The organism is Sulfurimonas hongkongensis (assembly GCF_000445475.1).
Classification (GTDB): domain Bacteria; phylum Campylobacterota; class Campylobacteria; order Campylobacterales; family Sulfurimonadaceae; genus Sulfurimonas; species Sulfurimonas hongkongensis.
The window spans coordinates 1-57671 of record NZ_AUPZ01000009.1 but is presented as its reverse complement, the minus strand read 5'-3'; the positions used below and the strand labels follow the sequence as shown (position 1 = coordinate 57671).

Sequence of the window (57671 nt, the reverse complement as noted above, 5' to 3'; positions counted from 1 at the left end):
CTTTGTTTTCTAAAACAAGATACAAAAATGTAAATATAGTAACTAAAAGAGATATAACAAAAAGACCTACTGCTAATTTTATTTTATTATAGTGCATGATACCTCCTTATAGTGAGCTTCGTTTGAGAGCGTATCGAGTATTACTACCTCTTTATTTATATCAAGTTTTTTAATGATGCTAATTAAGTCATTTATACTAGACAAATTATCTAATAAGTTTATTGGCGAGACAATTATAACGTTTTTATCATCACTCATCATAGCTCGTATGAGAGATACACAAAAGACTTCATAAGCATTGCACATATTTACTCTGTGTAAAGAGATCCTCTCAAGGTCTATCTTTGCTAAAGCCTCCCTAGCTTGTTTTTGTGCATATTTAGTTGCTAAATGCTCATGGACTTCTTTAATAAGGGAAATGTTTTCAAGCATATTAAGATCTGAGATAAGTGGAGTTTCTTTAGATATCAAAGCAAAGCTAGACTCTTTATCTAAATATTCAGATATCTCAGGATAGTGTTTAAGTAGTCTTATAGTGATTGGAGTAGTAATGATAACACCTCGATAAAAAAGATAGCTACAAAGAGCTTAACCATGCCGTTTAGCACAGAGACAGGGACGGCAGTGTAAGCGTTTGTAGTTTCAAGCCCACTATATATTGGGATTAGCATGATAACAAAACCAAAAGCTAAACTCTTTATAAGTAAAGCGAGTAAATCTTTTAACTCGATAGCGCTAATGAGCAAGTGTTTATAGGTATGAAAATCCATATGCATATAAAAAAGTGCAAAGATATAACCACTGCAAAGCATGATAAAAGAAAAAAGAATAGAGAGGGAGACAACACTTATCATCCCGCTTATGATTCTTGGTAAGAAGAGATAGTCAATAAGGTCTATCCTATATCTTTTTAGAGTGTTTAGCTCATTGTTTACACCCATAACTGCTATTTCCGTGTTTACTGCAGCTGATGAGCGAAGAGAGATGAGAAGAGCTGTAAAAAATGGAGAAAACTCATCTATAATAAAAGTGATGAGAATAGAGCCTATCTTGTCTTGTAGTCCATATTCACTAGCTAAAACAATTATAACTCCAATGATGACAGAACCAAAAAGAACAGATATTGTAGTAAAAAGAGGGATGATTTGAACTGTTGTGAAGTAGATCTGTTTTGTTAAAACCATTCTCATCGCTGGATTGTAACTTTGTGGTTTGAGCATATGAGCTGTGCAAATAAAAGTAAATTTTATTGCCTCATAGATGGAAGCTAAGACTTCTAATGTTTTACCTCCAATGCTCTCTACAAACTTTAAAACCACGAGTTCCACCTTCACAATTTTGATTATTATCCTATATTTTGCCTTAGGGTTTGGTATAATTTTTACAAATTTATCGACGGGGACAGTATTGAGCAAAGGGCTAAAGATTTATGAGATGTATAAATTTCTATATGAGACTTATGGTGCTCAAGGATGGTGGCCTTTTATAGAGTCTGGTTATGATAAGGGCAGTTATAGATTTAACAAAACTAGTGATGAGATTTTTGAAGTGTGTCTTGGTACTATTCTTACTCAAAACACAACTTTTAAATCAGTTGTAAAGTCACTTCAAAATTTAAAAGCACTTGATGCACTAAGTCCTGCATCTATAAAGAAGCTAGACTTAGAGAGTTTAAAGCTTGCTATAAAACCATCAGGATATTTTAACCAAAAGGCTAGATATATCTTAGAATTTGTCTCTTTTTATGAAAGCTTGGACTCAAGAGTCCCATCAAGAGAGGAACTTTTAAGCGTCTTGGGCATAGGGCAAGAGAGTGCAGACTCTATACTTTTGTATGGATATAGTAAGAGTGAATTTAAGATAGATGCATATACAAAAAGAGTTCTCTTAGAGTTAGGATTTATCGATGAGAGAGCGAAATATAAAGAGATAAAAGAGCTAATGCAAGAGAGCTTAAAAGAGTTTATAGAAGATGAGCAAGAGTTAGTAAAAGTCTATCAAGAGTATCACGCTCTTATAGTACATCACTCCAAAGAGTTTTATTCTAAAAAACCTTATGGAGTTGGTTGTATGTTAAAAGAGAGATTTTCTTGCTAGATAAAAATAACAACTCTAACATCATCTTTTTTGCGTCTACTCATCACTTAAGATAGATGCCACTATCTTTAACTTCTATCTTTTTAGCGTCGGCTAGAGTTGTTAGTGAGCGTTTGAACTCTTTTTTACTAAGTCCAAAAACATCTTTTATAAGCTGGGCATCACTTTTGTAGTTATAAGCCATGATACCATTGTTGTGTTTTAGAAGTTCTAGTACTTTGTCTGCAGAAGAGTTTCTCTCTCCAGCTTTTCTAAGTGAGAGATCTATATTTCCATCTTTACGGATAGTCTTTACATAGGCAGCTCTTTTATCTCCTAAAGAGATTTTCTCAAAGATTTCATTGTGGTATATAAGTCCTTCATATTTGTCTTCAACGATGCACTTAAAACCTAGTGGAGTCTTTGTAATGATGGTGATGTTTACTTCATCAGCTGCTTTGATACCTTTTACTTTTTTAAGAAAAAAATTGCCTAATTTTTCACTCGCTACAAGTCTGTGAGTCTGCTCATCATAGACAACTTTTACAAACCTTTTTTCGCCAACTTTAAAAGGAGTCTTTTGTAGCATCCTAGGACAAAGTAGATCTTTAGGAAGTCCCCAATCCAAAAAAGCTCCAAAAGGTGCAACATCTACAACTTCTAAAAGTGCAAACTCATCTAGCATAGCTTTAGGTTTTAGTGTAGTAGCTACTAACCTATCTTCTGAATCAGTATATAAAAAAACATCCACCAAAGAGTCAACTACCATCTCCTCTTTTACATAAGCATTTGGAAGAAGCACATCTATGCCATCTCCTGCTATAAGAAATATACCAGGATCTGCATGTCTATCTACTCTAAGAGTGTTTATAAAACCTAGTTCTAGGTGCTCGCTTTGTTGCATTTTTTGTCCTTGGTGGTTTAGATAATTAGCTGAGAATATTTTGAGATTGTATCTTCTTTGTTATGTAAAAACCATTAAAATAATTAGAGGATAAGTTTATATAATGCCAAATTGTAAAACTAAGGTATAATTGCGAGTATGAATAGAAGACTTTTTTTAACGACTTTATCTTTATCACCACTTTTTGCTAATGAGTTTGTTCAATCTAACAAGGATATTTTTCTATCCTATCAAGAGCACAAGACTCTAAAGAGACTAGATGCTAGATTTACAAGACTTAGAGGTTATATAGGTTTTGCAAACTTTAACTTAGTCTCTTTTGATGAGGCACTTTATTATGCTAGAAACTATCCGACTATTGGTACATTTTTAGATGATGAGCTCTCTTTGATAGAGAAGTTTTTTTATGAAGAGCCTAAGGCATATGGTTTTTATGGGGCAAAAACTTGTAAAAATTTAAATAACAAAGTATCTAAAAAAGATGTTGTAAAGATTCCTTACACTGGTCACTATCTCTTTAAGGGTAAACCCTTAGAAGATTATGACAAACTTTTAGAAGATGTAGGAGATTCTTTGATACTTACATCAGGGGTTAGAAATATTGTAAAACAGCTGAGCCTTTATGTAAATAAACTAAAAAGAAATGGTGGAAATATAACAAAGGCATCTATAGATATTGCACCTCCAGCCTACTCTTACCATACCATCAGCGACTTTGATGTAGGTCTTCGTGGATGGGGATATAAAAACTTTACAGAAGAGTTTGCAACAACTACAGAGTTTAAGATGATGATAGAACTACCATATATCAACATGAGATATAAAAAAGATAACAGTGATGGAGTAAGGTTTGAACCTTGGCATGTTGAAGTTATTTAGCACTGCTATTTTTCTCTTTTGCTCTCTCTTAGGTGCACAAGATCTTTTTAAATTTGATCTTATTCAAAAAGGAGAACAAGACGCAAATACTCTGCTTGTTATTGGTGGGATCCAAGGAGATGAGCCAGGTGGGTTTATCTCCGCATCACTTCTAGCTACTCACTATGAGATAACAAAAGGTTCTCTTTGGGTAGTTCCTAATTTAAACTTTTATAGCATTATAAAACGAAGTAGAGGTCCTCATGGAGATATGAATAGAAAATTTGCTGAACTTTGTCAAAAAGACCCAGAGTATGAAACTATTCAGAGGATAAAAAGTTATATAAAAGATAAAAATGTAAAACTAGTTGTAAACCTACATGATGGAAGTGGATTTTATAGAAAAAATTATGAAGATGATATGCACTCACCACACAGATGGGGACAGTGCTCCATCATAGACCAGTCAAACATAGATACAAAAATCTACTCAAATCTTGAAGACATTGCATCGAGTGTTGTAAAACACGTAAATGATCATCTTATTAAAGATAAACATAAATATCATGTTCATAATACTAGAACAAAAGAGGGCGATAAGGAGATGGAGAAAACTCTTACATATTTCGCCATTAATGAAGGAAAAGCCGCTTTTGGAAATGAAGCTAGTAAAAGTCTGCCTACACATCAAAGAGTATATTATCATCTCTTAGCATTAGAGAAGTATATGAATGTGATGGGCATAGAGTTTAAAAGGAAGTTTACACTTGATTCTGCTGGAGTTTATAGCGCTATAAACAATGATATTCATATATCTCTATATGAAGAAAAGATAAGCTTGCCACTTGCACAAATCAGAGATATTGTAAACTACTTTCCTATAAAAAAGGATGGAGTTGTTGACTTTAAGGCTAGCAATCCACTCCTTACCATCATAAAAAATGGCAACACTTATGTCATTCAGTATGGAAATAGAAGGCTCTCAAAGCTAAATGCTGACTATCTTGATATGGATAAAGATGATAACATTGTAAAATTCAAGGTAGATGGTAAAGAGATAGACGCTAAGTTTGGAAAGATTTTAGAAGTAGATAAGAGCTTTTTAGTTTATAAATCAAATGGTTACAGGGTAAATGTTATAGGTTATGTAAACAAAAGTGGCATTGAGACGGGCATAGAGATAAAAAAACATCAAATTCAAAAACGCTTTTCTATAGATAAAACTGGCACTACTTATAGAGTCGAATACTACAACAAAGATAGGTTTGTGGGGATGGTTTTAGTTAGGTTTAAAAATTAAGGCTTATCATATTTGTATAGCTTGTTATGTTTTATAACTGCCGCTAACTCTTGCGTGTATATCTCTTTCATCTCAGAGTAAAGGGTTAATTTTTTGACAAGCTTATATGGGTCATCTGTTTTCATATTTAACTCTCTAAACTCTACAAATGCATGTGAGCGAGAAATGTTTTTATAGTAGTCTTTTACAGACTCTCTGATAGAAGCATACTTTTTAAGCCAAATAGTTGTTTTTCCTCTTTTTTGTGAGGCAGCTATTCTAGGTTCATTTTTATTAAATGACCAGATACCAAAAACATTGTTTGCCTCTTTGTAAAACTTTGAAGTTCCCCAAGCACTCTCTACCGCAGCTTGAGCTAGAGCTATACTTCTAGGATGAGGTTTTAGTGCTTTAAGTAAATCTTTGTCTGTTTTTACTTTATAAGCTTTTTTCAAAGTTGAGATATAATTTTTATATTTTGGATTTTTTATATTTCTCTTTATTCTTTTATAATTTCCATAGAGCTCCATATAAATACTATTTATAGCAGGTACTAAAGTCTTAAAAAACTTCTTTTTTTTCTCTTGAATTGATATAGGATTTGTTTCTTTTGCAAGTAGCATGTTTGTTGAAAAAAGTGCAAAGCTAAATAGTAAGATTTTAAAAAACTTCAAATTAAAAAGTCCATTCCTAATTTTTTAGCATAAGCACTTAGCATAGCTCTTTCAAAGTCGTTGTTTGTTGAGTACCCATATCCAAAACACTTTGCCCACATCTCATGAGATTCCATGCATAGGTAAAAAAAAGTATCCTTATGCGCCCCCAAAGAAGTGCCCTTAGGGTGCCAAGGAGCAAAACTCTCATAAGCGTGTTTAAACATCTCTACTTTTATTGTCTCTGGGTAGGAGCCTTTCCCGCTCGCATCTACAAGAGGCATTTGCGTTATTTTGGTTTTAAAATCTCGCTCTCGAAGTTGTTTTATAACAGGTTTTATAAAAGTTAGAGTTCCAAAACTCACAAGTGCAACTTCATGTGCATTAAACTCATTTAAAAGTCTTTTATATACCTCTTTATACTCATCAAGATAGCCCTCATAATGTACTATGGGATGAAAATGAAAACCAACTTTAATGCCCTTGTCAGCCAAAGTTCTTGCACTTTTTATGCGTTTATCCAGTGAGGCGCTTAGATGCTCTTCATTTTCTATAATAGTTGGAGTATTTAGTGACCAAGTGCAAAGGATATTTTTAGGGACACTATTTTCTAAAAAATATTTTATGTTATCTGATTTTGTTTTAAACTCTAAGATAACATTTGGGTTCTCTCTTGCAAAACTAAAAAGAGCGTCTAAGATACCCTCACGGTTTCCCCACATAAGCGAGTCAGATGCTTGACCTGTTCCTATGTGATAAGTCTTATTTGCATCAAGTTTTAAGTTTTTAAGCTTATCTTTAAAGTTACTATCAAATGTGATGGTGTTTTGGTTGTAAAAACTCTGAATTGAACAGTAAGAGCAGTCAAAACCACAACTCTCAACTGCATCAAGTGTTAAAAGATTGCAACATCTTGTCTTTTCCGATGCTACAGGACAAAGCCCAAGTCCAAAACCCTCTTTTGCCTCTTTAGCAAATGTAAACTTTTGTTCTTGTGGTATGTTTTTTAACTTGAAGTTCTTGTAGGAGTTTGGCTTAGATCTAATCTCATCATAGGCTTTTTTAAGCCGAGCAAAGACTACTCTTTTTTGGTCATGTTGGGGAAATATATCTATAATGCTTCCCTCATCCCAGAGATTTAGATCTCTTGCAATATCTATGATTTGCTTTATCTCTTGGTGTGAAAATCTTAGCACTAGAGATTTTTGCTTTATAAACTCTTGCATCTCTGATGGTAATTTTTTAAAAAGTGTATTTTTAATAGAGTTATTAAATTTTTCTAAGTATAAATCCATCCCGCCATTTTAGCTAAATATCTTTATAGTTTTATCTTAATTTGGTTTCTTCCAGACTCTTTTGCATCATAAAGTGCCTCATCAGAGAGTCTAATCATATCTTCTAAGGATTTAGATAAGCCAAAATATATGCCAATAGAGACGCTATAGGAGATAAATTTTGACTCAACTTTTATGACGTTTTGTTCAAACTTTTTTCTGATTTTTTCAAAAAGCATCTCCACATGTTCAAGTGAAATATCTTCAAGAAGTATACAAAATTCCTCCCCGCCAAAACGAGCCATCAAGTCAGAAACTCTAAGATTTTTATCTAGTATCTTTTTGACTTCTTTTATCGCAATATCTCCTATATCATGTCCGTAAGTATCGTTTATATTTTTAAATTTGTCAATATCAAGCATTGCTACAGCCATAGGTAACTCTTTTCTTGTGTTTTTAGCGTAGATGGAGTTGCCAGCTTCAAAGAAGTAACGTCTATTGTAAGCGCCTGTTAGAAAGTCTTTGTTAGCCATCTCTTTGATGCGTGCAAAAAGATCTAATAGCTCTAGGTTTGAGTTTACACGAGTCACTATTTCATTGTGGGTAAATCGTTTGTTTATAAAGTCATTTGCTCCAAGTTTTAAAAACTTGCTAATCACATTTTGGTCTTCAACAGCACTAATTGCGATGATGCCAAGACTATCTTTTGTGTACTTCTCTCTTAGCTTAAAAGTCAGTTCTAAGCCATTCGTATTTGGCATCTCATAATCTGTTAAAATAAGAGATATCTGGTGCTGATCACTTCTTAAGAGTTGTAAAGCTTCATCTCCATCTTCTGCTTCAACAATATTTAGTTTTATCTTTTTTAGACTGTTTTTTAAGATGTTTCTATAGATCTTTGAATCATCAACGATCATAATTGTAGTATCATAATTTTTAAGAGTTCTTGAGATATCTAAAATGGCAAACTTCATACTTACAGTGTCATTTTTAAAGATGACATTGATAATATTTTTATCAAGAAGTAACTCTTTAATCTCCTTATCATCACTCTCTAAAATAACAACTGATGGAATTTCATAAGAGTTAGTTAACTCAACCAACTCTAGTGGCGCTACATCTACAAGACTCAAGTTTAATAAAGAAGCATGGAATTTTCCTTGGTGCTCATTTAAGAGCTTTAGAGTCTCTTTGTAGTTTTTTGCATAGTAAGGTCGAATATCATAATGTTCTTGCACCTCTTTTTTCAACATCTCAAGAGACGTTTGGCTGTCATCTACTACTAAAATCTTTTTCATTTAAAAGCCTATTGTTTTTTGTGCACTTTAGTTATTCTAGTAGATTATAGCTTTTTAGAGCGAAAAATTAAATTAATTATGACAAATTGCAACAAATTGTAGAAATTCTTTTTTTATTGTTAGTATATTTTGGATAAAACATACAAAATTAGGAGTTTGAGATGATTTTGGGAATCTGTTTTGTAGTTTTATCTAATTTTGGTATTTTTACAATAACGGTTGTACCTCTATTTAAAATAGTCTTAATTTCTATACTATAGCGGTGGATATCTAAAATCATCTTTACTATAGAGAGACCCAGACCTCTCCCTCCATCTTTTCTTGAGCGAGTTTTGTCTGCTCTATAAAATCTCTCAAAAATATGTTCTAAGTCCTCTTTTGCTATCCCCTGCCCACTATCTTCGACTATGAGTAAGTACTCTTTGATATTTTTATCTAAGGATATAGTAATGTGAGAGTTGGCACTACTATAGAGGATAGCATTTCTTGTAATATTGTTTATTGCAATTTTTAATAGTGTTTCGTTTGCCTGAATTGTTATGGGAATAATTTTTTTTATCTCTATATGTATATTTTTATTTAAAGCAAATTTTTCTATCTGCAAAATAGTATCTGTTAAAATTTCATCTAAATATAGCTCACTAAAATTGTTGCTCAGCTCGGTTATATCTTTTTTTGCAAGAAAAAAGAGCTGCTCAATCATTTTTTGTATACTTATACTCTCTTGTAAAATATCTTTTAAAACTTCTTTGTACTCCTCAGGCCTTCTATCTTGCTTTAGCGCTACTTCAATCTCCCCACGTATAACTGTTAGAGGCGTTTTAAGCTCATGTGAAGCGTTGTTACTAAAGTCAGTTATCTTGTTAAATGACACTTCAAGATCGTTTAAAAGTTGATTGAAAGTTGCTACTAAATCTTTGATTTCACTTGGAACCCCATTTGTGCTAATCCTACTAGAGAGATTGTTCGCTGAGATTGATTTAACAGAGGAGATAACCTCCTTTACAGGGGAGAGTGTTCTGTTTATCAACATGCTTGCGATAATTAAAAACACAACTAAAAGAATCGGCGTTGCGATTATTAGCCCGATAAAAAGTTGTTTTAAATATAGTGAGTTCATGTCTTTTTGCAGGGCAAGTTGAATAAAAATTTTAGTATCTGCTTTGTCAAAAATCAACATAGAACTAATACGATAGCTCTCTTTGTTAAAATAGTAGATGCTGCCTATATACCCTTTTTCATTTAGAGGTACATTAAAAAGCCATTCATGTTTTTTAGAGGAGAATGTTTCACGCTCTATCTTTTTATTCTTTTTGTTGTAGTAGATGATTTTTGCAAAGAGTGGTTCGATCCAAAACTCACCTATGAGCTCATCTGCTACATCCTTTGCATTTTTAAAATCACCTCTAATAAAGTCTGGTATGACATCTATAGTCATCATTTTAAGCTCTGTATCTGTTGTGTTTAAAACACCTTTTTTTGCAGTGTTGTAGATAAATGCGCCATAAATAGATAAAAGTATTACATTTATGATAAAAAAGAAAAAGAGTAGTTTTAATTTTAAACTCTTAAACATCTTCATCACTAAGTATATAGCCTAAACCGCGAACAGTGTGTATAAGCTTTAAGGTATAATCTTTGTCTATTTTGTTACGCAGTCTATAGATGTAAACATTTATTATATTGCTCATGCTCCCTTGTGTCATGTCACTTAAGTTCTCTTTTATAATAGTCTCTGTTAGTAGTTTTTTACTGTTTCTTGCTAAAAATTCAAGCAAGGCATACTCTTTGGCAGTAAGACTAATTTTTTTATTAGCTCGCTTAACCTCTCGCCTTGCCGTATCTATAGTCAAATCAGCTATAGTTATAGTACTTGAAGTGGTTGATGGACTTCTTAATTTAACACGGATTCGAGCAAGCAACTCTTCAAATGCAAAAGGCTTTGTGAGATAGTCATTTGCACCCATATCAAGACCTTTGATCTTATCCTTTAACTCATCTCTAGCAGTAAGCATAATAATGGGAACTGCTATATTTTTAGCTCTGATATTTTTGCAAACATCCATTCCATTGAGACCTTGAATCATTAGATCTAGCAGAACAATATCATAATGATTTGTTTCGATCATATATATGGCTTCATATCCATTTTCTGTAACATCCACACTGTAGGACTCTTCTTGTAAACCTTTTTTTACAAAAGAGGCTATTTTTTCATCATCTTCTACAACTAGAATACGCATAACTCTTCCTCTATTTATATAATTTTTTGTTGTATATGTGATCTAATGTTATAACAAAAGCTAGAGCATCTCTTTGTAACTCTTTATCTTGAACTATAGGAGTTAGGTGATTGCTTTTATCTAGATATGTTATTGGTTTTTTATATAAAAAGGTGAGCGGTTTTTGGCCGGGTCTGACAACCGCAACTTTATCATCAACCCTTAGAGCATACGATGAATGAAACTGCATCAAGGAGATATTTTGTTTTTTGTCGCTAAATACAGAGTGACCCATGATGGGATACTTTAGATCAAGACCTATTAAATCAAGTGCAGTTGCTAAGACATCAGGCTGAGAAGCAATTTTATCATAAACCATAGGCTTAACTCCATCTCCTATTATAATAGCGGGAATATGAAACATATCAACTGGTACCATGTCGTCTCCATAGACCTTTACATTGTGATCTGCTACTACTACAAAGATGGTATCTTTATAATAAGGTTCTTTTTTAGCAAGCTCAAAAAAACGACCGATAGCATAGTCTGCATATTTTATAGCATTTTTAACACTATTTGGTTTAACATCTTTTATAAGTTTAATCTTCTCATACGGAAAGTCAAAAGGAGAGTGGTTTGATTGTGAAAACATGACAGTAGCAAATTTTTGATTTTTTGCATACATTTTTTTAAACTCTTCATTTGCCTTAACTACTAAGTCTTCATCGCAAACTCCCCAAGAAGCGACGAAAGTAGGGTTGTCAAATTGGGGTTGATCTATGATTTTGTTAAATCCGTTTCCGCTATACCAACCACGCATGTTATCAAATCTACTCTCTCCACCGTAAATAAAGGAGGTATGATATCCAAAAGGCTTAAGAGCTGATGCTATGGTAAAAAAGTTTCTCTGCGATCTGTTTCTTTTTAATATTCCTACCCCTGGAACTGCAAGATTACCTGCACTTAGAGCTGCTAACCCTCTAACACTTCTAGTCCCGTTTGAGTATAGGTCTTTAAAAAGTATCGCTTCTTTGCTTAATCTGTTAAAGTTTGGAGTTATCCCATCTTCGCCTCCTACAGCACCTACAAACTGGTAGCCTAAGCTCTCTTGCACGAAAATAACTAGATTTTTAGGACTATCACTTTTAAAGTGACTTTTCTCAACTCTTGAAAAGATTGACTCTTTATCATTTGATTTAATGTTTAGTCTTTTTTTAACTCGTGCCAAAGCTTCTTTTATATCCATTTTTCCATACTGTTTTACTTCACCGCCTTCATGTACAAGATTGCTGTAAATAGCATAACCTATACTATGAAGTGAGTTTTTTGTTATCTCGTTTACCATTCTGTTTGTAGAGTACATAGCATCTGATATATTGGCTGGCCTATGACCAAAAGATGAACGAACGCCGATAAAAAGAAGCAATAATATAGGTAAAAACAAAGCAACTCTCTTTATATAGTGGGTATCAAACACCTTTAAAAAATCATCCTTTGCAAATTTTAGATAAAAATAAATAAATGCTCCAATCATGATAAGGGCAATAGATAGTTCTGCTTTATAATCCGCAAATATCATGGCAAAGACTTCCCGTGGATATATAAGATACTCGACAAAAAGATAGTTTGGACGTACGTCATATTGTGCTACAAATGCAAAAGTTGCATTTTCTATATAAATAGCGAGCGAAAAAACCACTAAAAAGTAGTATTTTAAAAGAGTGTTAACTGTTTTTTTAAATTTTGCGGGAGAAAAGGATAAAAAAAGCAAAGGGATAACTAAAAGAATAGATGCAGAAATAGTATCCATTCTCAATCCATAGATAAATGTCATCCAATAATCGACACCGCTGTTTTTAAAGCTGTTAAAATAAATAATAAATAAGAGTAACCTTCCTATAAAAAATATGGATATTAGGAGTAAGAAGTATTTTAGTAGTTTGTTTAACATGATTATTTTTTGCCTTTATATATGAATGCTTTAAACAATTATCAAATTAGATCCTGAATCAAAATAAGAGAATCGCTTTTTGAGAGTTCAGGATAATACAAGTACTGCTTCATGATGACGTGTGCATCGTCATTCCGTGCTTGACACGGAATCTAATTTATAAATTAATCAGAGCATCCATATGTACGTTTTGGAGTTAAAAAAATATAGTTTTTTTATTAAATCAATATGAATAGAGTATGAATTTTTATTCATATTCAAATATGAAAAAGATTTCATACAACTTTCATATATTTTTCATTCGCATCATCTATTATTTCACAATTAATTATAAGGATTTTTTATGCACAAGAGTATACAAAAAAGATGTAACTATATAACTTTAGTCTTTTGGTTATTTTTAGGTATTTTTGCAATCACTAGGACAGTCCTTCTTATTAGATCTATAGATGTGCTGGATATATCTTTAATAGAGATTTTAAAAATATATCTAATAGGGGCGTTTTATGATTTTGTAAGTGTGAGCTATCTAGTAGTTCCTTTTGTCCTATATCTAATCTTTTTACCAAAATCTTTTTTAAATTATGCTCTTAATCGTTATATAACTTATACTTTTACTTTTTTAATTATTTTTGGGGCAGTGTTTTTGGCATTTAGCGAATGGTTTTTTTGGGATGAATTTAACGTTAGGTTTAACTTTATTGCTGTTGATTATCTTGTGTATACAAATGAGGTTATAGGAAATATAAGAGAATCATATCCGATGGGTGTTTTGATCACTATTATCTCGCTTATATCTATATTTATTTTTTATATTATCTATAAAACACAATATATAGAAAACTTTTTACAAAATCAAAGTAGCCTCAAAGATAGGTTAAAGCCGGCACTAATCTATCTTATGGTCCCTGTAATATCTTTTGCAGGAGTAACTCAGGAGTTTACAAAAACATCAACCAATCAATACAACAACGAACTTTCTAAATCTGGGCTGTACTCTCTTTTTGCTGCTTTTAGAAATAATACTCTTGATTATGATAAGTTTTATATTACAGATAAAGAAGAGAGTGTAATGACAAACCTCAAAAAAGCGATAGATATTAACAGCTCTGCTTTTTTAAATTTAAATGATGTAACAAGAGCGATAGTAAATCCCAAGATAGAGAAAGATTACAATATAGTTATGATTGTAGTAGAGAGTTTAAGCGGTAAATTTCTTGAATCTTTGGGAGGAGAAAAAGGACTAACTCCAAATCTTGACTCTTTAGCTCAAAAAAGTATGTTTTTTACCAACTTTTATGCAACAGGCACGAGGACGGTTCGTGGAATGGAAGCGATAACTTTATCTCTACCGCCTACGCCAGGTCGCTCAATAGTTAAAAGACCTGACAATCATAACATGTACTCAAGTGGGTTTATCTTAAAAAATAGAGGCTATGAGACTAAATTTATATATGGCGGACACGGCTACTTTGACAATATGAATGAGTTTTTTTCAACGAACGGATTTAGTGTTGTAGATAGAAGTGATTTTAGTAAAGAAGAGGATACTTTTCATACGATTTGGGGAGTTTGTGATGAGGATTTACTAAACAGAAGCTTAAAGGAGGCTGACCTCTCTTACAGAGCGCACAAGCCTTTTATGAGTTTTATAATGACTACCTCAAATCATAGACCTTATGATTATCCAGATGGGCGTATAGATATACCTTCACATACAGGAAGAGATGGGGCTGTTAAGTACACGGATTATGCGATAGGAGAGTTTATAAAAAAAGCCAAAGAGAAACCATGGTTTAAAAATACTATGTTTGTAATTGTGGCAGATCACTGTGCATCAAGTGCAGGTAAAACAGAAATCCCTCTTGATAAGTATCATATTCCGATGATTGTTTATGCTCCTGAGATACTAAAACCTCAAGTTATTGATAAGGTATCAAGTCAAATAGACATTATGCCAACTCTTTTTGGCATGTTAAATTGGTCATATAAAAGTAAGTTTTACGGTAATGATATTTTAAGTTCCTCCTTTAAAGAACGTGCATTGATGGGTACTTACCAAAAACTTGGGCTTTATAAAGAGAATAAACTGGTTGTTTTGTCTCCTACAAAAAAAATTAAAAATTATGAAGTAGTTGAACAAGGTATCTATGATACGAAGTATAAAGAGATAAATATAGAAAAGTATTTAGAATCAGAGGCTATAAGTTATTATCAAGGAGCAAGCACTCTTCATAAAAAAGGTTTAGATAGATATGAGAGCCAATAGGCAAATTATAGCTACGCTGTTTTGTCCTAAATGCGTATTTTGTTATTTCTTGCTTGATATGGGATCTAGTGTGTAAATTAAAAAGAGAGTTAAATTGGGTACCATCATAATTTATAAAATCGTAAAATAAATATTGCATTTTGAAATATTATTTCGCAACAAACATTTTTTTCACTACCATAGTAGTTAAAAAAAGGCATAGGATGATTTTAGGAAAATGCCCATACTGTAGTGACGGAAACGTTGAGGTAAGAGACAAAGAGGTAAGCGGTAAAAAAGTTAAACTATATGCTTGTTCAAATGCGCATTGGAAAACAGAAGATGGGGAACTCTTTGAGCTAAGAGATGATGCTTCATGTGAGTTTAGGATTTGGCAGAACGCTCTTGGCAAATATGGAAAATGGCTTACATATAAAGAGGTTAGAGAGCTTTTAGAAAACGAAACGATTGAAGTGGAGCTTTTAAGTAAAAAGTATGGTAAAAAAGTCTATTACAAGAAGTTTATAACACTAAACCCTGAGTATGGGGTAAGTGTGATTTGGGACTAAAGTTACTTTTAAAGTCTCTTTTTTACTAACTTTTTATAGATGTCCTATTAACTAAGCCAACTTTAATAATTCTTTTACATTTCTTTGGATATAATCCCAATCCGCTTTGCTGTTTTAACATAAAACAAGAGTATTTCTATCTATATATTGGTTTATAAAGATAAAAGTATTGGTAAGTAGTTATAAAGACTTACCTACATGCAGCAGAGATGTCGAAAAAACTAAAACTTTCTATGAGGTAGAGGCCATTCCTTTACTGATGTATGAAGAGACTTTAGTTAGATTAATATAAGGGCTTTCTATGAAAGTAAGAGCTTCAGTAAAGAAGATGTGTGATGATTGTAAGATTATCAAAAGAAGAGGCATTGTAAGAGTAATCTGCAAAGTTAAAAAACATAAACAGAGACAAGGATAACCATGGCTCGTATTTCTGGTGTTGATTTACCTAAAAAAAAGAGAGTAGAGTATGGATTAACATACATCTATGGTATTGGTCTTCAAGCTTCTCGTCTAATCTTAGACGCAACAGGCATAGACTATAACAAAAGAGTTTTCGAACTAAAAGAAGATGAAGTAGCTGCAATTACTGCTGAAATCCGTGCTAACCATATGGTTGAGGGTGATTTACGTAAAAAAGTAGCTATGGATATTAAGGCACTTATGGATTTAGGTTCATACAGAGGTCTTCGTCACCGTCGTGGTCTTCCATGTCGTGGTCAAAAAACAAAGACAAATGCGCGTACTCGTAAAGGTAAGCGTAAAACTGTCGGCGCAGCATAAGGATTACATAGATGGCAAAAAGAAAAGCTGTTAGAAAAAAAGTAGTAAAAAAGAATATTGCAAGAGGTATCGTTCATATCGCTGCATCATTTAACAATACACTAGTAACAATTACTGATGAAATGGGTAATATGGTCGCATGGAGTTCTGCTGGTAGCCTTGGGTTTAAAGGTTCTAAGAAATCTACTCCATTCGCAGCTCAAGCAGCTGTTGAAGACGCAGTAGCAAAAGCACAGGTTCATGGTATTAAAGATCTTGGTATTAAAGTACAAGGTCCAGGTTCAGGTCGTGAGACAGCTGTTAAAGCTGTTGGTGCTATCGAAGGCATTCGTGTTACATTTATGAAAGATGTTACACCATTACCACACAACGGTTGTCGCGCACCTAAGCGTCGTAGAGTTTAAGGAGATTGACTAGATGGCAAGATATAGAGGTCCAGTAGAAAAAATCGAAAGAAGATTCGGAGTAAGCCTTAACTTAAAAGGTGAGCGTCGTTTAGCAGGCAAATCTGCGTTAGAAAAAAGACCTTATGGTCCTGGTCAACATGGTCAGCGTCGTAAGAAAGTTTCTGAGTATGGTTTACAACTTAATGAAAAGCAAAAAGCGAAATTCATGTATGGTGTTTCTGAGAAACAATTCCGTGCAATGTTCGTTGAAGCTAAGCGTCGTGATGGTAATACAGGTACAAACCTTATTACTCTAATCGAGAGCAGACTTGACAATGTAGTTTATAGAATGGGCTTTGCATCTACTCGTAGATTTGCTCGTCAACTAGTAACACATGGTCATATTCTTGTAGATGGGAAAAAGTTAGATATCCCTTCTTACAATGTTAGACCTGGTCAAAAGGTAGAAGTTCGCGAATCAAGCAAGAAAAATGTTCAAGTTGTTCGTGCTTTAGAGCTAACAAATCAAACAGGTATAGCACCATGGGTTGATATCGATGCTGAGAAAGTATTTGGTATTTTTACTCGTATACCTGAGAGAGAAGAAGTTGTGATTCCAGTAGAAGAGCGTTTAATCGTTGAGCTTTACTCGAAATAATAGAATTAATAAAAGGCGTTAGAGAATGAAAAAAATTAAAACTACTCCACTTGCTCCTCAAGAATTTGAGGTAGAACAGATTAGTGAGAATGAAGCAAATATAATGGCTTATCCTTTTGAAACTGGTTTTGCTATCTCTTTAGCTCATCCACTTCGCCGTTTTTTATTAAGCTCTTCTGTTGGTTATGCACCGATAGCTATTAAAATCGAAGGCGCAAAGCATGAGTTTGACTCTGTTCGTGGTATGCTTGAAGATATTTCTGACTTTATATTAAATCTTAAAGAGATTCGTTTTAAACTTAAAGATGAAGCTAGTGAAGCTGAGGTTAGTTATAGCTTTAGTGGTCCATGTACTATTAAGGGATGTGATTTAAGTAATGATGTGGTTGAAGTAGTAACTCCTGATGCTCATCTTGCGACTCTTAATGAAGACTCTAACTTAAACTTTGTGATTAAAATTGCACAAGGCATAGGTTATGTTCCTAGTGAAGATACTCATGATGAACTCGAAGATGGTTATATTGCACTAGACGCTTACTTTACTCCAGTTCGTAGTGCAACTTATAAGATAGAAAATGTTCTTGTAGAGGACAATCCTAACTTTGAGAGAGTAGTTTTAAATATAAGAACTGATGGACAAGTAACCCCACTAGATGCATTTAAAAACTCACTTGAAGTTATGTATGCTCAACTAGCTGTGTTTAATTCTGAGATCAGCATAAAAGCTGCTACAACTATAGAGAGAGTTGAAGAAAATCCAGACCTTAAAAAGTTAGTAACTCATATAGATAGTTTAGGTTTAAGTGCAAGAAGTTTTAACTGTCTTGACCGCTCAGATATTAAACTAGTAGGTGAAATAGCATTGATGAGTCAAAATGACCTTAAAAATGTTAAAAACCTAGGTAAAAAATCATATGATGAAATCGTAGAAAAACTACAAGAGTTTGGTTTTGCAGTTGGTGCTGACTTAGCAGATGATGTAGTTAGTGCGTTAAAAAAGAAAATTGAAGCCACTCAAGGCTAAAGAGGAATAAGAGATGAGACATCGTCATGGATATCGTAAACTAGGTCGTACTAGCTCACACCGTGCAGCTTTACTAAAGAACCTAAGTATTTCGTTAATAGAACATGGAAAAATTGAAACTACTGTAATGAAAGCTAAAGAACTTCGCTCTTTTGTAGAAAAACTTATCACAATAGCTGGTAAAGAAGATTCTAACGCTCACAGAACAGTGTTTGCGGCGCTTCAAAGTAAAGAAGCAACAAAAAAATTAGTAAATGAAATAGCACCTAAGTATGTTGATCGTGCTGGTGGATATACTAGAATAATTAGAACTCGTATTCGTCGTGGTGATGCTACGACTATGGCTTTCATAGAATTAGTATAATTCCAAAATACCAAACTTTCTCCTTCTAGTTTTCAAGTTAAACTTGGGAACTAGAATAAAAACAAACTTTCCCAATCCTAAAATACTTTAATAAAAAGTGAGACATAATGAGTAATTTCGCATTTGGAACTTATAGGATAAGTGATTATAACCCACAACATATACAAGCACTAAGAGATGCCATAAGCTCTGGTATCCGTATGATAGACACATCATCTAACTATATGGACGGCGGAGCCCAGCGTGCTATAGCACTAGCTTTTAGTAGCTTTGATGAGAGCGTAAAAGATACAGTTGAGATAGTTAGCAAAGTTGGCTATATTCAAGGCTCAAATATGGACAGACATAAAGAGGAGCCATTTGAAGAAGTAGTAGAGTTTTCGCCTGATTGTTTTCACTCTATTAGTGCTTCATTTATAAAAGACCAGCTTACAGAGTCTCTAAAGAGATTAGAGATGCAAAGAATTGATTGTTATCTTCTACACAACCCTGAGTACTACTTGCTAGATGCTATAAACAGAGGTATTGCTAAAGATGAGATGCAGAGTGAGATGTATGGAAGAATATATAGAGCCTTTGTGGCCTTAGAACAAGAAGTAAAAGATGGAAGAATTTTAAGTTATGGAATAAGCTCTAACAGTTTTTCTAAAAATTCATCTAGTGCTGAATTTTTACCCTATGAAGATTTAATTACGTTAGCAGATAGAGCTTCAGAAGAGGTCTCAAATGAGACTCATAGCTTCAAAACAGTGCAACTTCCTATAAACATATTAGAGCAAGAGGGTCTAAAGTGTGCTAAGTGGGCAAAAGAAAACGGACTAAGGGTTTTAGCAAATAGACCTTTAAATGCCGAGTTTGAGGGCAAAATGTATAGACTTGCTGATTATGATGAGTCAAGAGAATATTATCATCATTTAAATGAACTTTTGGATATCTGTGATAATGAACAACTAAAACCACTATATAATCTCTTTGAAGAGTTAGATGCCTCAAAGCATAAGTTTGGCTGGATAGGGGATTGGGATGCATTTTTCTTTGCCGAGATCATACCACATATGAGAACATCACTGCAGAGCTTGGATGAAGAGAGCAGAGAGCTACTTGTAAACTCTATAGATATGTTTTTTGTAGAGTACAAAAAGATGGTTTTACATGAGTGTTCTATAAATACAAGAAAAGCTCTAAAAGAAATTTTTAAAAATGACGATGTTAGCATGCAAGATGTGGCTTTAAAATTTTTAATGGCACAAGAGAGTATCGACTATATATTAGTTGGTATGAGAAAACCAAGCTACATTTTGGAAATTTTAACACTTAAAGATTAAAACCTTCATGCTAATTTAAATCTTTATGACTTGTTAAGCAATTTTGTCATACTTTATGATACAAACTGAGGAAATAAATTAAAGGAAAAGAGATGATTCCATTTACGGATGAAGAGTTGATCAATCCAGTAAAAGCTGCCATAGATAAAATCCGTCCATCATTAGCACTAGATGGAGGTGATATAGATTTTATAACAGTTAAAAATGCAAAGGTATATGTCCAATTAAAGGGTGCTTGTATTGGCTGCGCTAGTAGTAGTAGTACGCTAAAGTATGGAGTAGAGAGACAACTCAAGATGGATATACATCCAGAGCTTACGATTATAAATGTACCAGTTGGTATGGAAGATAATTTAGAAAATCTTTAAAAAAGAGAAGAGAATGAACGGTATTTCTAAACACAAAACATTATCACAAGCTAAAGAGTACTTTAGCAAATCAGACTACAAAACAGCATTGGAGAAGTTTGCAAGAGTTTTGCAAGAGTTTCCAAACTCAAAAGAGGCATATAATGGTGTGATATTATCTGAGATGGCTTTGAGTGGAGAGGGTGGTGCAGAGGCTCTTTTTGACTACTATGAAGTGCTAAAAGATGAAGACAAAGAGTCAGCTGACAAAATCATGAGCGATATTTTGCAAACTATGGATGATGCAGTTGATAGAGTTGGTGAGATTTTTGCAAAACCTCTAAAAGATAGACTTGAGTATGAAGATGGCATTCTTTATGAAGACTTTAAAGCCATACTAGACAGAGGTGCTGGTTTTAAAGAGACGTTTGAAAATATCATGTTTTCAACTCGTGTTATTATTACTCAAAAAGAAGATTTTGTCGATTTTTTAGATAAGTTGATAGAAAATGATTTTGAAGAGATGGCTCTGTCATACTTGGAAAATGCACTTAGTATTTATCCTAGTGATAAACTACTTAGAAAACTTCTAAAAAAATTAGCAAAGAGCAAAAAAAGTGAGGATTGAACTTCCTGAACGAGCTTACAAATATGTAAGTGAGAACTCACTAGAGTGTGATGGACAGACTGCTTTTGTATTAACTTGGCAAAACAAAAAATATCTCGAAGATGCAAAACAAAGAGGTGCTCACTCCATCATAAACGCCAAAGATATAGCTCCTCTTTTTGGTGTAGATGAGATAAAAATAGTAGGTATTACGGGCACAAACGGTAAGACTACAACAGCGAGTGCTATCTACTCTTTTTTGCTGGATTTGGGCTATAAAGTTGCTATGCAGGGCACTCGTGGCTTTTTTATGAACGATGAAGTAATAGAGGGAAAATCCCTTACAACGCCAAGTGTGTTAAACACTTACAGGCATATATATCAAGCAGTAGAAGCTGGATGTGAATTTTTTATTATGGAAGTTAGCTCACACGCTATTGCACAAAAGCGTATAGAGGGATTGAAGTTTGAGCTTAAAATTCTTACAAATATCACTCAAGACCACTTAGACTATCATAAGACGATAGGCGAATATATAGCTACAAAAAATAGTTTTTTTGCAGATGAGGGCAGAAAACTTATAAACAAAGATGAGCCAAAAGCCTCATTTAATATCAAAAATACTTTTACTTATGGCATAGAACATAACGCATCTTACAAGCTGATGGCTTACTCACTAAACAACGCATCAAGCGGGATCATTCAGCATTTTAAAGAGGTTGTTCCTTTTACTTCATCGCTTCATGGCTTTTTCAATCTTTACAACTTAATGGCAGCTATTGGTGCGGTTGATTTACTAGTTACTGATGGCTTAGAGAAAATTGTAGAAGTTGTTGAGGGCTTTGCAGGGGTCAGTGGTAGAATGGAGCAGGTGAGCGAGGAGCCAAATGTTATAGTTGACTTTGCACACACTCCTGATGGAATACAGCAAGTTTTAAATGCACTAAAAGAGAAAGAGCTTTTAGTTGTTTTTGGAGCTGGCGGAGATAGAGATAAAAGCAAAAGAGCTTTAATGGGTAGAGTGGCTGCAAGCTTAGCAAAAAAAGTCTATATAACAAGTGATAATCCAAGAAGTGAAGATCCACAATCCATAGTAGATGACATACTCAAAGGTATCGAAGATAAGAGCATAGTAAGTGTTGAGCTAAATAGAAAAAAGGCCATAGAAGCTGCAATAAGTGAGCAAAAAGCTGACGAAGTAGTAGTCATTTTAGGTAAAGGTGATGAGACCTACCAAATTATCTATGATGAGAAATTTCCTTTTGATGATAGAGAGGTTGTGAGAGAGATTTTAAAGGGTAAAAAGCTCTCTTAAGGTTTTTTTAGGCAAGGTTCCTCTCTCGTTCTACCTCTCCTGAGGTGGAATGACATAACAGCATCAACGTGTATATATACATCACGCTTCAAGAGAAATGTGATAAGATAGATTTAAAATCTCGCTTCTTTAAAAGTTGTGTAACTTTAAAGTACTTATGGCTCTCTTTACTTTTTGTTCGCAAAAAGTAAACAAAAACTCTTGCAACGCCTACCGAGCCTCACTTCGTGAGGTTCCCAAAATATAGAAAACAAATCCCTAAAAATCCAAAACTCAGCTTCGCTTCAAACAGTTGGATTTTCTTTACGGTATTTCTTCGCTATATTTTGGCTCTGCAGATGTTGCAACTGACGCATAAGCTTTTTAAGTGTTCTCTTGCTCCCATGCTCTGCGTGGGAGTGTGTATAAATTCTAAGCTCAGATATATACGAGTTCCCACGCAGAGCATGGGAACTAGCTGGATTCCGTGTCAAGCACGGAATGACGAGACACGCGTCATCCTGAACTTGATTCAGGATCTAGCTTAGTAATTGTTCAGTGCACTCAATTATAAACTCAGATACATATGAGTTCCCACGCAGAGCGTGGGAACTAGCTGAAAAATGCAACTCGTGACAAGGTTTTTGCTTACTTTTTTAAAAAAGTAAGATAGGAAACTTAAAATTAATTTTTGAAGCATATAGAGCTTTTAGAATCTACTCTTTAGCTTTAATGGCTTAGAAGCAGAATCTCATTTGATTAATTTATCGCTAAAGATAGCATTTACACCCATAAAAAAAAGTTCTTTAGCTCTCTTTTCATCATTTATAGTGTAAACATTTACAAAAATATCGCTCTCTCTTAAACTCTTTACAGTCTTGGCATCTGCTAACTCATCGCTTATATTGTAAGCCTTTGCATCTAAAGCTACAAGATACTCTATAGGGTTTTTAGGAAGTGCATCTTCTACTAAAATTGCAGTTGAGATATTTGGTTGCATCTCTTTTATTATTGCTAAATACTCATGTCTAAAAGAGGAAAGAAGAATTTCTTCTTGCATCTCAAAGCTCTCAATTAAGCTCAAAACTATGAAGACAAATTCCGCATCAGAGCAAAATTCGCTTGTATCTTTTAGCTCTATATTTAGTGGCATCTTATGTTTTTTTGAAAACCCTAGAGCAGTTTTAAGATCTAGCATCGGCTCATAGATGCCATCAAACCAACTTCCATAATCAAGCTTAGATAACTCTTTGTAGCTTAGTTCGTATACCTTAAAATCTTTGTCTATATTTGTAGTTCTTCTTAGCGTTTGATCATGAAAGATAACTGCTTTTTTATCACGGCTCAGTTGTACATCTATCTCTATAAAGTCACAACGACCTACACTGAACTCTAAAGCCTTTAGAGTGTTTTCAGGGTTGAAGTGACTAAAGCCTCTATGGGCTGCTATAAGAGAGGGAGACTTAAAGAGTTTTAAAAATCTCATAGATTTTTTTCTATAGAGGCTCTTACAAGTTCTGTAAGTTCATCATAGCTCATATCTTGTGGATATATTGGCTCTAAATAGTGCAGTTTTATCTTTTTAGGTCTTGGAAATAGCTTCCCACTTGGAAGTGCTTCAAAACTTCCATCAATGATAACTGGAACGATAGGAATATTATGTATAGATGAAAGCATCGCAAAAAAAGGCCTAAACTCTAAGAGTTTTCTGTCTCTTGTTCTTGCACCTTCAGGAAAGATAACTAGGTTTTTGCCCATCTTAAGTGGAGTTGCAGTTCTTTGCATTGTATCTTTTAAGTCTATGTTTGCATCTATAAGAATTGTCTGACCATGTGTAGCTATAGGATAAAGAAGTTTTGTTCCAAAGACTTGTGTAAAGGCTAAAAAGAAAGTGTTTTTGAGTATAGAGTAGGGAAGGGTAGATTCAATTAAAAAACCATCTAACATACTTTGATGAGTTGGAGCTATGATGCAAGATGTTTTTGGGATATTCTTGCGGCCTTTTACTTCAAGCCTAAAGTAGAGCCTAAAAAGTGGATAGAGGAGTGTTTTGTATATGAACATTATAATGGGTGAGAAGATTAATGTGTCATCTTTTTTTTGATCTAAAATATCTCTCCATTGAACACGAGATGGTTTTACAAAAGTTTTGTGTGTCTTTATGTAGTTATACAAATCTTTAAAAACCATAATATTAGAGAAGATTTTTTCATCTATAACAACGCCATAGCTTAGCTCTAAAAAAACAAACAGCTCTACATAATCAAGTGAGTCTAGACCTAAATCAAGTTCCAGATGAGAGTTAAGGGTGGCTTCTTTTTGAGATATCTTGTAAAGAAAAGATTTCAGACTTTTATATATTTCATCATTGGGCTCATTCTCTTTATCTTCTAACTTGTTTTGTGGATCTTTTAAAATTTTATAACCTAAAATTTTTTGGGACTTCTTTGCTTGTAGATTATAAAGCTCAACTCCATACCAGCGAATTTCACTCTCTATATTTATGATATTTGCAGCTTTTAGAGTTTCAAAGTTTGGTACAATATTAGCAAAGAGTTTGCCATCTTTTTTTTCTATATAAATCTCTTTGATGTATGGACAAAGAGAGAGAACTTTTTGCTCAATATTTTTAAAACCCATCTTAAAGTCTCGTATTAGGGTAACTTTTGCTTAAGCTCATATACACTCTATCATCGACAAAAAATAGTATTTTATTCAAGTTATTAACCTTTTTTTTGTTTTTTAAGTAGAAGTCTCAATTATAGCCAAAAAGTTACCATCAAGCTTAAAAAAACAAACTTATTTTGTGCTATGATATTTTATAGCTATATTTTTGTTATAATCTCGTCAAAAATTTAAGGATATTATTTATGGGAATTCCTCAACCAGCATTTTATATGTTTAAGTGTGAGCAATCAGCTCCACCAGGTATGCCAAAACCATCATGTGTAACGCCAGAGACTCAAGATCTGTTTCAGCACTTAGCACAAAAGCTTATGAAAGAGGGGATTATGGGAACTGTTCAGCCTATTCGTACTTCATGTTTGAATCGCTGTTCATCAGGTCCTGTAATGCTTGTTGAACCTGGACATATAATGTATGCGGGGCTTAATAAAGAAAAAATAGATAGAATAGTTGATGAGCATATTATCGGCGGAAACGTAGTAAAAGAGTATGTGATAGACAAAGAACAGTGGGATGAGCCAATAACTCCAGCTGAGATGAAAAAACAGATGGGAATGTAGGAAGATTTATGACTATAGATATGTTGTACAGCAAGATTCACCGTGCTACTGTTACAGATGCTAACTTAAACTATGTTGGCTCTATTACTATAGATGAGGAGCTCTTAGAGGCTTCAAAAATGAGGGTTGGACAAAAAGTTGAGATTTTAAATGTCAACAACGGTGAGCGATTTTCTACATATATTATCTTAGGTGAGCGAGGTAAAAAAGACATCTGTTTAAATGGTGCAGCTGCTAGAAAAGTCCATAAAGGTGATAAGATTATTATCGTTGCTTATGCGACTTATAGTGAAGATGAGCTAGAGAACTACAAGCCAAAAGTTGTTATCTTAGATGATGATAATAACATTGACTATATAGCTGAAAGTATATAAAAATAGAGTGAGATGATATAGTGTTTAGCAAAATGGGCGATATGAGCAAAATACTTGAGGGTATGCAAGAGAATGCTGCAAAACTTCAAGCTGAGTTAGAATCTAAAACTTTTAGTGTAAAGAGTGGCGGTGGAATGGTTGAGCTTAGCGTTAATGGTAAAGGAGAGGTTATTGATTTAATCATTGATGACTCTCTTATGGATGACAAAGACTCACTACAGATTCTCATTATTGGTGCAATTAACGATGCAAACAAAATGGTTTTACAAAACCAACAAAATAGTGCTTTAGGAATGTTAGGTTCGATGGGTGGAATGAACCCTTTTGGAGCAAAATAGATGCTAAGGCTAGCTTTTGCTCTTAGCCTTCTTTTTTTAAACCTCTTCGCCTGCGAAGGCGGTTACGACTCGTGTAAACTCAAAATCACTCACTCAAATGCCATTAAAAACTCTACACTTAACATCTCAGTACCAAACAGCAAAAGACTCATCTATTCCAACCATCAACCAAATGCAAAGGTACTAAAACACGATATTTTTTTAAATCTCTATCTTATAAAATCAAAAGATAATTTTAAACATCCTTTTACAATAAACAATCATCTCGCGCTTGGAGTTGCCTCTGTAGATGCAAAGAGTGCAATCGAGGGAAAGATATTAAAACGACAAAGTGGTTTAAATAACTTTGCGAGATTTAGTGAAAAAACAAAAACCCCAGCTCTACTTTTAAATAGCTGCTGTAATTTAGAAGGAATAGTGACAGATAGAGGAATCATAGAAAAAGTCTATCTTGAGAGATTTTTAAGCTCAAGTTCTAGTGACTATGGTGATGTTGGCATTAGAGTTGATGATACAAATAAAAAAGTCACAATACAAAGAGTAGATCCTTTTTATAAAAACAACCCTTTTAAAGTGGGTGATATAGTAGTGAGCCTAGATGGCAAAAAAGTCTATAACTCAGCTACTCTTATGCGTCAAATATTGTTCTCAAAAATATCTACATTTAAGAGCATAAAGATAAAAAGAGGCACAAAATATTATACCTTTAAAGTAAGAGTAAACAAAAGATATGGCGGCGGATATCTAAGTGATACTTTTTTAGAGCAAAAAGGAATATACTTCTCGCCAAATCTTTGTATCACACAAATCAGAGATGATTTTGATGGTTATGGACTAAAAGTTGGTGATAGACTCATCCAGGTTAATGGTAAGAAAGTAAGCACAACTACAGATATAGCTACTCACTTAAATGATTTTAACTACGCCGCTTCCTTGCTTTTTTTAAGAGATGGTTTTGAGTTTTTTGTAAATATAAAAGGCGAGATAGAGAAAAAGAGTATTTGGGAAGTGGTCAATTGCAATGCCAATTAATCCCCATTTAACAAGAGTCCATATATAATTTTACATGCAAAATTTTGAAGCCTTTTTACTAGAGAATTTACCAACATCAAAGAGTATCCATCCAACATATGAAAAAGCCCTGCAGCAGATGCTTAAAGCTGGTGGTAAACGCTTTAGACCTGCACTTCTTTTAGGAGTTGTAAAAGCTTACAATCCTTTAATGAGTGCTGGTGCAAGATATGCGGCATATGCAGTTGAACTGCTTCATACCTACTCACTTATTCATGATGATTTGCCTGCTATGGATAACTCGCCGCTTCGTCGTGGAGAACCAACCCTGCATGTTTTGTATGATGAGGTAACAGCCATACTTGTGGGAGATGCATTAAATACTTACTCTTTTGAGGTTTTAGCAAATGCACCGTTTAGTGATTACACAAGAGTAAAATTAATAGACGAGCTTGCAAAAAATGGCGGACTAAACGGAATGGTTTTAGGTCAAGCAATGGACTGTTACTTTGAAAACAGACCGCTTGGCATTGAAGATATAAAAACTCTTCACACAAACAAAACAGCAAAACTCATAGCCGCTTCACTTAAGATGGGAGCTATCATAGTTGGTCGCGAAGAGTTAGCAGAGTCGCTTTATGTATTTGGTATCAAGTTGGGACTCCTTTTTCAAATCCAAGATGATATATTAGATGTAACACAGAGCTCACAAGAGGCTGGGAAGCTAACAAATAATGACGGGGATAAAAATAGTTTTGTAACTATTTTAGGACTAGTTGAGTCTATAAAAGAAGCAGATGCACTAGCCTTAGAGCTTAGTGATGAGCTTGAGAGTTTTGATGAGAATCTGCACTATGAACTCTCACCTCTACTTACAAGATATATAAATAGACACAAGAATAGTTCTGACACTTAAAAAATGTCAAGCAAAGCGGAGGAAGTTGTTCCTTTGCAAGGCTAAGAAGTGAATGTTAATTTCATTTATGAAACAAAATTAAGGAAGAAAAGACAATGAGTAATAAGATGCGTCAAAAGATGGCAGACAGTATAAGGTTTTTAGCAACGGACATGGTTCAACGTGCCAATTCAGGACACCCCGGTGCGCCTATGGGTCTTGCTGATATTGCAGTGGTTTTAAGTGAACATTTAAATCACAACCCAAAAAATCCAGAGTGGCTAAATCGTGATAGATTGGTGTTTTCAGGTGGTCACGCTACAGGGCTTATATATTCTCTGTACTATCTTTGGGGATATGGACTCGAAGTTGAGGACTTGAAAAACTTCCGTCAACTAGACTCTAAAACACCGGGGCATCCAGAATTTGGACATACTAAAGGCATAGAGATTACTACAGGACCTTTGGGTCAAGGTATCGCTAATGCTGTTGGCTTTTCCATGGCATCAAAATTTTTAGGTGAACAATTAAACTCAGACACAGCAAAAGTGATAGACCATAATGTTTACTGCTTATGTGGTGATGGGGATTTAGAAGAGGGTATCTCTTATGAGGCTTGTTCTATCGCTGGACACAACAAACTTGATAACTTAATCCTTATATATGATTCAAACCGTATTACTATTGAGGGTTCTACTGATTTAAGCATTTCAGAAAATATTCGCGGAAGATTTGAGTCTCAAAACTGGGACGTACAAGAGTGTGATGGTCATAATTTTGATGAGATAAATCTTGCGTTGTCTCGAGCAAAAACTAATATAAAACCGACTATCATCATAGCAAATACTGTTATTGCCAAGGGAGCTGGAATATTAGAGGGTTCGCATAACTCTCATGGTGCACCACTAGGCGATGAAGTTATAGCTAAAGCAAAAGAAGATGCTGGATTTGATCCAACTAAAAAGTTTTTTGTAGAAGAAGATGTGATGGCTAGATTTAGATGTGCTATAGAAAAAGGAGATTTGCTTGAGAGAGAGTGGCTTCATAGTTTAAAAACTCTTCCTCTGATGGAGCAAAACGAAGCGTTAGAAGTTTTTTTAAATCCTGACTTCTCACGCATAGAGTATCCAACTTTTGACAAAGCAGATGCTACTCGTAACACAAATGGAAAAATCATGAACGCTATTGCTAAAGCTCTTCCAAACTTTTTGGGAGGCTCAGCAGATTTGAGCCCATCAAACAAAACAAACCTAAATGATATGGGAGTCTTTCCAAAAGGTAGAAATATCTACTTTGGTATCCGTGAGCATGCTATGGCTTCCATCGTAAATGCAATGGCTCTTTATGGTCCACTTATCCCATTTTCAGCTACATTTTTTGTCTTTTCAGACTACCTAAAGCCAGCTGCAAGACTAGCTGCACTAAGTGGCATACAGCACTTTTTTATCTGGACACATGACAGCATCGGAGTTGGCGAAGATGGTCCAACTCACCAACCAATAGAACACCTCTCACAATTTCGCGCACTTCCAAACTTCTATGTTTGGCGTCCAGCTGATGGAGTTGAGAATGTCCAAGCGTGGAGAGTGGCGTTAGAGATGAAAAACTCACCATCAGCCTTTGTTTGTTCTCGCCAAAATCTCTCTGTACTTCCAAGAGCAGTTACTGGCTCTGCTCGTCGTGGAGGCTACATGATCTCAAGCGATGAAGATCCAAGCATCACGCTTATGGCAAGTGGAAGTGAAGTAGAACTTGCTCTTAAGGTAAAAGCAAAGTTAAAATCTATAGGCGTAAAAGTAAATGTTGCCTCTATCCCTTGTTATGATCTCTTCATTGAGCAAAGTGAGTCGTATATAGACTCTATCATAAAGCCTCTCACAAGAAAGATAGCTATAGAAGCTGCTCGCGGCTTAGAGTGGTATAGACTTGCTGATGAGGTTATTGGGATGGATAGTTTTGGTGCATCTGCTCCAGCTGAGAAACTATTTGAGAAGTTTGGTTTTTCAGTAGATGCTATTTTAGAAAAAATAAACTAAAATATTTATACACCTTTTGGTGTATAAACTTCTAATATGGTGGGCGCGTTAAAATGCGACTATCCACATATCCACGCCCTACGGTAAAGTTGTATAAAACCTCAAAGCGATTGCTTATAAGACCTAGCAGTTTATGAATTTCATCATCTAAAAAACATCCGATTCCAGTTCCAGAGAGTCCCATAGAGGTGGCTTCTAGATATAGTTGCTGTCCTATAGCTCCACACTCCCAGTAAAGCTCTTTATATCTATGTGCTCCATAAGTTTGTAGCTCATTTGTAAAGTTGCACAACATACAAAGGCTAAAAGCGCCATCACTTGCAATATTTTGAGAGCAGCTGATGGCTTTTGAGATAGAGGTAAAATCTCCCAACTTAAGGATATACAGATGTCCAAACTCTGTATGACTCCAGTGAAACTTGGTATCTAGCTCTCTTTGTAAATCTTCTTTGACTTTAGGATTTCTCACGAGTATATATAGCCCACTATCATAGTTTTCTACTCGATGTACAAAAATAACCAAATGTGCTGAGTTCTCTTTTGCATCTTGTGAGCCAAGTATAGATCTTAGTAAAGTGTGAAACTGCTCCTTTGTTATGCTTGAGCTATCCATCATATGAACACTTCGTCTATTTAGCACTACATCTTTTGACTCTTTGCTTGGAGTTCTTGTTATCTGACTACTTAGAACTTTTGGTCGTGCTATCTGTGCCTCTGATGTCGCCTTCTCAACGCTTGGGATAATCTCCCACTCTTGCATCGAAGGACTTAGCTTGTTTGCTATGCCATCAAATTTTAGAGGAAGACTCTCTATTAGTAAATCTATAGATAAGTTTGAGTTTATATCCTCAGGTGAGATAACAAGGAGCATATCAGGAAGCTCATCTTCAAAAAATCTCTCCTTTTGAGATAAGCCTAAAAGAGTTGAAATATCAGCATCGCTTACACTATCTAGTCTTGTAACTCTGTATCCAAGCATCTTTGCAGATACTACAAAAGTCTGCCAAGCGTGTCCAGCGTCTAGCTGGGTATAGCGAAATGCTCTCTCTCCATACTTCCAAACCTCGCGCCATGAGATGCTAGAGAGTCCTACTATAAAACTGTTTTTTGGAAGCTTATTCCAAAAGCTAGATTCAAAACTTGCAAGCATCTCTAGTGCATGCTCTTTTGGGGAGTAGTGAAAAACATTACTTTTACCATCTTGTTCACTCATAATAGGAGGAAGAACAAGATAGGCTTCTGTTGGGTGCAAGTTCCCACTAGAGGCATTACATCTAACAGCCCAAGAACTTCCACCCGATTCTTTATAAGCGGCAATGCCCATAGAAAACTGCAAAAGCCCAGATATAGACTCTTTTAGAAGTGGAGCTGATGGCAAGTCAGTATCAAGTAGATGATAGGGTGGAGTAGAGTTATCTAATGCTAGAGGAAGTTTTAAAGTTTTCGCACCCTTGTATCTTCTAAATGGGTCTGGTTGAGTAGCCCAATCCATAAAGCCAAGTGAACGAGCATATCTATGTTTGAAATGTTTTGTTCTCTCGTGGTAGTCATGAACTATCTGTAGTGATTTATTCATGTGAGTAGTTTAATAGAGTATCCTTAAATCGCACTACAAAAAAAAAGTCTATATTTTTTATAAAAGAAGATGTGAAGTTTAATTATTGGATTCGTAAACTTGTACATAAGGGTTTAAAAAAAAGAGACTTAGAGATACTCTAAGATCCTAACAGCCACAAAGATAACTCCTAAAAACACAAAGGAAGAGATAAAGACCAAAGCAGTCACAACTCTTGGGCTACAATCATAAAGAGAGGCAAGATTTACATTTGCCACAGCTAGGGGCATCATTAGCTCTATAAATATGACACCTTTTATCATAGAATCAAGCTCTATATTTATTAAAATTGCAAAAGCTATGGCTGGAAGTATCAAAAACTTTAGACTCAAAACCCAAATCACAAGTCTTTTACTAATCTCTTGAATCTTTGTCCCATAGAGATAGATACCAAACAAAAAGAGTTGCATGGTGATGGAGGCATAGGCTCCCATCATAAGTGTGTTTAAGACTACGCCTGATGGCTTATACTCTAAAAAGCTAAGCGTGATGGCTATAAGCGCTGCCCAAAGTATTGGGAGTTTTAGGATATTTTTTAAAGATGTTTTTGTGTCAAAATTGCCTCTTGAGTAGTAAAAAACGCCAACACTATAAACTACAAAAAGGTTCATAAGGTTTACTATAGTTGTGTAAGGAATGGACTCCTCACCAAAGATGGCAATATTTATGGGGATGCCAAGGTTTCCAGTATTTCCTATAAGGGCGATAACTGAGGCGATACTATACTCTTTTGGCGAGGTAAAGAGTTTTCTTGCAACTAAGGCTGAAAATATTAGCACCACAAGGACTATGCCTATATAGACGCCAGAGGCATAAAAGAGTGTGATATCTATGGGACGAACAAGAAGACCCCAAAAGGTGAGAAAAACTTGTAAGAAATAAACACTTATGATGGTAATGGTTTTATCATCAATACGCTCTTTAAAGCTCATCTTTGCAATGAAACCTAAAAAGATAAAGATGTATATGCCAAAAATTGAAAATATTATTGAACTCATAAGAAGATTATATCTGTTATAATTTCGCCATGCAAACATTAGAAAATATAAAAAAAACCATTGAAAAAAACCAAGCCGTTTTAGTCTACTTTTCGGCTCCCTCGTGTGGTGTCTGTCACGCACTAAAACCAAAACTTCTCGAAGCTCTTGATGCTAACTTTGAAGATTTTGAAGTTATGAGTGTTGATATATCAGAAAATGAAGATATAGCGCCTCATTTTGGAGTCTTTAGTATTCCTACAATCTTAGTTTTTTTAGACTCAAAAGAGTTTTTAAGAAAGTCAAGAAATATGAGCGTAGATGAAGTTATACGAGAGATAAAAAGGCCATATGAGATAATGAAGTCTTGAGTAAAAGCATCTTAATAACGGGTTGTTCTAGCGGAATAGGTTACGATACAGCTCACTTCTTACATAAACATGGTTACAGAGTCTATGCAACCACAAGGGATGCAAAAGATGTGGCAAGATTAAGAGCTGAGGGATTAGATGCTTATGTGCTTGATGTAAGAGATGCCCAAAATATAAAAGAGGTCTTAGATATCATCACAAGAGAGGGAGAACTCTACGCACTCTTTAACAATGCTGGCTTTGGACAACCTGGAGCACTAGAGGATATTACAACAGACGTTTTAAAAGAGCAGTTTGAGACTAACTTTTTTGGACTTCATGAACTGACATATCAAACCCTTAAAATCATGCGCAGCCAAGGATATGGGCGGATTTTGCAACACTCCTCAGTTTTAGGCATCATCTCACTTCGTTTTCGCGGAGCTTATAACGCTTCAAAATACGCTATAGAAGGACTTTGTGATACGCTTCGTTTAGAACTCATGGATACAAATATATATATCTGCACTATAAACACAGGACCAATCCGCTCTGACTTTAGAAAAAATGCAATTATTAACTTTAAAAAAAATGTAGTTTCAGAGGGTAGTGTTTTTGAAAAAGAGTACAAAGAACAACTCCTTAGCGTAAAAGAGAAAGATAGTGATTTATTTACAAAAAATTCAGATGTTGTTATAAAAAATGTACTTCACGCACTAGAGTCAAAAAACCCAAAACCTAGATACTACAATACCTTAGCTACGCATCTATTAGCTGGATTTAAAAGAATTTTGCCTACAACTCTACTTGATAGGCTTTTAAGAAAGATTTAAAATCTAAGTCACAATTCAAATCAATGTTGCTACAATCTACAAACTAAAATTATAAGGAATATTTATGAAACGACTAAAGATATTTATCTTATCTCTCTTTATTGCTTGTGGTGTGAATGCGGATATTGTTAAAAATTCTACAAATACTATCAAAGATACAAAAACAAACTATTTGTGGGAGGATACAAAAGAAGCATCAACAACCAAAAGAACATTTGATGATGCGGTTAATTATTGCAAAAATTTAGAACTAGATGGACATAAATCTTGGGAACTACCCGGTTTTGTTGAACTCTTTTCCATTGTAGATACAAAAGTATACAATCCCACCATCTCGGAGAATTTCAAATATGTTGTATCTGAGAACTACTGGTCAGCTAAGACATTTGGACATGCCACAACTAAAGAGGCATTTGTAGTGAACTTTTTATCTGGTGCATTTAATAGAGAAAAAATGGATAAAACATTTTATGTAAGATGCTATAAAAAGGGTAGCTAATTTAAGTTAGCTACCCTTAGCTCATAAAAGCTATAAGAGATGCTGTTATTGCAACATTTAATGACTCAACGCCTCTTTGCATCGGAATGCTTATGGCCTTATTGCAAAGCTTTATAACCTCAGGACTTACTCCCTCACTCTCATTTCCTAAAACAAAGATGGATTTTTTGCTTGGAGTTATGTCGTAGATGCTTCTCTTTGCATGAGAAGATAGAGCGTAAATATCTGCATCACTTTGGTTTTGTAAAACATCTTCTAGGTTATCGCAGTAGTAGATGGGGAGTTTAAAGAGTGTTCCTGCACTCGCTTTTATAACTAGCGGGGAGATTTTTGCTGAGTTTTTCTTAGGAAGTATAATGCCATCAAGGGTTGAAGCTGCACATGAGCGGATAATCATTCCTAGGTTTTGTGGATTGTGAATGCCATCTAGTGCGATGAGCCTGAAACTTGGCATCTCTTTTATCTCTGATGCACTTCTGTAGCTCTTTGAGATGATATCTATTGCCACACCTTGGTCTTGTTTTGCATTTTTACTTATGCGGCTTAGTGTATTTTTCTCATGATAAGTTACCTCTATATCTCTTTTTTTTGCTAATGCTAAGATCTCTTTTATAGCTCCATCCGTTTTGTTGCTTGTTGAGAGATGGAGTTTGTGAACTTCAATGCTTGAGTCTTGAAGAGCTTCAACTACAACATTTCTGCCATAGAGCGTGATGATCTTTTCAAAGTAGTTCTTTTTATCTCTGTACTCTTGTGAATCTTGCAAACAGTCTTCCTTTTATTTAACTTTACATAAACTTATTTTGTAGCTTTTAGGTATGCTAACCAATGGCACATACTCTATGCTAAGGGAGTTGTAATGATGGTATGCTTTACATAAGCCTCCAATTAGATCCTGAATCAAGTTCAGGATGACGCTTTTTTTTCGTCATTACGGACTTGATCCGTAATCTCGTATGTGCATTATTTAATTAAACAATATTATATACAATCTCTCTTTTGTTTTTGATAACTTTTATCTCTTTTACTTGAAGTGTCTCAATCTCTAGTGTCATAAACTCCTCCATAGAACTGATGTTATTTTTTGCCAGCTCTCTTAAGACTAAACCTCTATATGCTTTTGCCCAATGACTTACACTTTTGCCATCTTTTAAAAACTTTAGAGTTGTATATGGTTTGTTTATCTTATAAAACTTATCATAATATCCAGCTCTTAAATCTAAAATCTCACAGCTATTTAGGTACAAATCTAACTGATAGGAAAATCTATCTCTATAAAACTTATCTAAAGCAATCTCGCCGATACTGCTTCCTTGCTTTACCTTGTAGTTAGCAATTGCGTCACCGCCAAGTATTGGACCGTATAGATTTGAGAATATGATGGTGTTTTGTTTTAGATATTCACGCTGGGCTTTATCTAAAGAACTGATATCAAGATAGTCATAAGCCACACCACTATATCTCTCAATAGCACACATCAAATCAGAAGAGAAGATGTCTTCTATGTAAGGCTCACAATCACTCATCTTTTTAAAACCAAACAACTCTTTTATACTCTCTTCATCGCCACTTTGAACTATTTTGTTATACTCTTGAAGTATTTCATCCCTTGCATTTTGTGCGCCAAAAAGTTCATTTTTTGCCTCTTTACCACCGCTATTTTTGCCCTCTGATGGGGAAAATAGTATCTTAATCATTCTTATGTCCTAGCCTCATTTTAGAGGTAAATTTTTATCTAATTGTATCAGTTTAAATGATATAATAGCCGAAAGTCACAATAAGTGTTTTTTTAAAAATCGAAGTTTCTGATTAATTTATAAACTAGATTCCATGCTAAACACAAAATGACGGAATACGCGTCATCCTGAACTTTATTTGGGATCCAATATAATAATTATTTAGAACATTCAATCAGTTGTTTATGTTATTTGTTGGTTCAAACATGGCTTTTAATTGTTTAAATAGAGCGTGAATATAGATGCTAAAGAGAAGCTGTACTTTGTATGAGATGATGCTAAACAGCGAAATGACAAGGAATATAAAAAAGTGAAGCAAGGAGTGGTAATGAAAAAAATTCAACGAAGTTTAGGTGCAAACGAAATTCTTCAAATGATTTTTACATATATGACAGAAGTTTCATCTCTAAGAGAGCACGATGATATCATTTTTGTTCTAGCAAATATGGGTAAAGCCCTTACTAATGCTGATAGATGTACGGTCTGGGTAGTTGACGGCGAAGAGATATGGACAAAAGTAGCACACGGGATGGACCCTATAAGACTTCCAATAAACTCTGGAATAGTTGGACACTCTATTACAACTGGAGAAAAAATCATTATAGATGATGTTTATAAAGATGAGAGATTTAATCCTGATATAGATAAAAAAACTCTTTATAGAACAAGAAGTATGATGGTTATCCCTATGTTTGATAATGATGATGAAATCATAGGAGCTTTTCAAGTTATAAATCACTTAGGAGAAGATGGCATTTTCGATAAAAGAGATATGGAGCGTCTGATGCTTGCAAGTACCTATGCTGCTGAGACACTTGTAGCTGCTAGTCTCTCAAAAGAGATAGAAGAGACTCAAAAAGAAGTTGTCTTTACGATGGGAGCAATTGGTGAGAGCAGAAGTAAAGAGACAGGAAACCATGTAAAAAGAGTGGCCGCATATTCAAAAATATTAGCTCTTGCATATGGAATGGATGAGAGCGAGGCTGAACTCTTAAAACAAGCTAGTCCTATGCACGATATTGGAAAAATAGCTATACCCGATACGATTCTTAACAAACCCGGGCGCTTTAATGATGAAGAACGCGCTATTATGGATACTCATGCAGAACTAGGGTATGCGATGATAAAAGACTCAAAAAGACCACTTCTAAAAGCCGCATCTATAGTTGCATATGAGCATCATGAAAAATATAATGGACAAGGATATCCTAGAAAAACAAAGGGCGAAGAGATTCATATATATGGACGTATAACAGCGTTAGCTGATGTTTTTGATGCACTTGGAAGTGATAGAGTCTATAAAAAAGCTTGGGATGATGAAAGAATCTTTAAACTACTCAAAGAGGAGAGGGGTGAGCACTTTGATCCTGTGCTAATTGATCTGTTTTTTGAAAATTTAGATGAGATATTGGCAGTTAGACAAAAGTATAAAGATATATATCAAGAGATCGCGCCCAAAGAGAGGGATGCACAAGAGATACAGATACTAGGAGCTTATGGAACAAAAGCAAAAGGTTTTGGCACAAGCTCATTTTTGCTTAACAAATATAATGTTATAGATGCAGGAAATATATTAGCTACGCTTAATGAGGAGAGCATACATTTAGAGACAATCTGGGTTACTCACTCTCATCTGGACCATATAAGCGATATAGCCTTTGTATTAGACAATTTCTTTTCACTAAGAAGTAAGACTCTTACTATAAAAGCACTTCCAGCAACTATAAAAGCACTAAAAAAACACTTCTTTAATGACCTTATCTGGCCAGATTTTTCAAAAATCAACCTAGTAAATTCAAAACTTAAAGCTTTAACTTATGAAGAGATAGAGATAGGAGTTGAATATAGCCTTAATGAAAGTGATTCCATAAGAGCATTTAATACAGACCATACAGTACCTAGTTGTGGATATATCTTTACAAGAGATAAAGACTCAGTGCTAATAACAGCAGATACCTATTCGCTTGAAAATGTTGTAGAGATAATAGAGAGCCAAAAAAATATAAATGCGATAGTTATAGAGTGCTCATTTCCATCAAGCATGCCAAAACTTGCAAAAGAGAGTAAGCACTTAACTCCAACACTACTTTTTGAGGGTATAGATAAGATAAACAGAGAAGATATTAAACTATACATAAATCATATTAAGCCTAGTTACATAGATGAAATAGTCAGAGAAATCAAAGAGTATAGGGGAAAAATGACACCAACAATACTAAAAGATGAAGATTTTATAAATTTCTCTAAAAAACTCTTGACATAGAAAATATTTTGCACTATAATTCTGGCTCAATTTCGATGCTGGCATAGCTCAGTTGGCTAGAGCAGCTGATTTGTAATCAGCAGGCCCGGGGTTCAAATCCTCGTGCCAGCACCATTGAAATAGAATATTAGAAACAGTGTTAGACCAGATAAGACATAAAAATGTAATGGTGGGATAGTCAAGTGGCCAACGACGGCAGACTGTAAATCTGCTCCCTATGGGTTCAGAGGTTCGACTCCTCTTCCCACCACCATCAATGGCACATGCGGGCGTAGCTCAGTTGGCTAGAGCGTCAGCCTTCCAAGCTGAGGGTCGAGGGTTCGAGTCCCTTCACCCGCTCCATTGAACAAAAACTTCTGGAAGCTGAAGTACAATTTCAACTTAAATTACTTCTTAAAATATAGCTTTTAAAAAACTATATAGCTTTAAATCTAATCATAAAAAACTAATAATATAAAAATTATGCAATTATTGCTTGGTCGTTTTACACTTTTATAGTCTGCGCTCTCGTGGCTCAGGGGTAGAGCACTTCCTTGGTAAGGAAGAGGTCGGCGGTTCAAATCCGCTCGTGAGCTCCATTTACATAAAATAGTTTAAATTTAAGCAATAACTGAATGATTTTTGGGTATAATCCCGTTTCAATTCACAATAAAAGTCGGAGGACACTATGGCAAAAGAAAAGTTTGAGCGTAATAAACCGCATGTAAACATTGGAACTATTGGTCACGTTGATCATGGTAAAACAACATTGACAGCAGCTATTACTGCAGTACTAGCAGTATCAAATGGTGCTAAACTAATGGATTATGATGCAATTGATAATGCACCAGAAGAAAGAGAGCGTGGTATTACAATCGCTACTTCACACGTTGAGTATGAGACTGATAATCGTCACTATGCACACGTTGACTGTCCAGGTCACGCGGATTATGTTAAGAATATGATTACAGGTGCTGCTCAAATGGATGGTGCTATCTTAGTTGTCTCAGCTGCTGATGGACCAATGCCACAAACACGTGAGCACATCCTTCTTTCTAAGCAAGTTGGTGTTCCATATATTGTTGTTTTCATGAACAAAGAAGATATGGTTGATGATGAAGAGCTACTAGAGTTGGTTGAGATGGAGATTCGTGAACTTTTAGATATGTATGACTTCCCAGGTGACGATACTCCAATCGTAGCTGGTTCAGCTTTAAAAGCTCTAGAAGAAGCAAAATCTGGTACTTTAGGTGAATGGTCTGAAAAAATCCAAAAGCTAATGGCTGAGGTAGATGCATATATCCCTGAACCAACTCGTGAAACTGACAAAGATTTCTTGATGCCAGTCGAAGATGTTTTCTCAATTTCTGGTCGTGGTACAGTTGTTACTGGTCGTATCGAGCGTGGTACAGTTAAGATTGGTGAAGAAGTAGAGATTGTAGGTATTAAAGATACTCAAAAAACTACTGTTACTGGTGTTGAGATGTTCCGTAAAGAGATGGAGCAAGGTGAAGCTGGTGATAACTGCGGTATCTTAATTCGTGGTATTGGTAAAGATGATGTTGAGCGTGGTCAAGTACTTTGTAAGCCAGGTACAATCACACCTCACACTAAGTTTACGGCTGAGATCTATGTACTAAGTAAAGATGAGGGTGGTCGTCATACTCCATTCTTTAATGGTTACCGTCCACAATTTTACGTTCGTACAACAGACGTTACAGGTGCAATCACTTTACCAGAAGGTACTGAGATGGTTATGCCAGGTGATAACGTAAGCATTACTGCTGAGTTAATTCACCCAATTGCAATGGAAAAAGGTACTAAATTCGCTATCCGTGAAGGTGGTAGAACAGTTGGTGCTGGTGTTGTTGCAGAGATTCTTGCGTAATTAGCTTAGGCTAATTTGCAAGAACCTATATAAAGGTTATTAAATGAGAGAAGCAATTCATTTAGGTTGTGAGAAGTGTACTCGTCGTAACTACCACACAACAAGAAATAAAAAAACTCAAACTGAAAAATTTTCAGTAAAAAAATATTGTAAGTTTTGCAAAGAACATACAATACACAAAGAGATGAAACTGTAACAACAGTTCATCTCTTTTTTTGTTTAAATGCGCTTTGGACTTTGTTCAAGTAGCATACAAAAATAGTAAAGCGACTAGTCGCATGAGCTTTCTGCTGAAGAAAACCCAGCGTTAGCGTAGTGATTTGGACTTGTTCAAATTGCGTATAAAATGATACTTAGGCGTATAGCTCCAATGGTAGAGCACCGGATTCCAAATCCGGGTGTTGGGAGTTCGAGTCTCTCTACGCCTGCCACTTACATTTATTATTAGTAAAGCTTTAGTAGCTTTATTTATAATCAATGCACTTTTAGGAAAGTTTAATGAAATTAGGTACACATATAAGAAACGCAAGATCAGAACTGACTAAGGTAATCTTTCCAACTAAAGGTCAGGTTAAGCAAGCTTACATATCTGTTTTAATAGTTGTAACTGTAATAGCAGCTTTTTTAGCTTTAGTTGACTTGGTAATGTCTTCTGTTATGTCAGCACTTTTAGGTTAAGGAAAAAAATATGGCACATAAATGGTACTCAATCCAAACATATGGTAGCGAGAGAGCTGTTCGTGACGCTATCTTTAACATGATTGAAGAGATGGGTCTACAAGATCATATCTCAGAAGTGATTGTTCCTACTGAGGATGTTATAGAAGTAAAAGATGGTAAAAAGAAGATAACTGAGCGCTCTTTATATTCAGGGTATGTTTTTGCAAATATAGATTTAAATACAGAAATTCAGCATTTAATCACTGCTCTACCAAAAGTATCTGGGTTTATTGGTGAAGCGAATATACCAACACCACTAAGCGAACAAGATATTAATGTTATTTTAGACCGTGTAAACAACCGTGCAGCGCCTAAACCAAAAGTATATTTTGATAATGGTGAAACTGTTCGCATCATAGATGGACCATTTGCAAACTTTACGGCAACAGTTGATGAGTATGACTTAGAACATGGTACTTTAAAACTGAATGTCTCAATATTTGGAAGATCTACACCAGTTGATATCTCTTACACTCAGGTTGAGAAGATTATCTAATTCTATTTTACTACGCTAAACCTAAGCTTTAATAACTAAAGTTTAGATTTAGCGTAGCTAAAGTAATAATGATTTAAGCCTTCCGCTGAGGAAAACCAAGCGTTAGCGTAGCAAGCCGGACTTGTTCGGATTGCGTAACAAAAATAGTAAAGCGACAAGTCGCGCGAGCCTTCCGCTGAGGAAAACCAAGCGTTAGCGTAGCAAGCCGGACTTGTTCGGATTGCGTAACAAAAATAGTAAAGCGACAAGTCGCGCGAGCCTTCCGCTGAGGAAAACCAAGCGTTAGCGTAGCAAGCCGGACTTGTTCGGATTGCGTAACAAAAATAGTAAAGCGACAAGTCGCGCGAGCCTTCCGCTGAGGAAAACCAAGCGTTAGCGTAGCAAGCCGGACTTGTTCGGATTGCGTAACAAAAATAGTAAAGCGACAAGTCGCGCGAGCCTTCCGCTGAGGAAAACCAAGCGTTAGCGTAGCAAGCCGGACTTGTTCGGATTGCGTATTAAATAAATAAAAAGGAAACAACATGGCAAAAAAAGTTATGGATTATATCAAGCTACATATTGAAGCTGGTAAGGCAAACCCTGCACCTCCAGTGGGACCTGCACTAGGGCAACGTGGTGTTAATATCATGGAATTTACTAAAGCATTCAATGAAAAAACAAAAGATAAGATGGGATTTAAAGTTCCTGTTATCATTACTGTTTATACAGATAGAAGCTTTACATTTGTCACTAAGCAACCACCTGCTGGAGCACTTCTTATGAAAGCTGCTGGACTTAAAAAAGGTAGTGATAACCCTCTTAAAAATAAAGTAGGAAAAATCACTCGTGCACAACTTATGGAGATAGTTGATACTAAGATTGAGGATTTAAATACTGATGATAAAGAGATGGCTGCAAGTACTATTGCTGGCTCAGCTCGTTCAATCGGTATAGAGATTGTTGACTAATATTTAAAAAATAAAATCATCGACCACAATGATTTAAAACTTTGTGGCAGAATTTCACAGGAGAATTTGAAAATGAGTAAAAGATATAAACAATTATTAGAAAAAGTTGATAATACAAAATCATATAGTGTAGTAGAAGCTGCTACTATGCTTAAAGAGCTTAAAAGTGCGAAGTTTGATGAGACTGTAGAGGTTGCACTAAACTTAAATGTAGATCCAAGACACGCAGATCAGATGATTCGTGGTGCTATTGTACTTCCACACGGAACTGGTAAGACTGTTCGTGTTGCTGTTTTTGCTAAGGGTGCTAAGGCTGATGAAGCTAAGGCTGCTGGAGCTGATATTGTAGGTACTGATGAGTTAGTAGCACAAATCAAAGAGGGAATCTTTAACTTTGATGTAGTTGTAGCTGCACCAGACTGTATGGGACTTGTTGGTCAAATTGGTCGTATTTTAGGACCAAAAGGTCTTATGCCTAACCCAAAAACAGGTACTGTAACTCCAGATGTTGCAACTGCTGTTAAGAATGTTAAGGGTGGACAAGTTAACTTTAGAGTAGATAAAAAAGGTAATGTCCATGCAGGAATTGGTAAAGCTAGCTTTGAAGCTACTCAAATCTCTGAAAACTTAAGCTCCTTTGTTTCAGCAATAAATAAACAAAAACCAGCATCTGCAAAGGGTCGTTACATCAAAAATGCAGCACTTAGTCTAACTATGAGCCCAGCTTTAAAACTTGATGTTATGGAACTTTTAGATATAAAATAAGTAATTTTTAGTGTCTTAATTTTTAAGGCACTATAAAGTTACTTTACTTTGGTAACTGCATTTTATGGACTAAAGATATAGGAGCGAAAGCTTAATTAGTTTAACTAACCTATTGAAGTGTTGTCTGGAAAGGAGATATTCTATGACAAAAACACAAAAAGCTGAAATTATTGAAGTTCTTTCTACTGAGTTTAAAGACGCGCAATCTGTAATCTTTTGTGATTACAAAGGTTTGAGCGTTCCTGAGTTAGAAAGTTTAAGAATAGCTGCTCGTGCTAAAGAAGCAAAAGTACAAGTTGTTAAAAATACTTTAGCAACCATTGCGCTTAAAAATGCCCAGTTGAGTGGTGTTGAGTTAAAAGATACAAATATTTTAGTTTGGGGCGCGGATTCTGTTGCTACTTCTAAAGTAGTTAGCGATTTTGCAAAGAAGAATGATAAGTTTATTATCAAGTCTGCTTATGTTGATCGTGAGGTTTCAGATGCTGCTAGAGTTGAAGCATTTGCTAAACTTCCAGGACGTGAAGAACTTCTAGGTATGCTTGCTGCTACTTGGATGGCTCCACTTACAAATCTTGGATTTGGTCTTAACGCTCTTAAAGAGAAAAAAGAACAAGAAGCGGCTTAGTTCAATTCTAAAAGTTGTCTAATAAACTAGACTAATGGGCAAAGAAAATCGCACTAGTGCGATGGGCATCCCGCCGAGGGAAACTTAGCGTTAGCGTAGCTCAAGGAATTACTTCCTTGAGCGTATAAATAGATGTTAAGGTTCCCTTAAATTTATAAAATAAATTTAAGGAAATAGCAAAATGGCTGTAACTAAAGAAGACGTATTAGAATTTATTTCAGGACTTTCTGTATTAGAACTTTCTGAATTAGTAAAAGAGTTTGAAGAAAAATTTGGTGTATCTGCACAACCAGTAGCAATGGCTGGTGGCGCTGCTGCTGGCGCTGAAGCTGCTGAAGAAAAAACTGAGTTTGATGTTGTTTTAACTGATGCTGGTGCTAAGAAAATTGGCGTTATTAAAGCAGTTCGTACACTTACTGGTCTTGGCTTAAAAGAAGCAAAAGATGCATGTGAAGCTCTACCATCTACAATCAAAGAGGGTGTAGATAAAGATGCAGCAGAAGAAGCTAAGAAAGCACTTGAAGAAGCTGGCGCAACTGTAGAAGTTAAATAATTTCTGCTTCTAATACTAGAGAAGTTTTCTTCTCTAGTAGACTTGTTAAAAATGGGCGCTTTTGCGATGAGACAAAAGTCTCTTGGTAAAAGTGCCCTTATGTCGTTTATAAGCACTATTAAGTAAGGGAGATTTTTTATCTCCCTTACTTAAATTAAGCTCTTTTATTGAGCCCCACATAATCATTCAAGGACGCTTGAATATGATACTAATTACTTATCGAGGTAGCCTATGTTAAACACTTTATACTCCGGAAACCGTCTTCGTGTAGATTTCTCTAAAACTCCTCAACAGATTGAAGTACCAAACTTACTACAACTTCAACAAAGTTCATATGATAACTTTTTGATGCTAGATGCAAAAGATAGAAAAGCTAGTGGTATAGAACAAGTATTTCAATCAGTTTTTCCTATTCACGATACTCAAAATAGACTTACTGTTGAGTATATTGATAGTGAAGTAACAAACCCTAAATATACGGTTCGTGAATGTATGGAACGCGGACTTACTTATGCAGTAAGCCTTAGAATGAAAACGCGTTTAGTGCTTTGGGATAGAGACGAAAACACTAAAGAAAAACTTGGTGTAAAAGATATTAAAGAGCAGAGTATATTTGTTCGTGACATTCCACTTATGACTGAGAGAACTTCGTTTATTATCAATGGCGTTGAGAGAGTTGTTGTAAACCAACTTCACCGCTCGCCTGGTGTTATTTTTAAAGAAGAAGAGTCAACTACAATAGGAAATAAACTAATCTACACTGGCCAAATTATTCCTGATCGTGGCTCATGGTTGTATTTTGAATACGATCCAAAAGATATTTTATACATGAGAATCAACAAACGCCGTAAAGTCCCTGTAACTATTATGTTTCGTGCATTAGGTTACTCAAAACAAGATATTTTAAAACTATTTTACCCTATACAGACTATTAGTATAGAAGATAATAAGTTTACAATGGATTTTAACCCAAGTGACTTTACTTCAAGGCTTACTTATGACTTAGTAGATACAGATGATAAAGTTCTTGTACTTGCTGGAAAGAGACTCTCAGTTAAAAAAGCACAAAAATTTATAGAAGATGGGCTAAAATCGATCCAATATCCATTAGAAATTTTAGTTGATCGCTATCTTGCCGAGCCTATTATTGACCCTGAGACTGGTGAGATTCTATTTGACACAATGACTCATATAGATGAGACTAAACTTAAAAAAATGGCTGAAATTGGCATAAGTGAATTTAAAATTGCTAATGATTTAGCTGATGGTGTTGATGGTTCAATTATCAATGCTTTTAATGCTGATGCAGACTCATTAAAGCTTCTAAAACAAACAGAAGAGATAGAAGATGAAAATGATTTAGCAGCTATTCGTGTTTACAAGGTTATGAGACCAGGTGAGCCAGTTACAAAAGAAGCAGCTAAAATCTTTGTAAATCAGCTATTTTTTGACCCTGAAAGATACGATTTAACTAAAGTTGGTCGTATGAAGATGAACCATAAACTAGGACTTAACATTCCTGAGTATGTGACAGTCTTAACTCATGAGGACATCATAAACTCTGTTAAGTATGTTATCAAAGTTAAAAATGGTCAAGGTCATATTGATGATAGAGATCACTTAGGTAATCGCCGTATTCGTTCAATCGGTGAGCTTTTAGGAAATGAACTTCATAATGGTCTTATCAAGATGCAAAAAGCAATTCGTGATAAACTCTCTACTATGAGTGGACCAATGGCTGAGTTAATGCCTCATGATTTAATCAACTCAAAAATGATTACTTCAACTATTATGGAGTTTTTCTCAGGCGGACAATTATCTCAGTTTATGGATCAGACAAATCCACTCTCAGAAGTTACTCATAAACGCCGTTTATCAGCACTTGGCGAGGGTGGTTTAGTAAAAGAGAGAGCCGGCTTTGAAGTGCGTGATGTACATCCAACTCACTATGGTAGAATCTGTCCAGTTGAGACTCCAGAGGGTCAAAACATCGGTCTTATAAATACTCTTGCAACTTACTCAAAAGTAAATGAGCATGGGTTTATTGAAGCTCCATATAAAGTGATGAAAGATGGCAAAGTAACATCCGAAGTTGTTTACTTAACTGCTACTCAAGAAGAGGGTGTAAAGATTGCAGCAGCATCTAATAAGCTTGATAAAGATGGTCAGTTTATAGATAAACTAATTACTACTAGAATAGATGGAGAGATACTTCTTCGCCCAGCAGCAGAGTCTCAATATGCAGACCTTTCATCTCATATGGTTGTAGGTGTTGCAGCTTCTCTTATTCCATTTTTAGAACACAATGATGCTAACCGTGCCCTAATGGGTTCAAACATGCAACGTCAAGCAGTTCCGCTTCTTCGTCCACTCTCTCCAATGGTTGGGACTGGTGTTGAAAAACTTGTGGCTCGTGATTCTTGGGAGTGTGTAAAAGCTAAAAGATCTGGTGTTGTAGAGAAGGTTGATGGAAGACATATCTATATAATGGGAGATGATGATGGAGAGATATATATAGATTACTATCCACTACAAAAAAATCTTCGCACAAACCAAAATACCTCTTTTTCTCAAAAGCCAATAGTTTATGTTGGACAAAAAATAAGAAAAGGACAGATTATAGCTGATGGTCCAAATATGGACCAAGGTGAGTTAGCACTTGGTGTTAATGCTATGGTGGCTTTTATGCCATGGAATGGATATAACTTTGAGGATGCTATCGTTATCTCTGAGAGATTAATCAGAAAAGATGCTTTTACATCTGTGCATATTTATGAAAAAGAGCTTGAAGCTAGAGAGTTAAAACATGGTGTTGAAGAGATTACTCGTGATATCCCAAATGTTAGAGATGATGAGCTTGTTCATCTTGATGAGTCTGGTATTGTTAAGATTGGTACTCAAGTAAAGGGCGGAATGATTTTAGTAGGTAAAGTCTCTCCAAAAGGTGAGGTTAAACCAACTCCAGAGGAGAGACTTCTTCGTGCTATCTTTGGCGAAAAAGCTGGGCATGTTATAAACAAATCACTCTACTGTCCTCCAAGTATGGAAGGTGTTGTAGTAGATATCAAAATCTTTACTAAAAAAGGTTACGATAAAGATCCTCGTGCATTAGAGCTTGAAAAAGAGGAGAGAGATTATCTGGAGCGTGAGCACTATGACCGTCTACTTATGATAGATAAAGAGGAGATGCTTCGTGTTACTAAACTCTTAACTAGAGAGCCATTAATCGCTGATATTAAGATTGGTGATACCGAGTACAAAGCTGGAGATATTATAAATGATAAAGACCTTGTAGAGGTTAATCGTTTTGCTATGAATGCTATTGTTAAGTCATTCTCTAGTGAGATTCAAGATGAGTACAATAAAACTAAAAACTACTTTCAAAAAGAGAAAAGACTTTTTCGTGATGAGCATGAAGAGAAGCTCAATATCTTAGAAAAAGATGATATTTTAGCTAATGGTGTTGTTAAGTATGTAAAAGTTTATATTGCAACTAAGAGAGTTTTAAAAGTTGGAGATAAGATGGCAGGGAGACATGGGAACAAAGGTATTGTATCTATTATAGTTCCTGAAGTTGATATGCCATATATGGAAGATGGAAGAAGTGTTGATGTTTGTCTCAATCCTCTTGGTGTTCCATCTCGTATGAATATTGGACAAATCTTAGAGATGCACCTTGGTATGGCGGGCCGCCAACTTGGTAACCAAATTTTAGCGGAGTTTGATGCTAAGCAGAAAGGTTTTATAGACAATCTGCGCTCTAAAATGATAGAAATTGCGGATGTTGCTGGTTTAATGAACGCAGCTAAAGTTATAGGCGATATGAGTGATGAGAAATTTTTACACTACGCTCGTGACTGGTCAAAAGGTGTAAGATTTGCAAGTCCTATATTTGAGGGTGTAGATGAGCAAGAGTTTATTAAACTTTTTGAGCTAGCAAAGATGGATAGTGATGGTAAAACAGTTTTATACAATGGTATGACAGGCGAAAAAATTAAAGAGCGTGTTAATGTTGGTTATATGTATATCTTAAAACTACATCACTTAGTTGATGAGAAAATCCATGCAAGATCAACTGGACCATACTCGCTTGTTACCCAACAGCCCGTTGGTGGTAAAGCACTATTTGGTGGGCAAAGATTTGGAGAGATGGAAGTTTGGGCACTTGAGGCTTATGGAGCTTCAGCAGTTCTAAAAGAGATGCTAACTATCAAATCAGATGATGTTGATGGTCGCGTGCGTGCTTATAAAGCTATAACAAAAGGTGAACTGATTCCAGCTTCTGGAATTCCAGAGACACTATTTGTATTGACAAAAGAGCTTCAAGCGTTGGCTCTTGATGTAGAGATTTTTGACGAGGTACAAGACGATGAGTAAACTAGTTCCTATTGAAGTAACAGAAGATAATAGACCAAAAGATATTAAACAGATACAGTTTCGCCTAGCTTCTCCTGAGAAAGTAATGTCTTGGAGTCATGGCGAAGTTAAAAAACCTGAAACTATCAACTATCGTACGCTTAAACCTGAGCGTGATGGACTTTTTTGTGCAAAGATTTTTGGACCAGTAAGAGACTATGAGTGTCTTTGTGGTAAATATAAAAAGATGCGTTATAAAGGTGTAGTATGTGAGAAGTGTGGGGTTGAAGTAACAAGCACTAAAGTTCGTCGTAACCGTATGGGTCACATAGAACTTGTAACTCCAGTTGCACACATCTGGTATGTAAGTTCATTACCTTCAAGAATTGGTACTCTTTTAGGTATTAAAATGAAAGATTTAGAACGTGTACTCTATTATGAAGCTTATATTGTTGAGAGTGGTGGAGAGGCATATTACGATGCAGAAGCAAAAACTCCAGTTTTACAATACGATGTCTTAAATGAAGAGCAGTATCGTACCTTAGTTCAAAGATTTGGGGAGTTAGGCTTTAAGGCTCGTATGGGTGGTGAAGTTGTTCGTGACCTGCTTGATTCTATTGACTTAGTTGATCTATTTACTCAGCTTAAAGAAGATATTGAACTTACAAAAAGTGAAGCAAAAAGAAAGACCATTGCAAAAAGACTTAAAGTTATTGAGTCATTTCTAAACTCTGGAAACAATCCTGCGTGGATGATGCTAACAGTTTTACCTGTTCTTCCACCAGATTTGAGACCTCTTGTTTCACTTGATGGTGGTAAATTTGCAGTCTCAGATGTAAATGACTTGTATCGTCGTGTTATTAACCGTAATCAAAGGTTGAAGCGTTTAGTTGAACTAGAAGCTCCTGAGATTATTGTTCGTAATGAAAAGCGTATGCTTCAAGAGTCTGTAGATGCACTCTTTGATAATGGTCGTCGTGCTAACGCAGTCAAAGGTGCTAACAAGCGACCACTTAAATCTTTAAGTGAGATTATTAAAGGTAAACAAGGGCGATTTCGTCAAAATTTACTTGGTAAGCGTGTTGACTTCTCTGGTAGGAGTGTAATTGTTGTTGGACCATCATTGTCTATGGACGAGTGTGGTTTACCTAAGCAGATGGCACTTGAACTATTTAAGCCACATCTTATAGCTAAGCTAGAAGACAAAGGTTATGCAACTACTGTCAAAGCTGCTAAGAAGATGATTGAAGATAAGACAAATGAAGTTTGGGAGTGTTTAGCTGAGATAGTTGATGGCTATCCTGTTTTACTAAACCGTGCACCAACACTACATAAACTCTCTATCCAAGCCTTCCACCCTAAGCTAATCGATGGTAAAGCTATTCAGCTCCATCCATTAGTTTGTGCTGCATTTAATGCCGACTTTGATGGTGACCAGATGGCTGTGCATGTACCTCTATCTTCTGCCGCAATTGCAGAAGCAAAAGTGTTGATGCTTGCATCTATGAACATTCTGCTTCCTGCATCAGGTAAGGCGATTGCTACACCTTCGCAAGATATGGTTCTTGGTATCTACTATATCACACTAGAGAAAAATGGTGTAAAAGGATCAAATAAACTCTTTGCAAATGTTGATGAAGTAAGAATTGCGATAGAACACGATGCACTGGATCTTCATGCAAAGGTAAGAACCAGAATAGATGGTAGAATCATTTATACAACCGCTGGAAGAATGCTACTAAAAGCAATTCTTCCAGACTTCGTTCCATCAGAGCTTTGGAACAGAGTAATGAAGAAAAAGTATATCAATGAAGTAGTTGATTATGTTCAAAAACATGGTGGTATTGGTGTTACTTCTAAGTTTTTAGATAGACTTAAAGACTTAGGTTTTAAACACGCTACAGAGTCTGGTGTATCTATTTCTATTGCTGATATTATTGTACCTGAAACCAAAGCGGCTAAGGTAGTAGATAGTAAAAACAGAGTTATTGAGATTCAAAAACAGTATGAGGCTGGTCTTTTGACTGAACAAGAGAGATATAACAAAATCATCGATGTTTGGACTGATACAAACAATACTCTAGCATCACAGATGATGGAACTTGTTCAAACTGATAAAGATGGTTTTAACTCGATTCATATGATGGCGGACTCTGGTGCTCGTGGTTCTGCTGCTCAGATTCGCCAACTTGCTGGTATGCGTGGTCTTATGGCTAAGCCTAGTGGAGAGATTATTGAAACGCCAATTGTCTCAAACTTCAAAGAGGGACTTAACGTAATTGAGTACTTTATCTCAACTCACGGTGCTAGAAAAGGTTTAGCCGATACTGCATTAAAAACTGCAAATGCTGGTTATCTTACTCGTAAGTTAGTCGATGTTGCACAAAATGTTAAGATTGTTGAACATGACTGTCATACTCATGAGGGTATTGAGATTTCAGATATTAGTGATCAAAATACACTAATAGAATCACTTGAAGATAGACTAAATGGTCGTGTTTTAGCTGATGATGTGATTGATCCAATCTCAAATGAGATTTTATTTGCTGAGGGCACACTTCTTGATGAAGTAAGTGCTAAGGTTATCTCTGAGGCTGGAATCAAGACCGCACACATTAGAACTCCTACAACTTGTAAGAGTGAAAATGGAATCTGTGCACTTTGTTATGGCGTAAACCTTGCAACTGGATATATTGTTCGTACAGGTGAAGCGGTTGGTATAATTGCAGCTCAGTCTATTGGTGAGCCAGGTACTCAGCTAACACTTAGAACTTTCCACGTCGGAGGAACTGCAAGTTCAACTGCACAAGAGAGACAAGTTATCTCTAAAAAAGAAGGATTCATTCGTTACTATAACCTTAAAACTTACTCCTCAAAAGAGGGTAAAAATATAGTAGCAAATAGAAGAAATGCAGCAGTTCTTTTAGTTGAGCCTAAAATTAAAGCTCCGTTTGCAGGTCATTTTGAAGTACAAACAGTTCATGATGAAGTTATCATTAGCATAAAAAGTGATAGTCAAACTGTTCGTTATGTACTTCGTAAAAATGAGATTGCAAAACCAAATGAGTTAGCTGGTATTTCAGGTCAAATCGAGGGTAAATACTACTTCCCATACGAAAATGGTGCAGAAGTAAAAGAGTTAGAGTCTATTGTTGAGACTATTAAAGATGGCTGGAATGTACCTTCTCGCATTCCTTATGCATCTGAGGTATTAGTTGCCAATGGTGCTCCTGTAACTCAAAAAATATTTGCAAAAGAAGAAGGAAAAGTTAAGTACTTCTTACTAAAAGGTGACTATTTAGAGAGATTTAAAGGTTTAAAATCAGGATATGAAGTAGTTGAAAAAGGTCTTTTTGCAACAGTTGCAGATGCTAATAACCGTGAGGCTATTAGACACTATATAGCTCGTGGTTCAGTAATTGTAGCAGACGATGATGCGGATGTAGATGCGACTACACTTATAGCTAAACCAAAAACTGATGAGTCAACTGTTATAGCCGAGTGGGATCCATACTCAAACCCAGTAATCTCTGAGGCAAATGGTATAGTAAAATATGAAGATATTATAGTTGGAACTACAGTAAGTGAGCAACTAGATGAGTTAACTGGAAAAGTGCGCCTTGTTGTAAATGACCACCTCTCAGCTGAGTACAAGCCAGCTTTAGTTTTAGCAACTGAAGATGGGGAGCTTTTAAGATATGCGATTGATTCTAAGTCATCTCTGTATGTAAATGATGGTGCTACTGTTAAAGTAGCAGATATCTTAGCAAAAACACCAAAAGCACTTCAAAAATCAAGCGATATTACGGGAGGTCTTCCAAGAGTATCTGAGCTTTTTGAGGGTCGTCGTCCAAAAGCTACTGCACTTATATCTGAGATAGATGGAACTGTAAGCTTTGGAAAACCGCTTCGTGGTAAGGTACGTATTGTTATTGCATCTGAAAATGGGATTGTAAAAGAGTACTTTGTAGATAAGTCTCATGTGGCAGTTGTAGCCCCTGGGGACTTTGTGCACGCTGGAGAGAGACTAACTACTGGTATCATCTCTTCACATGAGCTACTGCGTATTATGGGTGTTAAAGCACTTTATAATTATCTTGTAAGTGAAGTTCAGCAAGTCTACCGCTCTCAAGGGGTTAATATTGCGGATAAACATATTGAAGTTATCTTTACTCAGATGTTAAGACAGATTAGAATTGTCAAATCTGGTGATACTAAGTTTATACAGGGTGACTTGATCTCTAAAGCTAAGTTTAAAGCTGAAAATGACAAGATTACTCGTCTTGGTGGTCGTCCAGCTATCGCTGAGCCATTCTTAGTTGGTATTACTCGTGCTGCAGTTGCAGCTGATAGTATTATTTCTGCTGCATCATTTCAAGATACAACTAAAGTTCTTACAGAAGCTGCAGTCTCTGCTAAAGTTGATGACTTAAATGATCTAAAAGAAAATGTTATTATTGGTCGTACTATTCCAGTTGGAACAGGTATATATAAAGACCAAGAAGTTATCTTTAGCAGTGATAGCTAATAGCTTTTTTATATTTAAAATACGAGCATTGCTCGTATTTTGATATCTACTTTATTATATAGATAAATTCTTTTTTTAAGAGTTCTTATGACTCATATAACAGACTTTAAATTCACACTTTTTATATTAACTATTAAAATATCCTTAAAATAAGCTAACTTTAATCACAATTTTTGTATTATCTCGTGTCTATAATTCTCTAATATTTAGAGGATTAAATTCTACTGGAAAAAATTAAGTAAAGGAATTGTATGCCTACAATCAATCAATTGATTCGCAAAGAGCGTAAAAAAATGACTAAAAATTTAAAGTCACCAGCTCTTGTATCATGTCCACAGCGTCGTGGTGTTTGTACTCGTGTTTACACAACTACACCTAAAAAACCTAACTCGGCTTTGAGAAAAGTTGCAAAAGTTAGATTAACTTCAGGTTTTGAAGTTATCTCTTATATTGGTGGTGAGGGTCACAACCTTCAAGAGCACTCAATCGTACTAGTTCGTGGTGGTCGTATTAAAGACTTACCAGGTGTTAAGTATCATATCGTTCGTGGTGCACTAGATACTGCTGGTGTTACTGGTCGTACTGTTGCTCGTTCTAAATACGGAACAAAAAGACCAAAAAAATAATCAGAGATTATTTTTTTAGTACCGCTATTACATTTAGTACGTAAAACGAACAAGTCCGTTTTACTACGCTAACGCTAAGTTCTCTTCAGCAGAGAGCTCATGAAACTAGTTTCATTTTGAAATGGTGTTTTAGCAAATGCTGGATAATATTCAAGTAGCTACAGGATAAATTTTAACTAATTTATTTTGAGTAAATTTGAAAAAAACAAATTGAAGTAAGGAAAATTACTAATGAGAAGAAGAAAAGCTCCCGTTCGTGAAATTATGCCAGATCCAGTTTATGGAAGCAAAGTTTTAACGAAATTTATAAATAAGATTATGATGGATGGTAAAAAATCTACAGCAGAAAAAATCATCTACAGCGCTATAGATATTATTAGCTCTCGTGGTGAGAAAACTGGTATAGATACATTTAATGATGCTATTGAGAATATTAAGCCTATAATCGAAGTTAAAAGTCGCCGTGTTGGTGGTGCTACTTATCAAGTTCCAGTAGAAGTACGCCCTGTGCGTCAGCTCTCACTTGCTATAAGATGGTTAGTTGATGCTTCTCGTAAGAGAAATGAAAGAACGATGGCTGAGAGATTGGCAAATGAGTTGATGGATGCTGCTACTGATAAAGGTTCAGCATTTAAGAAAAAAGAAGATACATACAAAATGGCTGAAGCAAATAAAGCATTTGCTCATTACCGTTGGTAATAGGATAAAAGATGCCGAGATCACATGACTTAAACGACGTAAGAAACATTGGTATTGCTGCACACATTGATGCAGGAAAAACTACAACAACAGAGAGAATACTTTTTTATACTGGTGTTGAACATAAGATGGGTGAAACTCATGATGGTTCAGCAACTATGGACTGGATGGAACAAGAACAAGAGAGAGGTATTACAATTACTTCTGCAGCTACTACATGTGAGTGGGCTGGTAAACAGATAAATATCATTGACACTCCGGGTCACGTTGACTTTACTATTGAAGTTGAGCGTTCTATGCGTGTTCTTGATGGTGCTGTTTCAGTTTTTTGTGCAGTTGGTGGTGTTCAGCCTCAGTCTGAGACTGTATGGAGACAAAGAAATCGTTACAAAGTTCCGTCTATTGTTTTTGTTAACAAAATGGATAGAACTGGTGCTGACTTTTTTGAAGTTGAAAAACAGATTATCGAGAGACTAAAAGGCAATCCTATGCCTATTCAGTTACCAATCGGTGCTGAAGAAAACTTTGAGGGTGTTGTAGATTTAGTTACTATGACAGAGATGACTTGGGCGCAAGATGCAGCTCTTGGATCTATGTATGATGTTAATGAAATTCGTCCTGAGCTTCAAGATATAGCTGAGGAGTACAGAGAAAAAATGTTGGAAACTCTCTCAGAAGTTGATGGTAACGAAGAGTTTGCTGAAAAATTTCTTGAAGGTGAAGAAATCACTGAAGAAGAGATTAGAGCTGCTATAAAAGCTGCAACTATTGGAATGGCTATCGTTCCAATGCTTCCAGGTACTGCATTTAAAAACAAGGGTGTACAAACTCTTTTAGATGCTGTAGTTGCTTACCTACCATCGCCAGTTGAGTCTCCAGCAATTAATGGAACTATGATGGATGATGAGACTAAAGAGGTTCTAGTTGATTCAACTGACAATGGTCCATTTGCAGCATTAGCGTTTAAAATTATGACAGATCCATTTGTTGGTCAACTTACTTTTATTCGTGCATATCGCGGTTCATTAGACTCAGGTTCTTATGTTCACAACTCTACAAAAGATAAAAAAGAGCGTATTGGCCGTATCATGAAAATGCATGCGGTTAAGCGTGAAGATGTAAAGACTATCTATGCAGGTGAAATCGGTGCAGTTGTTGGACTAAAGTCAACTACTACAGGTGATACTCTTTGTGATTCAAGTGACTTAGTTGTTTTAGAGAGAATGGACTTTCCAGAGCCAGTTATCTCTGTTGCGGTTGAGCCAAAAACTAAAGCAGACCAAGAAAAAATGGGTATGGCACTAGGTAAACTTGCTGCTGAGGACCCATCTTTTAGAGTTCATACTGATGAAGAGACTGGACAAACTATTATTTCAGGAATGGGTGAGCTTCACCTTGAGATTCTTGTAGATAGAATGATGCGTGAGTTCAAGGTTGACGCTGAAGTTGGTGCTCCACAGGTTTCTTACCGTGAGACTATCAAAGACGAAGTAACACAAGAACACAAATATGCTAAGCAGTCAGGTGGTCGTGGTGCATTTGGACATGTATTTCTTAGAATTAAGCCAGGTGAGGCTGGTACTGGTTTTGTTTTTCACAATGAGATTAAGGGTGGGGTTATTCCAAAAGAGTATATTCCAGCTGTTGAAAAAGGGTGTTCTGAGACGATGTCTAACGGTGTACTAGCAGGTTATCCTATGGAAGACATGGATATCACTCTTTATGATGGTTCATATCATGATGTTGACTCGAATGAGATGGCATTTAAACTTGCTGCTTCAATGGCATTTAAAGAGGGTTGTAGAAAGGCTAGACCTGTTATACTAGAACCACTTATGAAAGTTGAAGTAGAAGTTCCAGAAGATTTTATGGGGGATGTTATCGGTGACCTTAACCGTCGTCGTGGACAAATCAACAGTATGGGTGACCGTTCAGGTAACAAAATTGTTGATGCTTATGTTCCGCTTGCTGAGATGTTTGGTTACTCAACTGATCTGCGTTCAGCTACTCAGGGACGTGCTACATACTCTATGGAGTTTCATCACTATGATGAAGTTCCAAGAAATATTTCTGAAGAGATTCAGAAAAAGAGAAATGGATAATATTTTCTCTCAAAGAGCCTCTCTTGGCTCTTTGAATCTACACTAAAAATTCTTCTAAAGTTACAAGGCTCCTACACTCTTTTTTACAAAAAGCACATAAGGTTAGTAACTTGTTGCTACTTATCTATTTTAAAAAATCTTGTAACCAAAGAAATAACTGCTCTTAGAAAAAATAAAATCAGGTATACAAAAAAAGTATATAGTAAGGGATGTGTGTAATTTTCCTTTTGTTGCATAGCTGCAAGTCTGACTGTAGGGTCGCTAAGCATATCTGGATGCATTATAAGTATCAGGAATGTAAGCAGGGCTGTGAAGATTATTAGTTCTTGTTTTAGTATCTTTATCATGTGAGAATTCTATCATTTTTATTCTGATATAATACGAAAAAAATTGTTTTATGGAATTTTTATGGTAAAGAGACTTATTTTGCTTCTTTTAGCAACATTTCTTAGTGCAAATCCTAAGATTTATTCAGCTTTAGGTGATGTTATATATAACAATGTAGAGATAATTGAAAGTTTAAAAAAAATATCAGAATTTAAAGAGCAAGAGGCTCAAATAGATGAGTATGTAAAGAGTGTTTATGCAGCTAAAGAGATGGGTTTTAGTATTGAGGAGGGCACACAAGAGATAGATAAAAAAAAGTATCTAAAAACCATAAGAGAGTTATCAAAAATAAATGATATGTTTTTTAGACTAGCTCAAAATATGTACAAAGAGTCCATAGAACAAGAGAATACTTTACTTTGGAGTAAGCTAATTAATTCTGGACTTATAGATACTCAAAAACATAAAGATGAGGTTTTAGAGTTTTATTTTGAGCACTCTAAGGATATAGATGAAGAGGGTGTTATACAAAAGTTTTTAGATCAAGAGAAGAAGTTAAAAACTAAAAGTACGAAGAAAAATGATGATTTGCTTATGAAAAAAGAGGCACAAGAAGAGAAAATAAAACGCATTAGAGAAAAAGATAAGCTTAAGCAAGAGGCTATTCAAAAAGCCTTAGAAGAAGAGCTTAAGAAAAAAAAGACCCAGATAAGAAGCAACCAAGTAAAAGGAGACCGTTTAAAATTTCGTGTCAGCTACATTTAGTAA

55 protein-coding genes and 5 tRNA genes (1 of these 60 running past the window's edge) are annotated in these 57671 nt (G+C 35.3%); 44 read left to right on the top strand and 16 right to left on the bottom strand.

Annotated elements, in window-relative coordinates:
- The 3 genes in view from M947_RS19095 to M947_RS19085 are tightly spaced (at most 59 nt apart) and all read right to left on the bottom strand, a layout consistent with a single transcriptional unit that may run on beyond the window.
- Nucleotides 1-97, bottom strand: partial view of an MlaD family protein gene (locus M947_RS19095; protein WP_021287721.1) — the 5' portion only. 839 nt of this gene lie to the left of the window's left edge; the window shows 97 of its 936 coding nt (coding positions 1-97); it begins with the start codon at nt 95-97; its stop codon lies beyond the left edge, outside the window.
- On the bottom strand, nt 79-471 hold the full coding sequence (locus M947_RS19090) for an ATP-binding cassette domain-containing protein (RefSeq protein ID WP_162139352.1): 393 nt from the start codon (nt 469-471) through the stop codon (nt 79-81). The genes M947_RS19095 and M947_RS19090 overlap by 19 nt, the downstream gene beginning before the upstream one ends.
- Before the next feature lie 59 nt (nt 472-530).
- Entirely contained in the window at nt 531-1319 is a 789-nt protein-coding gene (locus tag M947_RS19085; protein ID WP_021287718.1) for an MlaE family ABC transporter permease, read from the bottom strand.
- 115 nt (nt 1320-1434) lie between these two features.
- Here M947_RS19085 and M947_RS19080 point away from each other — a divergent pair, with 115 nt between their 5' ends.
- Nucleotides 1435-2097, top strand: a complete 663-nt coding sequence (locus M947_RS19080; protein WP_021287717.1) for an endonuclease III domain-containing protein — start codon at nt 1435-1437, stop codon at nt 2095-2097.
- A gap of 43 nt (nt 2098-2140) precedes the next feature.
- Here M947_RS19080 and M947_RS19075 read toward each other — a convergent pair whose 3' ends face one another.
- Nucleotides 2141-2980, bottom strand: a complete 840-nt coding sequence (locus M947_RS19075; RefSeq protein WP_021287716.1) for a CvfB family protein — start codon at nt 2978-2980, stop codon at nt 2141-2143.
- A 138-nt stretch (nt 2981-3118) separates the two neighbouring features.
- Between M947_RS19075 and M947_RS19070 the strand changes: the two genes are divergently transcribed.
- Both M947_RS19070 and M947_RS19065 read left to right on the top strand, forming a co-directional pair.
- A complete protein-coding gene (locus tag M947_RS19070; protein WP_021287715.1) occupies nt 3119-3859 on the top strand; it encodes a M15 family metallopeptidase in 741 nt (246 codons plus the stop codon).
- Complete coding sequence (locus tag M947_RS19065; RefSeq protein ID WP_031348012.1) at nt 3843-5138, top strand: M14 family metallopeptidase; 1296 nt, start codon at nt 3843-3845, stop codon at nt 5136-5138. The genes M947_RS19070 and M947_RS19065 overlap by 17 nt, the downstream gene beginning before the upstream one ends.
- Here the strand turns inward: M947_RS19065 and M947_RS19060 are convergent.
- From M947_RS19060 to M947_RS19035, 6 genes are all read right to left on the bottom strand, one after another.
- The gene (locus tag M947_RS19060) at nt 5135-5791 is read right to left on the bottom strand and encodes a glucosaminidase domain-containing protein (protein WP_021287713.1); all 657 of its coding nucleotides are present in this window, start codon (nt 5789-5791) and stop codon (nt 5135-5137) included. The two genes, M947_RS19065 and M947_RS19060, sit on opposite strands and share 4 nt — an antisense overlap.
- Entirely contained in the window at nt 5788-7065 is a 1278-nt protein-coding gene (locus tag M947_RS19055; RefSeq protein WP_021287712.1) for an SPL family radical SAM protein, read from the bottom strand. Before M947_RS19055 ends, M947_RS19060 begins: the two co-directional genes overlap by 4 nt.
- Nucleotides 7066-7088: 23 nt before the next feature.
- The gene (locus tag M947_RS19050; RefSeq protein WP_021287711.1) at nt 7089-8342 is read right to left on the bottom strand and encodes a GGDEF domain-containing response regulator; all 1254 of its coding nucleotides are present in this window, start codon (nt 8340-8342) and stop codon (nt 7089-7091) included.
- A gap of 148 nt (nt 8343-8490) precedes the next feature.
- Nucleotides 8491-9918: a sensor histidine kinase gene (locus M947_RS19045; RefSeq protein WP_162139351.1), complete on the bottom strand. Its 1428-nt coding sequence runs from the start codon at nt 9916-9918 to the stop codon at nt 8491-8493.
- The gene (locus M947_RS19040; RefSeq protein ID WP_021287709.1) at nt 9911-10585 is read right to left on the bottom strand and encodes a response regulator transcription factor; all 675 of its coding nucleotides are present in this window, start codon (nt 10583-10585) and stop codon (nt 9911-9913) included. Before M947_RS19040 ends, M947_RS19045 begins: the two co-directional genes overlap by 8 nt.
- A gap of 10 nt (nt 10586-10595) precedes the next feature.
- The gene (locus tag M947_RS19035; protein ID WP_021287708.1) at nt 10596-12374 is read right to left on the bottom strand and encodes an LTA synthase family protein; all 1779 of its coding nucleotides are present in this window, start codon (nt 12372-12374) and stop codon (nt 10596-10598) included.
- A gap of 484 nt (nt 12375-12858) precedes the next feature.
- Here M947_RS19035 and M947_RS19030 point away from each other — a divergent pair, with 484 nt between their 5' ends.
- The 12 genes from M947_RS19030 to M947_RS18975 all read left to right on the top strand — a co-directional run bounded on the left by M947_RS19030 (nt 12859) and on the right by M947_RS18975 (nt 22138).
- Nucleotides 12859-14784, top strand: a complete 1926-nt coding sequence (locus M947_RS19030) for an LTA synthase family protein (protein WP_021287707.1) — start codon at nt 12859-12861, stop codon at nt 14782-14784.
- Between the two features lie 203 nt (nt 14785-14987).
- The gene (locus M947_RS19025; protein ID WP_021287706.1) at nt 14988-15332 is read left to right on the top strand and encodes a hypothetical protein; all 345 of its coding nucleotides are present in this window, start codon (nt 14988-14990) and stop codon (nt 15330-15332) included.
- Nucleotides 15333-15633: 301 nt separating this feature from the next.
- Complete coding sequence (rpmJ, locus tag M947_RS19020) at nt 15634-15747, top strand: 50S ribosomal protein L36 (RefSeq protein ID WP_021287705.1); 114 nt, start codon at nt 15634-15636, stop codon at nt 15745-15747.
- Nucleotides 15748-15749: 2 nt separating this feature from the next.
- Nucleotides 15750-16112, top strand: a complete 363-nt coding sequence (gene rpsM, locus M947_RS19015; protein ID WP_021287704.1) for a 30S ribosomal protein S13 — start codon at nt 15750-15752, stop codon at nt 16110-16112.
- Nucleotides 16113-16123: 11 nt separating this feature from the next.
- Nucleotides 16124-16516 (top strand): 30S ribosomal protein S11, encoded by a 393-nt coding sequence (gene rpsK, locus M947_RS19010; protein WP_021287703.1) that lies wholly within the window; start codon nt 16124-16126, stop codon nt 16514-16516.
- A gap of 13 nt (nt 16517-16529) precedes the next feature.
- Nucleotides 16530-17156 (top strand): 30S ribosomal protein S4, encoded by a 627-nt coding sequence (gene rpsD / locus M947_RS19005; protein ID WP_021287702.1) that lies wholly within the window; start codon nt 16530-16532, stop codon nt 17154-17156.
- 25 nt (nt 17157-17181) lie between these two features.
- Nucleotides 17182-18180, top strand: coding sequence for a DNA-directed RNA polymerase subunit alpha (locus M947_RS19000; protein WP_021287701.1), 999 nt, complete (start codon nt 17182-17184; stop codon nt 18178-18180).
- Between the two features lie 13 nt (nt 18181-18193).
- The gene (rplQ, locus tag M947_RS18995) at nt 18194-18544 is read left to right on the top strand and encodes a 50S ribosomal protein L17 (RefSeq protein ID WP_021287700.1); all 351 of its coding nucleotides are present in this window, start codon (nt 18194-18196) and stop codon (nt 18542-18544) included.
- Nucleotides 18545-18651: 107 nt separating this feature from the next.
- Nucleotides 18652-19869, top strand: coding sequence for an aldo/keto reductase (locus tag M947_RS18990; protein ID WP_021287699.1), 1218 nt, complete (start codon nt 18652-18654; stop codon nt 19867-19869).
- Between the two features lie 92 nt (nt 19870-19961).
- The gene (locus tag M947_RS18985; RefSeq protein ID WP_021287698.1) at nt 19962-20237 is read left to right on the top strand and encodes a NifU family protein; all 276 of its coding nucleotides are present in this window, start codon (nt 19962-19964) and stop codon (nt 20235-20237) included.
- Between the two features lie 13 nt (nt 20238-20250).
- Nucleotides 20251-20844, top strand: a complete 594-nt coding sequence (locus M947_RS18980) for a hypothetical protein (protein WP_021287697.1) — start codon at nt 20251-20253, stop codon at nt 20842-20844.
- Nucleotides 20834-22138 carry a UDP-N-acetylmuramoyl-L-alanyl-D-glutamate--2,6-diaminopimelate ligase gene (locus M947_RS18975; RefSeq protein WP_021287696.1) on the top strand — a complete coding sequence of 435 codons (1305 nt, stop codon included), beginning with the start codon at nt 20834-20836 and terminating at the stop codon, nt 22136-22138. The genes M947_RS18980 and M947_RS18975 overlap by 11 nt, the downstream gene beginning before the upstream one ends.
- A gap of 730 nt (nt 22139-22868) precedes the next feature.
- Here M947_RS18975 and M947_RS18970 read toward each other — a convergent pair.
- A complete protein-coding gene (locus M947_RS18970; RefSeq protein ID WP_021287695.1) occupies nt 22869-23603 on the bottom strand; it encodes a glycerophosphodiester phosphodiesterase in 735 nt (244 codons plus the stop codon).
- Complete coding sequence (locus tag M947_RS18965; protein ID WP_021287694.1) at nt 23600-24757, bottom strand: 1-acyl-sn-glycerol-3-phosphate acyltransferase; 1158 nt, start codon at nt 24755-24757, stop codon at nt 23600-23602. Before M947_RS18965 ends, M947_RS18970 begins: the two co-directional genes overlap by 4 nt.
- A gap of 230 nt (nt 24758-24987) precedes the next feature.
- Between M947_RS18965 and M947_RS18960 the strand changes: the two genes are divergently transcribed.
- The 6 genes from M947_RS18960 to tkt all read left to right on the top strand — a co-directional run bounded on the left by M947_RS18960 (nt 24988) and on the right by tkt (nt 30016).
- Complete coding sequence (locus tag M947_RS18960; protein ID WP_021287693.1) at nt 24988-25362, top strand: (2Fe-2S) ferredoxin domain-containing protein; 375 nt, start codon at nt 24988-24990, stop codon at nt 25360-25362.
- A gap of 8 nt (nt 25363-25370) precedes the next feature.
- Nucleotides 25371-25736, top strand: a complete 366-nt coding sequence (gene panD / locus M947_RS18955) for an aspartate 1-decarboxylase (RefSeq protein ID WP_021287692.1) — start codon at nt 25371-25373, stop codon at nt 25734-25736.
- 32 nt (nt 25737-25768) lie between these two features.
- Nucleotides 25769-26074, top strand: a complete 306-nt coding sequence (locus M947_RS18950) for a YbaB/EbfC family nucleoid-associated protein (RefSeq protein ID WP_021287691.1) — start codon at nt 25769-25771, stop codon at nt 26072-26074.
- Nucleotides 26075-27106, top strand: coding sequence for a DUF7488 domain-containing protein (locus M947_RS18945; RefSeq protein ID WP_021287690.1), 1032 nt, complete (start codon nt 26075-26077; stop codon nt 27104-27106).
- A gap of 34 nt (nt 27107-27140) precedes the next feature.
- Nucleotides 27141-28001: a polyprenyl synthetase family protein gene (locus M947_RS18940; protein WP_021287689.1), complete on the top strand. Its 861-nt coding sequence runs from the start codon at nt 27141-27143 to the stop codon at nt 27999-28001.
- Between the two features lie 77 nt (nt 28002-28078).
- The gene (gene tkt / locus M947_RS18935; RefSeq protein WP_342664087.1) at nt 28079-30016 is read left to right on the top strand and encodes a transketolase; all 1938 of its coding nucleotides are present in this window, start codon (nt 28079-28081) and stop codon (nt 30014-30016) included.
- Between the two features lie 31 nt (nt 30017-30047).
- Here tkt and M947_RS18930 read toward each other — a convergent pair whose 3' ends face one another.
- Both M947_RS18930 and M947_RS18925 read right to left on the bottom strand, forming a co-directional pair.
- The gene (locus tag M947_RS18930; RefSeq protein WP_021287687.1) at nt 30048-31592 is read right to left on the bottom strand and encodes a SagB/ThcOx family dehydrogenase; all 1545 of its coding nucleotides are present in this window, start codon (nt 31590-31592) and stop codon (nt 30048-30050) included.
- A gap of 128 nt (nt 31593-31720) precedes the next feature.
- Nucleotides 31721-32629, bottom strand: coding sequence for an AEC family transporter (locus M947_RS18925; protein WP_021287686.1), 909 nt, complete (start codon nt 32627-32629; stop codon nt 31721-31723).
- A gap of 29 nt (nt 32630-32658) precedes the next feature.
- Between M947_RS18925 and M947_RS18920 the strand changes: the two genes are divergently transcribed.
- The 3 genes from M947_RS18920 to M947_RS18910 all read left to right on the top strand — a co-directional run bounded on the left by M947_RS18920 (nt 32659) and on the right by M947_RS18910 (nt 34290).
- Entirely contained in the window at nt 32659-32979 is a 321-nt protein-coding gene (locus tag M947_RS18920) for a thioredoxin family protein (protein ID WP_021287685.1), read from the top strand.
- Nucleotides 32976-33791, top strand: coding sequence for an SDR family NAD(P)-dependent oxidoreductase (locus tag M947_RS18915; protein ID WP_021287684.1), 816 nt, complete (start codon nt 32976-32978; stop codon nt 33789-33791). Before M947_RS18920 ends, M947_RS18915 begins: the two co-directional genes overlap by 4 nt.
- Before the next feature lie 64 nt (nt 33792-33855).
- Nucleotides 33856-34290: an Lcl C-terminal domain-containing protein gene (locus M947_RS18910; RefSeq protein WP_021287683.1), complete on the top strand. Its 435-nt coding sequence runs from the start codon at nt 33856-33858 to the stop codon at nt 34288-34290.
- 16 nt (nt 34291-34306) lie between these two features.
- On the opposite strand, the gene M947_RS18905 is transcribed toward M947_RS18910, so the two are convergent.
- Both M947_RS18905 and M947_RS18900 read right to left on the bottom strand, forming a co-directional pair.
- Nucleotides 34307-35056 (bottom strand): TrmH family RNA methyltransferase, encoded by a 750-nt coding sequence (locus tag M947_RS18905; protein WP_021287682.1) that lies wholly within the window; start codon nt 35054-35056, stop codon nt 34307-34309.
- Nucleotides 35057-35261: 205 nt separating this feature from the next.
- Nucleotides 35262-35987, bottom strand: coding sequence for a YaaA family protein (locus M947_RS18900; protein ID WP_021287681.1), 726 nt, complete (start codon nt 35985-35987; stop codon nt 35262-35264).
- A 367-nt stretch (nt 35988-36354) separates the two neighbouring features.
- Between M947_RS18900 and M947_RS18895 the strand changes: the two genes are divergently transcribed.
- The 20 genes from M947_RS18895 (at nt 36355) to M947_RS18790 (ending at nt 57668) form a co-directional block, all read left to right on the top strand.
- On the top strand, nt 36355-38289 hold the full coding sequence (locus M947_RS18895; RefSeq protein WP_021287680.1) for an HD domain-containing phosphohydrolase: 1935 nt from the start codon (nt 36355-36357) through the stop codon (nt 38287-38289).
- A gap of 37 nt (nt 38290-38326) precedes the next feature.
- Nucleotides 38327-38403 (top strand) — tRNA-Thr (locus tag M947_RS18890).
- A 54-nt stretch (nt 38404-38457) separates the two neighbouring features.
- Nucleotides 38458-38542: transfer RNA gene (locus M947_RS18885), tRNA-Tyr, on the top strand.
- Nucleotides 38543-38554: 12 nt separating this feature from the next.
- Nucleotides 38555-38631: transfer RNA gene (locus tag M947_RS18880), tRNA-Gly, on the top strand.
- Between the two features lie 161 nt (nt 38632-38792).
- Nucleotides 38793-38867: transfer RNA gene (locus tag M947_RS18875), tRNA-Thr, on the top strand.
- A gap of 89 nt (nt 38868-38956) precedes the next feature.
- A complete protein-coding gene (gene tuf / locus M947_RS18870) occupies nt 38957-40156 on the top strand; it encodes an elongation factor Tu (protein ID WP_021287679.1) in 1200 nt (399 codons plus the stop codon).
- Nucleotides 40157-40199: 43 nt separating this feature from the next.
- Nucleotides 40200-40352 (top strand): 50S ribosomal protein L33, encoded by a 153-nt coding sequence (rpmG, locus tag M947_RS18865; protein ID WP_021287678.1) that lies wholly within the window; start codon nt 40200-40202, stop codon nt 40350-40352.
- Nucleotides 40353-40511: 159 nt separating this feature from the next.
- A tRNA-Trp gene (locus M947_RS18860) sits at nt 40512-40587 on the top strand.
- A 67-nt stretch (nt 40588-40654) separates the two neighbouring features.
- The gene (gene secE, locus M947_RS18855; RefSeq protein WP_021287677.1) at nt 40655-40834 is read left to right on the top strand and encodes a preprotein translocase subunit SecE; all 180 of its coding nucleotides are present in this window, start codon (nt 40655-40657) and stop codon (nt 40832-40834) included.
- Nucleotides 40835-40844: 10 nt separating this feature from the next.
- Nucleotides 40845-41372 (top strand): transcription termination/antitermination protein NusG, encoded by a 528-nt coding sequence (gene nusG, locus M947_RS18850; protein ID WP_021287676.1) that lies wholly within the window; start codon nt 40845-40847, stop codon nt 41370-41372.
- Between the two features lie 521 nt (nt 41373-41893).
- A complete protein-coding gene (gene rplK / locus M947_RS18840) occupies nt 41894-42319 on the top strand; it encodes a 50S ribosomal protein L11 (protein ID WP_021287674.1) in 426 nt (141 codons plus the stop codon).
- A 72-nt stretch (nt 42320-42391) separates the two neighbouring features.
- Nucleotides 42392-43084, top strand: coding sequence for a 50S ribosomal protein L1 (gene rplA / locus M947_RS18835; RefSeq protein ID WP_021287673.1), 693 nt, complete (start codon nt 42392-42394; stop codon nt 43082-43084).
- Between the two features lie 142 nt (nt 43085-43226).
- Nucleotides 43227-43712, top strand: a complete 486-nt coding sequence (gene rplJ, locus M947_RS18830; RefSeq protein WP_021287672.1) for a 50S ribosomal protein L10 — start codon at nt 43227-43229, stop codon at nt 43710-43712.
- A gap of 181 nt (nt 43713-43893) precedes the next feature.
- Nucleotides 43894-44265, top strand: a complete 372-nt coding sequence (gene rplL / locus M947_RS18825; RefSeq protein ID WP_021287671.1) for a 50S ribosomal protein L7/L12 — start codon at nt 43894-43896, stop codon at nt 44263-44265.
- Nucleotides 44266-44496: 231 nt separating this feature from the next.
- On the top strand, nt 44497-48642 hold the full coding sequence (gene rpoB / locus M947_RS18820; RefSeq protein WP_021287670.1) for a DNA-directed RNA polymerase subunit beta: 4146 nt from the start codon (nt 44497-44499) through the stop codon (nt 48640-48642).
- Nucleotides 48635-53149: a DNA-directed RNA polymerase subunit beta' gene (rpoC, locus tag M947_RS18815; RefSeq protein ID WP_021287669.1), complete on the top strand. Its 4515-nt coding sequence runs from the start codon at nt 48635-48637 to the stop codon at nt 53147-53149. The genes rpoB and rpoC overlap by 8 nt, the downstream gene beginning before the upstream one ends.
- A 251-nt stretch (nt 53150-53400) precedes the next feature.
- Nucleotides 53401-53775 (top strand): 30S ribosomal protein S12, encoded by a 375-nt coding sequence (gene rpsL, locus M947_RS18810; RefSeq protein WP_021287668.1) that lies wholly within the window; start codon nt 53401-53403, stop codon nt 53773-53775.
- Nucleotides 53776-54006: 231 nt separating this feature from the next.
- Entirely contained in the window at nt 54007-54474 is a 468-nt protein-coding gene (gene rpsG / locus M947_RS18805) for a 30S ribosomal protein S7 (RefSeq protein WP_021287667.1), read from the top strand.
- A gap of 11 nt (nt 54475-54485) precedes the next feature.
- A complete protein-coding gene (gene fusA / locus M947_RS18800) occupies nt 54486-56576 on the top strand; it encodes an elongation factor G (protein WP_021287666.1) in 2091 nt (696 codons plus the stop codon).
- Nucleotides 56577-56984: 408 nt separating this feature from the next.
- On the top strand, nt 56985-57668 hold the full coding sequence (locus M947_RS18790; RefSeq protein ID WP_021287664.1) for a hypothetical protein: 684 nt from the start codon (nt 56985-56987) through the stop codon (nt 57666-57668).
- The last annotated feature ends 3 nt before the right edge of the window (nt 57669-57671 follow it).

Bases quoted from the DNA above. Each gene is read 5' to 3' on its own strand.
- rpoC (WP_021287669.1), top strand. From the start codon at position 48,635: ATGAGTAAACTAGTTCCTATTGAAGTAACAGAAGATAATAGACCAAAA.
- rpsL (WP_021287668.1), top strand. From the start codon at position 53,401: ATGCCTACAATCAATCAATTGATTCGCAAAGAGCGTAAAAAAATGACT.
- M947_RS19040 (WP_021287709.1), bottom strand. From the start codon at position 10,585: ATGCGTATTCTAGTTGTAGAAGATGATGAAAAAATAGCCTCTTTTGTA.
- M947_RS19055 (WP_021287712.1), bottom strand. From the start codon at position 7,065: ATGGATTTATACTTAGAAAAATTTAATAACTCTATTAAAAATACACTT.
- rpmG (WP_021287678.1), top strand. From the start codon at position 40,200: ATGAGAGAAGCAATTCATTTAGGTTGTGAGAAGTGTACTCGTCGTAAC.
- M947_RS19065 (WP_031348012.1), top strand. From the start codon at position 3,843: ATGTTGAAGTTATTTAGCACTGCTATTTTTCTCTTTTGCTCTCTCTTA.
- rpsK (WP_021287703.1), top strand. From the start codon at position 16,124: ATGGCAAAAAGAAAAGCTGTTAGAAAAAAAGTAGTAAAAAAGAATATT.
- M947_RS18985 (WP_021287698.1), top strand. From the start codon at position 19,962: ATGATTCCATTTACGGATGAAGAGTTGATCAATCCAGTAAAAGCTGCC.
- nusG (WP_021287676.1), top strand. From the start codon at position 40,845: ATGGCACATAAATGGTACTCAATCCAAACATATGGTAGCGAGAGAGCT.
- M947_RS18920 (WP_021287685.1), top strand. From the start codon at position 32,659: ATGCAAACATTAGAAAATATAAAAAAAACCATTGAAAAAAACCAAGCC.
- fusA (WP_021287666.1), top strand. From the start codon at position 54,486: ATGCCGAGATCACATGACTTAAACGACGTAAGAAACATTGGTATTGCT.
- rpsG (WP_021287667.1), top strand. From the start codon at position 54,007: ATGAGAAGAAGAAAAGCTCCCGTTCGTGAAATTATGCCAGATCCAGTT.
- rplJ (WP_021287672.1), top strand. From the start codon at position 43,227: ATGACAAAAACACAAAAAGCTGAAATTATTGAAGTTCTTTCTACTGAG.
- rplL (WP_021287671.1), top strand. From the start codon at position 43,894: ATGGCTGTAACTAAAGAAGACGTATTAGAATTTATTTCAGGACTTTCT.
- M947_RS18895 (WP_021287680.1), top strand. From the start codon at position 36,355: ATGAAAAAAATTCAACGAAGTTTAGGTGCAAACGAAATTCTTCAAATG.
- M947_RS18945 (WP_021287690.1), top strand. From the start codon at position 26,075: ATGCTAAGGCTAGCTTTTGCTCTTAGCCTTCTTTTTTTAAACCTCTTC.
- rplQ (WP_021287700.1), top strand. From the start codon at position 18,194: ATGAGACATCGTCATGGATATCGTAAACTAGGTCGTACTAGCTCACAC.
- M947_RS19000 (WP_021287701.1), top strand. From the start codon at position 17,182: ATGAAAAAAATTAAAACTACTCCACTTGCTCCTCAAGAATTTGAGGTA.
- M947_RS19045 (WP_162139351.1), bottom strand. From the start codon at position 9,918: ATGTTTAAGAGTTTAAAATTAAAACTACTCTTTTTCTTTTTTATCATA.
- M947_RS18950 (WP_021287691.1), top strand. From the start codon at position 25,769: ATGGGCGATATGAGCAAAATACTTGAGGGTATGCAAGAGAATGCTGCA.
- rpmJ (WP_021287705.1), top strand. From the start codon at position 15,634: ATGAAAGTAAGAGCTTCAGTAAAGAAGATGTGTGATGATTGTAAGATT.
- rplA (WP_021287673.1), top strand. From the start codon at position 42,392: ATGAGTAAAAGATATAAACAATTATTAGAAAAAGTTGATAATACAAAA.
- M947_RS18930 (WP_021287687.1), bottom strand. From the start codon at position 31,592: ATGAATAAATCACTACAGATAGTTCATGACTACCACGAGAGAACAAAA.
- M947_RS19035 (WP_021287708.1), bottom strand. From the start codon at position 12,374: ATGGATACTATTTCTGCATCTATTCTTTTAGTTATCCCTTTGCTTTTT.
- M947_RS19025 (WP_021287706.1), top strand. From the start codon at position 14,988: ATGATTTTAGGAAAATGCCCATACTGTAGTGACGGAAACGTTGAGGTA.
- M947_RS18790 (WP_021287664.1), top strand. From the start codon at position 56,985: ATGGTAAAGAGACTTATTTTGCTTCTTTTAGCAACATTTCTTAGTGCA.
- M947_RS19070 (WP_021287715.1), top strand. From the start codon at position 3,119: ATGAATAGAAGACTTTTTTTAACGACTTTATCTTTATCACCACTTTTT.
- M947_RS19030 (WP_021287707.1), top strand. From the start codon at position 12,859: ATGCACAAGAGTATACAAAAAAGATGTAACTATATAACTTTAGTCTTT.
- M947_RS18960 (WP_021287693.1), top strand. From the start codon at position 24,988: ATGGGAATTCCTCAACCAGCATTTTATATGTTTAAGTGTGAGCAATCA.
- M947_RS19050 (WP_021287711.1), bottom strand. From the start codon at position 8,342: ATGAAAAAGATTTTAGTAGTAGATGACAGCCAAACGTCTCTTGAGATG.
- M947_RS19080 (WP_021287717.1), top strand. From the start codon at position 1,435: ATGTATAAATTTCTATATGAGACTTATGGTGCTCAAGGATGGTGGCCT.
- rplK (WP_021287674.1), top strand. From the start codon at position 41,894: ATGGCAAAAAAAGTTATGGATTATATCAAGCTACATATTGAAGCTGGT.
- M947_RS18980 (WP_021287697.1), top strand. From the start codon at position 20,251: ATGAACGGTATTTCTAAACACAAAACATTATCACAAGCTAAAGAGTAC.
- M947_RS18970 (WP_021287695.1), bottom strand. From the start codon at position 23,603: ATGAGATTTTTAAAACTCTTTAAGTCTCCCTCTCTTATAGCAGCCCAT.
- M947_RS18965 (WP_021287694.1), bottom strand. From the start codon at position 24,757: ATGGGTTTTAAAAATATTGAGCAAAAAGTTCTCTCTCTTTGTCCATAC.
- rpoB (WP_021287670.1), top strand. From the start codon at position 44,497: ATGTTAAACACTTTATACTCCGGAAACCGTCTTCGTGTAGATTTCTCT.
- M947_RS18900 (WP_021287681.1), bottom strand. From the start codon at position 35,987: ATGATTAAGATACTATTTTCCCCATCAGAGGGCAAAAATAGCGGTGGT.
- tuf (WP_021287679.1), top strand. From the start codon at position 38,957: ATGGCAAAAGAAAAGTTTGAGCGTAATAAACCGCATGTAAACATTGGA.
- M947_RS19075 (WP_021287716.1), bottom strand. From the start codon at position 2,980: ATGCAACAAAGCGAGCACCTAGAACTAGGTTTTATAAACACTCTTAGA.
- M947_RS18925 (WP_021287686.1), bottom strand. From the start codon at position 32,629: ATGAGTTCAATAATATTTTCAATTTTTGGCATATACATCTTTATCTTT.
- M947_RS18910 (WP_021287683.1), top strand. From the start codon at position 33,856: ATGAAACGACTAAAGATATTTATCTTATCTCTCTTTATTGCTTGTGGT.
- secE (WP_021287677.1), top strand. From the start codon at position 40,655: ATGAAATTAGGTACACATATAAGAAACGCAAGATCAGAACTGACTAAG.
- panD (WP_021287692.1), top strand. From the start codon at position 25,371: ATGACTATAGATATGTTGTACAGCAAGATTCACCGTGCTACTGTTACA.
- rpsD (WP_021287702.1), top strand. From the start codon at position 16,530: ATGGCAAGATATAGAGGTCCAGTAGAAAAAATCGAAAGAAGATTCGGA.
- M947_RS18940 (WP_021287689.1), top strand. From the start codon at position 27,141: ATGCAAAATTTTGAAGCCTTTTTACTAGAGAATTTACCAACATCAAAG.
- rpsM (WP_021287704.1), top strand. From the start codon at position 15,750: ATGGCTCGTATTTCTGGTGTTGATTTACCTAAAAAAAAGAGAGTAGAG.
- M947_RS18990 (WP_021287699.1), top strand. From the start codon at position 18,652: ATGAGTAATTTCGCATTTGGAACTTATAGGATAAGTGATTATAACCCA.